At 68.0% G+C, this 56775-nt stretch carries 56 protein-coding genes (1 of these 56 only partly in view); 41 read left to right on the forward strand and 15 right to left on the reverse strand.

What is annotated here, in order from left to right; all coding sequences use genetic code 11:
• Positions 1-111: 111 nt before the first annotated feature.
• Positions 112-1329 carry an FAD-dependent monooxygenase gene (locus SLQ33_RS11990; protein WP_319454055.1) on the reverse strand — a complete coding sequence of 406 codons (1218 nt, stop codon included), beginning with the start codon at positions 1327-1329 and terminating at the stop codon, positions 112-114.
• Between the two features lie 53 nt (positions 1330-1382).
• Complete coding sequence (locus SLQ33_RS11995; protein ID WP_319454056.1) at positions 1383-2588, reverse strand: serine hydrolase domain-containing protein; 1206 nt, start codon at positions 2586-2588, stop codon at positions 1383-1385.
• 131 nt (positions 2589-2719) lie between these two features.
• Here SLQ33_RS11995 and pyrR point away from each other — a divergent pair, with 131 nt between their 5' ends.
• From pyrR to pyrF, 7 genes are all read left to right on the forward strand, one after another.
• Positions 2720-3295, forward strand: coding sequence for a bifunctional pyr operon transcriptional regulator/uracil phosphoribosyltransferase PyrR (gene pyrR, locus SLQ33_RS12000; RefSeq protein WP_319454057.1), 576 nt, complete (start codon positions 2720-2722; stop codon positions 3293-3295).
• Positions 3292-4242 (forward strand): aspartate carbamoyltransferase catalytic subunit, encoded by a 951-nt coding sequence (locus SLQ33_RS12005; RefSeq protein WP_319454058.1) that lies wholly within the window; start codon positions 3292-3294, stop codon positions 4240-4242. Before pyrR ends, SLQ33_RS12005 begins: the two co-directional genes overlap by 4 nt.
• Positions 4239-5537 (forward strand): dihydroorotase, encoded by a 1299-nt coding sequence (locus SLQ33_RS12010; protein ID WP_319454059.1) that lies wholly within the window; start codon positions 4239-4241, stop codon positions 5535-5537. Before SLQ33_RS12005 ends, SLQ33_RS12010 begins: the two co-directional genes overlap by 4 nt.
• Positions 5534-6037, forward strand: coding sequence for a transporter (locus SLQ33_RS12015; protein ID WP_319454060.1), 504 nt, complete (start codon positions 5534-5536; stop codon positions 6035-6037). The genes SLQ33_RS12010 and SLQ33_RS12015 overlap by 4 nt, the downstream gene beginning before the upstream one ends.
• Positions 6034-7161, forward strand: a complete 1128-nt coding sequence (gene carA / locus SLQ33_RS12020; RefSeq protein WP_319454061.1) for a glutamine-hydrolyzing carbamoyl-phosphate synthase small subunit — start codon at positions 6034-6036, stop codon at positions 7159-7161. The genes SLQ33_RS12015 and carA overlap by 4 nt, the downstream gene beginning before the upstream one ends.
• A gap of 95 nt (positions 7162-7256) precedes the next feature.
• On the forward strand, positions 7257-10601 hold the full coding sequence (gene carB, locus SLQ33_RS12025) for a carbamoyl-phosphate synthase large subunit (RefSeq protein ID WP_319454062.1): 3345 nt from the start codon (positions 7257-7259) through the stop codon (positions 10599-10601).
• Positions 10598-11413 (forward strand): orotidine-5'-phosphate decarboxylase, encoded by an 816-nt coding sequence (gene pyrF, locus SLQ33_RS12030; protein WP_319454063.1) that lies wholly within the window; start codon positions 10598-10600, stop codon positions 11411-11413. The genes carB and pyrF overlap by 4 nt, the downstream gene beginning before the upstream one ends.
• A gap of 9 nt (positions 11414-11422) precedes the next feature.
• Here the strand turns inward: pyrF and SLQ33_RS12035 are convergent, their stop codons facing one another.
• The 3 genes from SLQ33_RS12035 to SLQ33_RS12045 form a co-directional block, all read right to left on the reverse strand.
• Positions 11423-11758 (reverse strand): hypothetical protein, encoded by a 336-nt coding sequence (locus SLQ33_RS12035; protein WP_319454064.1) that lies wholly within the window; start codon positions 11756-11758, stop codon positions 11423-11425.
• Positions 11759-11913: 155 nt separating this feature from the next.
• Positions 11914-12978: a DUF2330 domain-containing protein gene (locus SLQ33_RS12040; RefSeq protein WP_319454065.1), complete on the reverse strand. Its 1065-nt coding sequence runs from the start codon at positions 12976-12978 to the stop codon at positions 11914-11916.
• 120 nt (positions 12979-13098) lie between these two features.
• A complete protein-coding gene (locus SLQ33_RS12045) occupies positions 13099-13683 on the reverse strand; it encodes a hypothetical protein (RefSeq protein WP_319454066.1) in 585 nt (194 codons plus the stop codon).
• Between the two features lie 512 nt (positions 13684-14195).
• On the opposite strand from SLQ33_RS12045, the gene mihF reads away from it, so the two are divergent.
• From mihF to metK, 5 genes are all read left to right on the forward strand, one after another.
• Complete coding sequence (gene mihF / locus SLQ33_RS12050) at positions 14196-14519, forward strand: integration host factor, actinobacterial type (protein WP_184433511.1); 324 nt, start codon at positions 14196-14198, stop codon at positions 14517-14519.
• A gap of 29 nt (positions 14520-14548) precedes the next feature.
• Complete coding sequence (gmk, locus tag SLQ33_RS12055) at positions 14549-15103, forward strand: guanylate kinase (RefSeq protein WP_319454067.1); 555 nt, start codon at positions 14549-14551, stop codon at positions 15101-15103.
• 79 nt (positions 15104-15182) lie between these two features.
• Positions 15183-15482, forward strand: coding sequence for a DNA-directed RNA polymerase subunit omega (gene rpoZ, locus SLQ33_RS12060; protein WP_319454068.1), 300 nt, complete (start codon positions 15183-15185; stop codon positions 15480-15482).
• A 49-nt stretch (positions 15483-15531) separates the two neighbouring features.
• Positions 15532-16794 (forward strand): bifunctional phosphopantothenoylcysteine decarboxylase/phosphopantothenate--cysteine ligase CoaBC, encoded by a 1263-nt coding sequence (gene coaBC, locus SLQ33_RS12065; RefSeq protein ID WP_319454069.1) that lies wholly within the window; start codon positions 15532-15534, stop codon positions 16792-16794.
• Between the two features lie 143 nt (positions 16795-16937).
• The gene (metK, locus tag SLQ33_RS12070) at positions 16938-18146 is read left to right on the forward strand and encodes a methionine adenosyltransferase (protein ID WP_319454070.1); all 1209 of its coding nucleotides are present in this window, start codon (positions 16938-16940) and stop codon (positions 18144-18146) included.
• Between the two features lie 10 nt (positions 18147-18156).
• On the opposite strand, the gene SLQ33_RS12075 is transcribed toward metK, so the two are convergent.
• From SLQ33_RS12075 to SLQ33_RS12095, 5 genes are read right to left on the reverse strand one after another with little or no spacing between them, the layout of a single operon-like run.
• On the reverse strand, positions 18157-19638 hold the full coding sequence (locus SLQ33_RS12075) for an NAD(P)/FAD-dependent oxidoreductase (protein WP_319454071.1): 1482 nt from the start codon (positions 19636-19638) through the stop codon (positions 18157-18159).
• A gap of 49 nt (positions 19639-19687) precedes the next feature.
• Positions 19688-20572, reverse strand: a complete 885-nt coding sequence (locus tag SLQ33_RS12080) for a DUF732 domain-containing protein (RefSeq protein ID WP_319454072.1) — start codon at positions 20570-20572, stop codon at positions 19688-19690.
• A 5-nt stretch (positions 20573-20577) separates the two neighbouring features.
• On the reverse strand, positions 20578-20940 hold the full coding sequence (locus tag SLQ33_RS12085) for a hypothetical protein (RefSeq protein ID WP_319454073.1): 363 nt from the start codon (positions 20938-20940) through the stop codon (positions 20578-20580).
• On the reverse strand, positions 20937-21908 hold the full coding sequence (locus SLQ33_RS12090) for an alpha/beta hydrolase (RefSeq protein ID WP_319454074.1): 972 nt from the start codon (positions 21906-21908) through the stop codon (positions 20937-20939). The genes SLQ33_RS12085 and SLQ33_RS12090 overlap by 4 nt, the downstream gene beginning before the upstream one ends.
• Positions 21909-21912: 4 nt before the next feature.
• The gene (locus SLQ33_RS12095) at positions 21913-22857 is read right to left on the reverse strand and encodes an alpha/beta hydrolase (protein ID WP_319454075.1); all 945 of its coding nucleotides are present in this window, start codon (positions 22855-22857) and stop codon (positions 21913-21915) included.
• Here SLQ33_RS12095 and SLQ33_RS12100 point away from each other — a divergent pair.
• The 9 genes from SLQ33_RS12100 (at position 22856) to SLQ33_RS12140 (ending at position 32331) form a co-directional block, all read left to right on the forward strand.
• The gene (locus SLQ33_RS12100; RefSeq protein WP_319454076.1) at positions 22856-23587 is read left to right on the forward strand and encodes a lysoplasmalogenase; all 732 of its coding nucleotides are present in this window, start codon (positions 22856-22858) and stop codon (positions 23585-23587) included. The genes SLQ33_RS12095 and SLQ33_RS12100 overlap by 2 nt on opposite strands.
• 50 nt (positions 23588-23637) lie before the next feature.
• Positions 23638-25584 (forward strand): primosomal protein N', encoded by a 1947-nt coding sequence (locus SLQ33_RS12105; protein WP_413467644.1) that lies wholly within the window; start codon positions 23638-23640, stop codon positions 25582-25584.
• A 27-nt stretch (positions 25585-25611) separates the two neighbouring features.
• The gene (locus tag SLQ33_RS12110; protein ID WP_319454078.1) at positions 25612-27429 is read left to right on the forward strand and encodes a DUF2207 domain-containing protein; all 1818 of its coding nucleotides are present in this window, start codon (positions 25612-25614) and stop codon (positions 27427-27429) included.
• On the forward strand, positions 27423-27959 hold the full coding sequence (locus tag SLQ33_RS12115) for a LemA family protein (RefSeq protein ID WP_319454079.1): 537 nt from the start codon (positions 27423-27425) through the stop codon (positions 27957-27959). The genes SLQ33_RS12110 and SLQ33_RS12115 overlap by 7 nt, the downstream gene beginning before the upstream one ends.
• Before the next feature lie 2 nt (positions 27960-27961).
• Positions 27962-28888 carry a methionyl-tRNA formyltransferase gene (fmt, locus tag SLQ33_RS12120; RefSeq protein WP_319454080.1) on the forward strand — a complete coding sequence of 309 codons (927 nt, stop codon included), beginning with the start codon at positions 27962-27964 and terminating at the stop codon, positions 28886-28888.
• A complete protein-coding gene (locus SLQ33_RS12125) occupies positions 28885-30261 on the forward strand; it encodes an RsmB/NOP family class I SAM-dependent RNA methyltransferase (protein WP_319454081.1) in 1377 nt (458 codons plus the stop codon). The genes fmt and SLQ33_RS12125 overlap by 4 nt, the downstream gene beginning before the upstream one ends.
• Before the next feature lie 23 nt (positions 30262-30284).
• A complete protein-coding gene (gene rpe, locus SLQ33_RS12130; protein WP_319454082.1) occupies positions 30285-30962 on the forward strand; it encodes a ribulose-phosphate 3-epimerase in 678 nt (225 codons plus the stop codon).
• Positions 30963-30978: 16 nt separating this feature from the next.
• The gene (gene ribD / locus SLQ33_RS12135; RefSeq protein WP_319454083.1) at positions 30979-31980 is read left to right on the forward strand and encodes a bifunctional diaminohydroxyphosphoribosylaminopyrimidine deaminase/5-amino-6-(5-phosphoribosylamino)uracil reductase RibD; all 1002 of its coding nucleotides are present in this window, start codon (positions 30979-30981) and stop codon (positions 31978-31980) included.
• Positions 31981-32175: 195 nt separating this feature from the next.
• A complete protein-coding gene (locus SLQ33_RS12140; protein WP_319454084.1) occupies positions 32176-32331 on the forward strand; it encodes a hypothetical protein in 156 nt (51 codons plus the stop codon).
• Between the two features lie 6 nt (positions 32332-32337).
• On the opposite strand, the gene SLQ33_RS12145 is transcribed toward SLQ33_RS12140, so the two are convergent.
• Positions 32338-33894, reverse strand: a complete 1557-nt coding sequence (locus tag SLQ33_RS12145; protein ID WP_319454359.1) for an MFS transporter — start codon at positions 33892-33894, stop codon at positions 32338-32340.
• Entirely contained in the window at positions 33894-34595 is a 702-nt protein-coding gene (locus SLQ33_RS12150) for an LppX_LprAFG lipoprotein (protein WP_319454085.1), read from the reverse strand. Before SLQ33_RS12150 ends, SLQ33_RS12145 begins: the two co-directional genes overlap by 1 nt.
• A 147-nt stretch (positions 34596-34742) precedes the next feature.
• Here SLQ33_RS12150 and SLQ33_RS12155 point away from each other — a divergent pair, with 147 nt between their 5' ends.
• The 6 genes from SLQ33_RS12155 to SLQ33_RS12180 all read left to right on the forward strand — a co-directional run bounded on the left by SLQ33_RS12155 (position 34743) and on the right by SLQ33_RS12180 (position 38577).
• Entirely contained in the window at positions 34743-35342 is a 600-nt protein-coding gene (locus tag SLQ33_RS12155; protein WP_319454086.1) for a riboflavin synthase, read from the forward strand.
• A 51-nt stretch (positions 35343-35393) separates the two neighbouring features.
• A complete protein-coding gene (locus tag SLQ33_RS12160) occupies positions 35394-35864 on the forward strand; it encodes a TIGR03618 family F420-dependent PPOX class oxidoreductase (RefSeq protein ID WP_319454087.1) in 471 nt (156 codons plus the stop codon).
• Positions 35865-35886: 22 nt separating this feature from the next.
• On the forward strand, positions 35887-36186 hold the full coding sequence (locus SLQ33_RS12165) for an Ig-like domain-containing protein (protein WP_319454088.1): 300 nt from the start codon (positions 35887-35889) through the stop codon (positions 36184-36186).
• A 114-nt stretch (positions 36187-36300) separates the two neighbouring features.
• Complete coding sequence (locus tag SLQ33_RS12170) at positions 36301-37626, forward strand: bifunctional 3,4-dihydroxy-2-butanone-4-phosphate synthase/GTP cyclohydrolase II (protein ID WP_319454089.1); 1326 nt, start codon at positions 36301-36303, stop codon at positions 37624-37626.
• Positions 37627-37639: 13 nt separating this feature from the next.
• Positions 37640-38116, forward strand: a complete 477-nt coding sequence (gene ribH / locus SLQ33_RS12175) for a 6,7-dimethyl-8-ribityllumazine synthase (protein WP_319454090.1) — start codon at positions 37640-37642, stop codon at positions 38114-38116.
• On the forward strand, positions 38113-38577 hold the full coding sequence (locus tag SLQ33_RS12180) for a PH domain-containing protein (RefSeq protein ID WP_319454091.1): 465 nt from the start codon (positions 38113-38115) through the stop codon (positions 38575-38577). Before ribH ends, SLQ33_RS12180 begins: the two co-directional genes overlap by 4 nt.
• Here SLQ33_RS12180 and SLQ33_RS12185 read toward each other — a convergent pair.
• Positions 38552-39022: a GNAT family N-acetyltransferase gene (locus SLQ33_RS12185; protein WP_319454092.1), complete on the reverse strand. Its 471-nt coding sequence runs from the start codon at positions 39020-39022 to the stop codon at positions 38552-38554. The two genes, SLQ33_RS12180 and SLQ33_RS12185, sit on opposite strands and share 26 nt — an antisense overlap.
• A 59-nt stretch (positions 39023-39081) precedes the next feature.
• Between SLQ33_RS12185 and SLQ33_RS12190 the strand changes: the two genes are divergently transcribed.
• From SLQ33_RS12190 to murD, 3 genes are read left to right on the forward strand one after another with little or no spacing between them, the layout of a single operon-like run.
• Complete coding sequence (locus tag SLQ33_RS12190; protein WP_319454093.1) at positions 39082-39888, forward strand: hypothetical protein; 807 nt, start codon at positions 39082-39084, stop codon at positions 39886-39888.
• Positions 39885-41228 carry a hypothetical protein gene (locus SLQ33_RS12195; protein ID WP_319454094.1) on the forward strand — a complete coding sequence of 448 codons (1344 nt, stop codon included), beginning with the start codon at positions 39885-39887 and terminating at the stop codon, positions 41226-41228. The genes SLQ33_RS12190 and SLQ33_RS12195 overlap by 4 nt, the downstream gene beginning before the upstream one ends.
• A 5-nt stretch (positions 41229-41233) precedes the next feature.
• Positions 41234-42538 carry a UDP-N-acetylmuramoyl-L-alanine--D-glutamate ligase gene (gene murD / locus SLQ33_RS12200; RefSeq protein ID WP_319454095.1) on the forward strand — a complete coding sequence of 435 codons (1305 nt, stop codon included), beginning with the start codon at positions 41234-41236 and terminating at the stop codon, positions 42536-42538.
• Between the two features lie 4 nt (positions 42539-42542).
• Here the strand turns inward: murD and SLQ33_RS12205 are convergent, their stop codons facing one another.
• Positions 42543-44519: a gamma-glutamyltransferase family protein gene (locus SLQ33_RS12205; protein ID WP_413467636.1), complete on the reverse strand. Its 1977-nt coding sequence runs from the start codon at positions 44517-44519 to the stop codon at positions 42543-42545.
• 180 nt (positions 44520-44699) lie between these two features.
• Between SLQ33_RS12205 and uvrC the strand changes: the two genes are divergently transcribed.
• The 4 genes from uvrC to whiA are packed head-to-tail and all read left to right on the forward strand — an operon-like array spanning position 44700 to position 49622.
• Positions 44700-46676 (forward strand): excinuclease ABC subunit UvrC, encoded by a 1977-nt coding sequence (gene uvrC / locus SLQ33_RS12210; RefSeq protein WP_319454096.1) that lies wholly within the window; start codon positions 44700-44702, stop codon positions 46674-46676.
• 36 nt (positions 46677-46712) lie between these two features.
• On the forward strand, positions 46713-47621 hold the full coding sequence (gene rapZ, locus SLQ33_RS12215; RefSeq protein WP_319454097.1) for an RNase adapter RapZ: 909 nt from the start codon (positions 46713-46715) through the stop codon (positions 47619-47621).
• Positions 47618-48631: a uridine diphosphate-N-acetylglucosamine-binding protein YvcK gene (gene yvcK / locus SLQ33_RS12220; RefSeq protein WP_319454098.1), complete on the forward strand. Its 1014-nt coding sequence runs from the start codon at positions 47618-47620 to the stop codon at positions 48629-48631. Before rapZ ends, yvcK begins: the two co-directional genes overlap by 4 nt.
• 13 nt (positions 48632-48644) lie before the next feature.
• Positions 48645-49622 carry a DNA-binding protein WhiA gene (gene whiA / locus SLQ33_RS12225; RefSeq protein ID WP_319454361.1) on the forward strand — a complete coding sequence of 326 codons (978 nt, stop codon included), beginning with the start codon at positions 48645-48647 and terminating at the stop codon, positions 49620-49622.
• Between the two features lie 25 nt (positions 49623-49647).
• Here whiA and SLQ33_RS12230 read toward each other — a convergent pair whose 3' ends face one another.
• Complete coding sequence (locus SLQ33_RS12230) at positions 49648-51042, reverse strand: esterase/lipase family protein (protein ID WP_319454099.1); 1395 nt, start codon at positions 51040-51042, stop codon at positions 49648-49650.
• A 424-nt stretch (positions 51043-51466) separates the two neighbouring features.
• Here SLQ33_RS12230 and SLQ33_RS12235 point away from each other — a divergent pair, with 424 nt between their 5' ends.
• The 7 genes from SLQ33_RS12235 to SLQ33_RS12265 form a co-directional block, all read left to right on the forward strand.
• Positions 51467-52183 (forward strand): ABC transporter substrate-binding protein, encoded by a 717-nt coding sequence (locus SLQ33_RS12235; RefSeq protein WP_319454100.1) that lies wholly within the window; start codon positions 51467-51469, stop codon positions 52181-52183.
• Between the two features lie 74 nt (positions 52184-52257).
• Positions 52258-53280 carry a type I glyceraldehyde-3-phosphate dehydrogenase gene (gap, locus tag SLQ33_RS12240; protein ID WP_319454101.1) on the forward strand — a complete coding sequence of 341 codons (1023 nt, stop codon included), beginning with the start codon at positions 52258-52260 and terminating at the stop codon, positions 53278-53280.
• Positions 53281-53282: 2 nt separating this feature from the next.
• Entirely contained in the window at positions 53283-54494 is a 1212-nt protein-coding gene (locus tag SLQ33_RS12245) for a phosphoglycerate kinase (RefSeq protein WP_319454102.1), read from the forward strand.
• Between the two features lie 7 nt (positions 54495-54501).
• Complete coding sequence (tpiA, locus tag SLQ33_RS12250) at positions 54502-55287, forward strand: triose-phosphate isomerase (protein WP_319454103.1); 786 nt, start codon at positions 54502-54504, stop codon at positions 55285-55287.
• Between the two features lie 30 nt (positions 55288-55317).
• Entirely contained in the window at positions 55318-55554 is a 237-nt protein-coding gene (gene secG / locus SLQ33_RS12255; protein ID WP_319454104.1) for a preprotein translocase subunit SecG, read from the forward strand.
• A 17-nt stretch (positions 55555-55571) separates the two neighbouring features.
• A complete protein-coding gene (locus SLQ33_RS12260; protein WP_319454105.1) occupies positions 55572-55979 on the forward strand; it encodes a hypothetical protein in 408 nt (135 codons plus the stop codon).
• A 196-nt stretch (positions 55980-56175) separates the two neighbouring features.
• Positions 56176-56775, forward strand: partial view of a GGDEF domain-containing protein gene (locus SLQ33_RS12265; protein ID WP_319454106.1) — the 5' portion only. The gene runs 462 nt beyond the window's last position; 600 of the gene's 1062 nt are visible here — the first part of the coding sequence; its start codon is at positions 56176-56178; its stop codon lies off the right edge, out of view.

Here is a 56775-nt window from a genome sequence, read left to right on the forward strand (position 1 = left end):
ACGCCATTTCGCGCCACAGGATTCATGTGCGCACGCTGACGCAGGGTCGGGATCGACGGGGACTGCAGTGCGCCGGGGGGGACTGGCACCGGTGGCGAGGGGTCGCCGGTGTCAGCCCTCCCGCCAGTAGGCCGGCAGTTCAATCGAATCCGCCGTCCCGAAGAACTTCTTCGCCGCGTACGAGCGGAACGGCCAGCGCTGCATCCACTTCATCACCAGAGCGGTGACCGCGATGTCGGTCGTTGACATCGGGGCATAGCCGTCGATGCCCGCGGGCAGCTCCTGGCACTTGTCGACGTAGGGCCGCATCAGTGACGCGTACCGATCCTGTGCGCCGCGAACGCGTGTGACCGCCAACCCGTCGCCCGCCTGCCCGAGTTCGCCCGCCAGCACGTAGCCGCCGACCAACGCGAGGGCGGTGCCCATGCCGCTCAGCGGCGACGCGCAGTATCCGGCGTCACCGACGAGGGTGACTCGGCCCGACGACCACTCGTCCATGTGTACTTGAGCGAAAGCGTCGAAGTAGAAGTCGTCGGCAACGCCAGCGGCACTGACCAATTCGGGGGCATGCCAGCCGACATCAGTAAACCGATCGGCAAGAAGCTTGCGCTGCTGATCGAGATCGCGCCGGTCGTAGGCCAGCGGTTCCGAGCGGAATGCCAAGCCCGCCTTGGCAACCGAGGGATCGTGCGACGGCCGCATCGATGCGTTGAGCCCGCCGGGCGCCTGGTGCATGAGATACCAGCCGTCGAGTCCCGCGGTGTCGGGTGCGGTGAACCACGCGTGATAGCCGCCGAGCGGCTTGACGAATCCTTCCTCGGGTCCGAAGACCAGTCGCCGCACCGCGGAGTGCGGGCCGTCGGCGCCGACGACGAGGTCCACCCTTAGTCGGGAGCCGTCGCTCAGCGTCACGTCGACGCCGTCGTCGTCCTGTTCCAGCGCGCTCACCCGGGTGCCGAACCGATACTCGACGCGCTCCTTGGTGGCCTCGTAGAGCACGTCGACGAGGTCGCCGCGCAGGATCTCCAGCTCGGACACCACCCCGTTGCCGCCGAACGCCTCTACGGGCATCTCCGCTCGCCTGGTGCCGTCGGACCGCACCCACGCGATGCCGCGCTGGTCCATCGACCGCTCGACCATCTGGTCGAGCAGACCCATGCGCGCCACGACGTCACGTCCGGCGCCGCGGAGGTCGACCGTCTGGCCGCCGGGGCGGATGCCGTCGGCGACTTCGACGACCACGACGCGATAGCCGTTGTCGCTGAGCCAATGCGCGAGTGCCGGGCCTGCCACGCCTGCGCCGCTGATCAGAATGGTGGGCTGCGCCATGCCCGAAAGCGTATGCCATACGCATTCGGTTGGACAACGCCGCGGCCGGCGCGCTAGGCCTCGAGCGCCTCATACGTGCGACGGACGAACTTCGGTTGCGCCGACTGCAGTTTGGCCAGCGACGTGTTGCCCGCGATCGCCGCCGCGACGTCGGCGCTGAGGTCGGGCATGTTCTGGATGAGGTAGAGCACGATCAAGTCGGCCGACGGATCGGCGATCCACCACGTCCCGTACGCCCCCGGCCAGCTGAACGCGCCGACCCCGCCCGGCCCGTACAGCTGCCGGGACTTCGCCGGGTCGGTCACCACGGCCAGGTTCAGCCCGAAGCCGCGCCCGAGCCAATACGGCATCCCGAGAAACGGCTGACGCTTCTGCTCATCGGTCAGCCGGTCGGTGCGCATCAGTCGCACGGAGTCCTCCGACAGCACGCGCACACCGTCGACGGTTCCGAATCCGAGCAGCATGCGCGCGAACGCGAGGTAGTCGTCGGCCGTCGACCACAGGCCCGCGCCGCCCGCACAGAACGGCGGGAGCGTCACCTGAGGGGGACCCATTGCGTCGTCGCGCAGCTGATGGTTCTGGTCGATCTTGTACATCGTGGCGGCGCGTCTGCGGCCCTCCGGGGTGACGGCGAAGCCCGTGTCGGTCATCCCGAGCGGGTCGAAGATCCGGCTCGCGAGCACCTCCGCGAGGGGCTTGCCCTCGATGCGCGACAGCGCGATGCCGAGCACGTCCGTCGCGTGGCTGTACGTCATCCGCTCGCCCGGCTGATGAGCGAGCGGCAGCGCCGCCAGCTCGGCCAGCCAGCGGTCTTGGTCCTGGCGGAACATCAACTTCCCGTACGCCCGTCCCAAAGGCGGGCCGACCGAGAACGCGTACGCCAGGCCGCTGCGGTGGGTCATCAGATCGTCGAACGTGATGGGTCTGCGCAAGGGCACCGTCTTGTCGAGGGGGCCGTGCGGGTCGGCCATCACCCGCACCTCGGCGAGCTCGGGGAGCCACGGCGTCACGGGATCGCTCAGGGCGAACTTGCCCTCTTCGAGGAGCGTCATCGCGGCGGCCACGGTGATGGGCTTGGTCATCGACGCGATCCGGAACACGGTGTCGCGCTGCATCGGCAGCCCGGCATGAACGTCCCGATGTCCAAGCTCGTTGACCTGGAGCACCTTGCCGGCCTGCCAGACGAGGGTGACCGCACCGGCCAGCAGGCCCGCGTCGATCACCTCGCGGATGGAGGCCTGATTGCCGTCGAGATTCATTGGGCCAGCGTAGTCAGCGGGCGCGGCGCTGGCCGTTGCGCCCACTCCGCCGCACCGATGGTAGAGTCCCCGCAGTTTGACATCCTTTAACGATCCGTCCAGAGAGGCGGAGAAGGAGGTCCAGGTCACACGTGGCTGCGCCTAGCCCCGACCGGGAATTGATGTCCGCCGCCGACGTAGGCCGGACCATCTCGCGCATCGCGCATCAAATCATCGAGAAGACGGCGCTGGACGGCCCCGACGCGCCGCACGTGGTACTGCTCGGCATCCCGACCCGCGGAGTCACGCTGGCCACCCGGCTCGCCGTCAAGATCCACGAGTTCTCGGGAGTCACCGTCCCGCGCGGCGCCCTCGACATCACGCTCTACCGCGACGACCTGGCCACCAAGCCACCTCGGCCGCTCGAGGACACGTCGATTCCGCAGGGCGGCGTCGACGGTGCGCTCGTGGTGCTGGTCGACGACGTGCTCTACACCGGGCGTTCGGTGCGCTCCGCGCTGGACGCGCTGCGAGACATCGGCCGCCCGAGGTCGGTCCAGCTGGCGGTGCTCGTTGACCGCGGTCATCGCGAGCTGCCGGTGCGTGCCGACTACGTCGGCAAGAACGTACCCACGTCCCGCAACGAGAACGTCAAGGTGCGGCTTGCGGAGAATGACGGAGGCGACGACGGCGTGTCCATCGCACCCCACGGAGGGCCTGCCAGATGAAGCACCTACTTTCCGCAGCCGACCTGACCCGCGACGAGGCGACCGCGATCCTCGATGACGCCGACCGCTTCCGCGCTTCGCTGCTGGGCCGCGAGGTCAAGAAGTTGCCGACGTTGCGCGGGCGCACGGTGATCACGATGTTCTACGAGAACTCGACGCGCACCAGGGTGTCGTTCGAGGTCGCTGGCAAGTGGATGAGCGCCGACGTGATCAACGTCAGCGCGTCGGGTTCGTCGGTGGCCAAGGGAGAGTCGCTGCGCGACACGGCGCTCACCCTGCGGGCGGCCGGCGCCGACGCCCTGATCATCCGGCATCCGGCTTCCGGTGCGGCGCAACAGCTTGCGGAGTGGACGGCGGAGGCTGACGGAGCAGGACCTTGCGTGATCAACGCAGGCGACGGTACCCACGAGCATCCGACTCAGGCGCTGCTCGACGCCCTCACCATCCGGCAGCGACTCGGGGGCATCGAGGGCAAGCGCGTGGTGATCGTCGGCGACGTGCTGCACAGCAGGGTCGCCCGCAGCAACGTGCTGCTGCTCGCGACCCTTGGCGCCGAAGTGGTGCTAGTGGCGCCGCCGACGCTGCTGCCCCTCGGGGTGGCCGGTTGGCCGGTCACCGTGTCATACGACCTCGACGCCGAGTTGCCCGGCGCCGACGCGGTATTGATGCTGCGGGTCCAGGCCGAGCGCATGAACGGCGGGTTCTTCCCGTCCGCCAGGGAGTACTCGGTGCGCTACGGGCTCTCGGAGAAGCGGTCGGCGATGCTGTCGGGCAACGCCGTGGTGCTGCACCCGGGGCCGATGCTGCGCGGCATGGAGATTTCGTCGTCGGTGGCGGATTCCTCGCAATCGGCAGTGCTGCAACAGGTTTCCAACGGAGTACACGTGAGGATGGCGGTGCTGTTTCACTTGTTGGTCGGGTCGGAGCAGGAGGCGATCAGCGCATGACGCAGCCGGTACTCATCCGCGGCGTGCGCCGCTACGGCGAAGGCGACCCGGTCGACGTGCTCGTCGCCGACGGTCAGCTCACCGACATCGGTACCGACCTGACGGCGCCCGACGACGCCGAGGTGATCGACGCCAGCGGTCAGGTCCTGCTGCCAGGTTTCGTTGACTTGCACACCCACCTGCGCGAACCCGGCCGCGAGTACGCCGAGGACATCGAAACCGGTTCGGCCGCAGCGGCGCTCGGCGGATACACGGCGGTGTTTGCGATGGCCAACACCACCCCCGTCGCGGACAGTCCGGTCGTCACCGACCACGTGTGGCATCGCGGCCAGCAGGTCGGCCTCGTGGACGTCCACCCCGTCGGCGCGGTCACCGTCGGGCTGGAGGGCAAACAGCTCACCGAGATGGGCATGATGGCCGCGGGCGCAGGCCAGGTGCGGATGTTCTCCGATGACGGCATCTGCGTGCACGATCCGCTGCTCATGCGCCGGGCGCTCGAGTACGCCACCGGATTGGGCGTGCTTATCGCCCAGCACGCCGAGGAACCCCGGCTGACGGTCGGCGCCGTCGCCCACGAGGGTCCGAACGCGGCGCGACTCGGCCTGGCCGGCTGGCCGCGGGCCGCGGAGGAGTCGATCGTGGCCCGTGATGCGCTGCTGGCCCGTGACGCGGGGGCGCGGGTACACATCTGCCATGCGTCCACCGCGGGCACCGTGGAGCTCGTCAAATGGGCCAAGGAACAAGGCATTTCGATCACGGCCGAGGTGACGCCGCATCACCTGCTGCTCGACGACACCAGGCTGGATACCTACGACGGCCGAAACCGCGTGAACCCGCCACTTCGCGAGTCCAGTGACGCGTTGGCGCTGCGCCAGGCACTGGCCGACGGCATCATCGACTGCGTCGCGACCGACCACGCCCCGCACGCCGAACACGAGAAGATGTGCGAGTTCGCCTCGGCCAGGCCGGGAATGCTGGGGCTGCAGACCGCGCTGTCCGTGGTGGTCGAGACCATGTTGCACACGGACTTGCTGACGTGGCGCGACGTCGCCCGGGTGATGAGTGAAGCGCCAGCACGCATCGTCGGCCTCCCGGACCAGGGCCGCCCGCTGGAGATCGGTGAACCCGCCAATCTGACCGTCGTCGACCCGGACGCGACGTGGACCGTCGACGGTGGCGCCCTTGCCAGCCGATCGGACAACACGCCGTACGAGTCGATGACGCTGCCGGCCGTCGTGACCTTGACGATGTTGCGCGGCAAGATCACCGCGCGCGACGGGAAGAGTCCGGCGTGAACACCGGCACGCTCGTCACCTCGCTGATCATCGCGGCGCTGCTTGCCGTGCTGATCGCGTTCTTCATTCGGCAGATGATGCGTGGCTGGCTCAATCGCGCCCGACGTCAGGTCGAGGCCATCGGCAAGCTGCCCGCGCTACCGGAAACCGTTGGAACCGCCATCATTCCGGCGACCAAGGGACTCTACGTCGGCAGCACGATCGCACCCAGCTGGCAGGACAGGATCGTCGTCGGCGACCTCGGCTTCCGCAGCAAGGCCGTCCTCACCCGCTATCCCGAGGGGATCATGGTGCAGCGCAGCGGTGCGACACCGATCTGGATTCCCGACGAGTCGATCACCGCGATACGGACCGAACGCGGGATCGCAGGCAAGGCGCTGACGCACGACGGGATTCTGGCGATCCGCTGGAAACTGCCGTCGGGCACCGAGATCGACACCGGATTCCGCGGGGACGACCGGCGGGAACTGGCCAATTGGGTTGAGGAGGACGTCGCGTGAGCAGCAGCGACAAGGCCGTGCTGGTGCTGGAGGACGGACGCGTGTTCACCGGCACCACGTTCGGGGCGGTCGGCCAGACCCTGGGCGAGGCGGTGTTCTCCACCGGCATGTCCGGGTATCAGGAGACGCTCACCGATCCGAGCTACCACGGGCAGATCGTCGTGGCCACGGCGCCGCAGATCGGCAACACCGGCTGGAATCACGAGGACGCCGAGAGTCGCGGCGACAAGATCTGGGTGGCCGGCTACGCGGTGCGCGACCCGTCGCCGCGCGCGTCGAACTGGCGGGCCACCGGAACGCTCGACGATGAACTGGTCCACCAGGGCGTGGTCGGCATCGCGGGCATCGACACCAGGGCCGTCGTGCGGCACCTGCGGTCCGCGGGTTCCATGAAGGCCGGACTGTTCTCGGGCGACGCGCTGGGCGGCGTCACCGAGCTCGTCGACCGGGTGCGCAGCCAGCCGTCGATGCTCGGCGCCGACCTGGCCGGGGCCGTCAGCACCGACGCCGCCTACGTCGTGGAACCGAAGGGGGCGCAACGCTTCACCGTCGCGGCGCTCGACCTCGGCATCAAGACCAACACCCCGCGGAACTTCGCCAACCGCGGCATCCGCACCCACGTGCTGCCGTCGTCGGCCACGTTCGACCAGCTCGCCGAATTGAAGCCCGACGGCGTGTTCCTGTCCAACGGCCCCGGCGACCCCGCCACCGCCGACCACGTCGTCGCGGTCACCCGGGACGTGCTCGGCGCGGGAATTCCGTTGTTCGGCATCTGCTTCGGCAACCAACTGCTCGGGCGAGCGCTCGGCCGATCCACCTACAAGATGGTGTTCGGCCACCGCGGGATCAACGTGCCCGTGATCGATCATGCAACCGGCCGGGTCGCCATCACCGCGCAGAACCACGGGTTCGCGCTCGAAGGCGAGGCGGGCGAGGAGTTCGACACGCCATTCGGGCGCGCCGTCGTCAGCCACACCTGCGCCAACGACGGAGTCGTCGAGGGCATCAAACTCGTTGACGGGAGGGCCTTCTCGGTGCAGTACCACCCGGAGGCGGCCGCGGGGCCGCACGACGCGGAATACCTGTTCGACCAGTTCGTCGACCTGATGGCAGGAAACAAGTGATGTCCCTTTCTTCCGCGAGCGCGCGTGTCTGCGGGCGACACGCCGACAATTCATCGGAGTTTGCGCGCGCTCGCGCAGGAACGGGGGAGCGCTAGATGCCGCGTCGTACCGACCTCAACCACGTCCTGGTCATCGGCTCCGGCCCGATCGTCATCGGGCAGGCCTGCGAATTCGACTACTCGGGCACCCAGGCGTGCCGAGTGTTGCGCGCCGAGGGTCTCCAGGTCAGCCTCATCAACTCGAATCCGGCGACGATCATGACCGATCCGGAGTACGCCGACAACACCTACGTGGAACCGATCACCCCGGAGTTCGTCGAGAAGGTGCTGGCCCAGCAGGCGGAGCGCGGCAACAAGATCGACGCCGTGCTGGCGACGCTCGGTGGCCAGACCGCGCTCAACACCGCGGTGGGGCTTCACGATCGAGGGATCCTGGAGAAGTACGACGTCGAGCTCATCGGCGCCGACTTCGAGGCCATCCAGCGCGGCGAGGACCGGCAGCGGTTCAAGGACATCGTCGCCAAGGTCGGCGGCGAGTCGGCGAAGTCGCGGGTGTGCTTCACCATGGACGAGGTCCGCGAAACCGTCGCCGAGCTCGGGCTCCCCGTCGTCGTGCGCCCGTCCTTCACGATGGGTGGGCTCGGCTCGGGCATGGCGTACTCGGCCGCTGACGTCGAACGCATGGCAGGTGACGGACTGACCGCGTCGCCGAGCGCCAACGTGCTGATCGAGGAATCCATCTACGGCTGGAAGGAATTCGAGCTCGAGCTGATGCGCGACAGCAAGGACAACGTCGTCGTCGTCTGCTCGATCGAGAACTTCGACCCGATGGGCGTGCACACCGGCGACTCGGTGACCGTCGCGCCGGCGATGACGTTGACCGACCGCGAATACCAGAAGATGCGCGATCTCGGGATCGCGATCCTGCGCGAGGTCGGGGTGGACACGGGTGGCTGCAACATCCAGTTCGCCGTTGACCCGCGCGACGGGCGGCTCATCGTCATCGAGATGAATCCGCGGGTGTCGCGGTCCAGTGCGCTGGCCTCCAAGGCGACCGGCTTCCCGATCGCCAAGATCGCGGCGAAGCTGGCCATCGGCTACACGCTCGACGAGATCATCAACGACATCACCAAGGAGACGCCGGCCTGTTTCGAGCCGACGCTCGACTACGTCGTGGTGAAGGCGCCGCGGTTCGCGTTCGAGAAGTTTCCCGGCGCCGACCCAACGCTGACGACCACGATGAAGTCGGTGGGCGAGGCGATGTCGTTGGGCCGCAACTTCATCGAGGCCCTCGGCAAGGTGATGAGATCGCTGGAGACGGGGCGGGCCGGGTTCTGGACGGGTGCGGATCCCGACGTGTCGGTCGACGACCTGCTGACGCGCCTGCGGACGCCGACGGACGGCCGGCTCTACGACATCGAACTTGCGTTGCGACTCGGCGCAAAGGTCGACGACGTCGCGGCGGCATCGGGGGTCGACCCCTGGTTCGTCGAGCAGATCGCGGGCCTGGTCGCGCTGCGGGCGGACCTGTTCGACGCCCCGGTGCTCGACGAGGGGTTGCTGCGGCGCGCCAAGAACAGCGGGCTGTCGGACCGCCAGATCGCCGCGCTGCGACCGGAACTGGCCGGCGAGGTCGGCGTGCGGGCGTTGCGGCAGCGACTGCACATCCACCCCGTCTACAAGACCGTCGACACCTGCGCCGCCGAGTTCGAGGCCAAGACTCCGTACCACTACAGCAGCTACGAGCTCGACCCCGCGGCGGAGACCGAGGTGGCCCCGCAGGCCGAGCGCCCCAAGGTGCTGATCCTGGGCTCGGGTCCCAACCGCATCGGTCAGGGCATCGAGTTCGACTACAGCTGTGTGCACGCCGCCACCACGCTCAGCGAAGCCGGTTTCGAGACGGTGATGGTGAACTGCAACCCCGAGACGGTGTCCACGGACTACGACACCGCCGACCGGCTGTACTTCGAGCCGCTGACGCTGGAGGACGTGCTCGAGGTCTACCACGCCGAATCTGCCTCGGGCGCAGGCGGTCCCGGCGTGGTCGGCGTCATCGTGCAGCTCGGTGGGCAGACTCCGCTCGGCCTGGCGCAGCGGCTCTACGACGAAGGCGTCCCCATCGTGGGCACCAGCCCGAAGGCGATCGACCTCGCCGAGGACCGCGGCGAGTTCGGTGAGGTGCTCAGAAAGGCCGGGCTGCCTGCCCCCCGCTTCGGGATGGCGACCAGTTTCGATCAGGCCCGCCGCATCGCCGCAGACATCGGATATCCGGTGCTGGTGCGGCCGTCGTACGTGCTCGGTGGACGCGGCATGGAGATCGTCTACGACGAGGAGACGCTTCAGGGCTACATCGAGCGCGCGACCGAGCTCTCGCCTGAACACCCGGTGCTCGTCGACCGGTTCCTCGAGGACGCCATCGAGATCGACGTCGACGCGCTGTGCGACGGCGCCGAGGTGTACATCGGCGGAGTGATGGAGCACATCGAGGAGGCCGGCATCCACTCCGGCGACTCGGCCTGCGCGCTGCCGCCCGTGACGCTGGGGCGCCAGGACATCGAGTCGGTCCGGCACGCCACGGAGGCGATTGCCCACGGCATCGGCGTGGTCGGGCTGCTCAACGTCCAGTACGCGCTCAAGGACGACGTGCTCTACGTGCTGGAGGCCAACCCGCGCGCCAGTCGCACCGTTCCGTTCGTCTCGAAGGCCACCGCAGTGCCGCTGGCCAAGGCGTGCGCGCGGATCATGTTGGGGGCCACCATCGCCCAGCTTCGCGAGGAAGGCGTGCTGGTGGCCACCGGCGACGGGGCGAGCGTCTCACCGAACGCGCCCATCGCCGTGAAGGAGGCCGTGCTGCCGTTCCACCGCTTCCGCAAGGCCGACGGCTCGCAGGTGGATTCGTTGCTCGGCCCGGAGATGAAGTCGACGGGCGAGGTCATGGGTATCGACCGCGACTTCGGCACCGCGTTCGCCAAGAGTCAGACGGCGGCGTACGGATCGCTGCCGTCGGAGGGCACGGTGTTCGTCTCGGTGGCCAACCGGGACAAGCGGTCGCTGGTATTCCCGGTCAAGCGGCTCGCTGATCTGGGTTTCCGCGTGCTGGCTACCGAGGGCACGGCGGAGATGCTGCGCCGCAACGGAATTCCGTGCGAAGTAGTGCGCAAGCATTTTGAACAGCCTAGCCCCGACCGGCCCGCGCTTACGGCTGTCGACGCGATCCGCGCCGGTGAGGTCCATATGGTGATCAACACCCCGTATGGCAATTCGGGCCCACGCATCGACGGCTACGAGATCCGCTCGGCGGCGGTGGCGATGAACATTCCGTGCGTGACGACGGTGCAGGGAGCGTCGGCCGCGGTACAGGGGATCGAGGCGGGCATCCGCGGCGACATCGGGGTGCGTTCGCTGCAGGAACTGCACAGTTCGCTCGGCACTCCGCAGTGACTGGCTTCGGGGCGCGGTTGGCCGACGCGGTGTCGGCCAGAGGCCCACTGTGCCTGGGCATCGACCCGCACCCCGAACTTCTGACCGCGTGGGGGCTCTCCGTCGACGCGGACGGGCTGAGCGCGTTCTGCGACGTGTGCGTCGAGGCCTACGCGGGTTTCGCCGTGGTCAAGCCTCAGGTCGCATTCTTCGAAACCTACGGAGCGGCTGGCTACTCCGTGTTGGAGCGCACCATCGCCGCACTTCGGGAGTCGGGTGTGCTGGTGCTGGCCGACGCCAAGCGCGGCGACATCGGCACCACGATGGCGGCGTACGCAGAAGCGTGGGTGGGCGAGTCGCCCCTGGCGAGTGATGCGGTCACTGCGTCGCCCTATCTGGGCTTCGGCTCGTTGCGCCCGTTGCTCGACACCGCGGCACGGCACGGCCGCGGCGTGTTCGTGCTCGCGGCGACGTCGAACCCGGAGGGCGCCAGCATTCAGCGCGCGACCGTGGACGGGCGAACCGTGGCCCAATCGATCGTCGACGCCGTCGCAGCCGAAAACCGCTCCAGCGGTGCGGGTTCCATCGGCGTCGTCGTCGGTGCGACCCTGTCGGAGGTGCCCGAGCTCAGTGCGCTTGGCGGCCCCGTACTCGTGCCTGGCGTTGGCGCGCAGGGCGGTCGGCCCGACGCGCTCAAGGGGCTTGGGGGAGCGGCCCCCGGAACGCTGCTGCCGGCGGTGTCGCGCGAGGTGCTGCGGGCCGGACCCGATACCGCGGCGGTGCGTGCGGCCGCGGATCGGATGCGAGACGTGGTCGCCTATCTGGCCCGCTAGCAACACCTCTTACAGCGGGATCCACATGCCGAGGAACCAGAAGCCCCAGCCGCCCCCGTTGCCCGCCGGCATCGGGGTGACCTGCTGGCCGTTCCAGTTGAACGGCTGGTGGTCGAAGCGACCCTGGTCGACGCCACGGTCGTGCCAGTCTGCAGGGGCCCCTCCACGGTCGTCGCGCCCGAAGTCGCCGCGCCCGCGGTCGTCGTGACCGCACGGCGGGGCTCCGGGGCGGTCGCAAGGCTGCCACGGATCGGCACTCGCAGTTCCAAGACCCACTCCGAGCAGGCCGGCGACGCCGATTCCGGCGGCCAGGGTGGAAGCGCACAGGACTCGCTTGAAAGCCATTAATTCACTCCATATCTCGCTTGTGCGGCGTGAATTCGCCTCACCGCCAATGACGTTAAGTGCGAGAAATGGGTTTGCTCTGTGGTGGCGTTGGGTGTGCGCTGTGGAGTCGATAACGGTTCGAAAACCACCTGTGCACAACGCGATTACGACGTTCAGCGTACGTGCGCGCCACGCCGTCTGACCAGCACGATGACCAGCGTCAACACACTGAGCCCGGCCAGCGCGAGCAGGATCAGCCCGGTAACGTCGCCGTGATAGCGGGTGACGTAGCGGACCTGCTGGTAGGGCGTGTCCGCCTCGGCGCGCGTGAACGCGTAGTCACCGTCGATGGATTGCGGTTCGCGGATGAAGTCGTTCCAGCGGGTCAGGTACGTGCCCTTGGCCAGGTACGGCTCGAGTTCGGAACCCGCGGTGGTGTGGTCCAGTTGGCCCGCGAACTCCAGGGTCGGCACTGATCCGGCGACGGGGACGGAGGTCGGATCCATCCGGTGGTCGGCCAGCACGTAGATATCGACCGTTTGCGGCACCTTCGCCGACCGTGACAGTCGCATCGGGTAGACGAGCGCGTCGGACGCGAACGACAACCGAAGGGGTTGCAGGTCGCCCGTGAGCGCTTCGCCGGCATTCGCGGAGGCCAACTTGATGGCGACCAGTTCCCAGTGCTCCGCGACGTACGCCGACAGGTTCTCGTCCAGGCCGTCGGGGCTCGGAAAGCCGTTGTCGGCCAACCACTTCGCGAGGGCCGTGGAATCACCCGCCGACAGTCGTGTCACGTCGAACGGGCCGATCCGTTGCCGGTCGAGCACGTTGACGGCGGCTCCGCCAGGGGCCCCCGCAGTGTCGAGAGTGCTTCCCGAACCCGACGCGAGCCAATCGAGCGTGGGCCACCAGTCGTCGCGGTACTCGACGCGCGGCGCGGTGAGCCGGCCGAGTTCGGAGAAGACCTTGGCGTCGCCGAGTGACACCTTGGCGGCGGACGGCACCGGCATGACCCATGCGGCCCGCTCCGAGCTGCCGCTCACGTTGAAGGACATCAGGATGTCCTCGACGGCACCGTCCCATGCGATCAACGCTCGTTCGGTGGCGATGGAGGGCCCCGAGCGGTCGGGGATGTAGGCCCCGCATCCGCAGGCCCACGCGGGCGACGCGAGGCTGACCGTCAGCCCGGAGCCGACGAGCACCAACACCGCACAGGCCCAACGCAATAGGCGTGCCACGTCGCGACTCCCTCGCTGTGGCGGGCTCTTCTGCGCGGAGGCGCGACGCCACGATGTCGATCATCGTAGGTCGCCGACCGTCACGGCGGACGGCCCTTTCGAGCCGCCGCCGCGCTAGTCCTACAGCGGAATCCAGATGCCGAAGAACCAGAAGCCCCAGTTGTTGAAGTCGGGGTTGAAGATCGGCGACACCCAGCTGCCGTTGTAGTTGAACGGCTGGTGGTCGAACCGACCCTGATCGATGCCGCGCCAGCCGAGGTCCGGCGGCGGCGGGGGAGGCGGGCCACCCGGGTCGCCCCAGTGACCGCGACCGGGTTCGTTGCCCCACGGTCCGTCTGGTCCGCCGGGCCCACCGAATCCTCCGGGTCCACCGGGTCCACCGGGTCCGCCAGGGCCGTCGTGCCTACCAGGGTCGCCGGGTCCGCCCTGGCCCGGGGGCGGACCGCCAGGCCCGCCGGGTCCGCCAGGACCACCGTCGTGTGGCGGCTGTCCGCCAGGACCACCGTCGTGTGGCGGCTGGCCACCGGGACCGCCCGGTCCACCGGGACCGCCCGGTCCACCGGGTCCACCCGGTCCTTGGCAGTTGCCGAACTGGCCGCACGGCGGTCCCGGTTGTGCGGCCGCGACGCCGACCCCCGCTGTCAGCGTGGCGACACCTAGGCCAACGGCGATCGCGGAGGCACAGGTCAGGCGCTTGAGCTCCATGGCCATCATTTCCTTTCGCCCCCACAGGGGGGCCGTGATCATCCCGACTGCCGCACGCTATGGAGCCAAGCTGTGTGTGAGCTTTTTCCTGGTTATGAGTGCCCCCACAGGTTGCTGATGTGACGGGTGTTAACTCGTGTGACGGATGTGACAAGGAGCGCGGCCGATCTTGGCGTCCCGACACGCCCGACACGCCGTGACCAGCAGAAATTTCTAATTCTTTGCCTCGGCCGGGCTGCCCGGTGGCGCTGCTGGACCCGCGCGCCGTCCGGAGCTGCGCCGCCGAGGCGGTCAAAACCCTTGATACGCAGGCACATCGACGGGACGAAGCCGACTTGGGGCGGCGTTGCGCGCGGAATATGGGCCTGTCAGGGGCGTGGCGCGGCGCAATACACGCTGGACTTTTGGCCCCGTAACCAGGGGGTGGGGTTAGCTTTCGTCAGCCAGCGTGGGTACGGTCGTCGTCGCTGGCTGGTTCTCTACCAGTCAAGACACGAGATACGGAGGAAACCGTGGCCCTTCCCCAGTTGACCGACGAACAGCGCGCGGCAGCGTTGGAGAAGGCTGCTGCCGCACGTCGACTGCGTGCCGAACTCAAGGATCGGCTCAAGCGCGGCGGCACCAACCTCAAGCAGGTACTGAAGGACGCCGAGACCAACGAAGTCTTGGGCAAGATGAAGGTTTCCGCATTGCTGGAAGCCCTGCCCAAGGTCGGCAAGGTCAAGGCACAGGAGATCATGACCGAGCTGGAGATCGCCCCGACCCGCCGCCTGCGCGGCCTCGGAGATCGTCAGCGCAAGGCCTTGCTGGAGAAGTTCGACTTCACGGCTGATTAAGCCGGCCTAGGGACCGGACGGCGCTTGCGATGAGTCAGGTCGTAGTGCTGTCTGGTCCCTCTGCCGTCGGGAAGTCGACCGTGGTGCGTTGCCTCCGCGAGCGTGTTCCCGACCTGTACTTCAGCGTCTCCGCCACCACCAGGGCGCCCCGACCGGGCGAGGTCGACGGCGTCGACTACTCATTCGTCACCCCCGAGCGGTTCCAGCAGTTGATCGACGACGGCGAACTGCTCGAGTGGGCGGAGATCCACGGTGGCCTGCACAAATCCGGTACCCCCGCGGGACCGGTGCGCGAGGCCGCTCGCCTCGGTCGTCCCGTGCTCGTCGAGGTCGATCTGGCTGGCGCGCGCGCCGTAAAACAGGCCATGCCCGAGGCACTCACGGTGTTCCTGGCTCCGCCCAGTTGGGCGGCCTTGGAGAGCCGACTCGCAGGCCGAGGCACTGAGAGCCCCGAGGTAATGGCTCGCAGGCTTGCCACCGCAAGGGCAGAACTGGCCGCTCAGGACACGTTCGACACGGTGGTCGTCAACAGCCAATTGGAATCTGCCTGCTCAGAATTGGTATCCTTGCTGGTGGGCCGTTGACCGTTGCTGCACCTCGACGTGGTGCGACCCAGTCCGACAGCCATTTGACATCCAAGCGAAAACGCCAGGAGATTTCTTCGTGAGCAACCCTGTCGAGAGCATCGACTCCGACGCCGCCAACGCCTACGACACCCCGCTGGGCATCACAAACCCGCCCATCGACGAGCTGCTCGATCGCGCGTCGAGCAAGTATGCGCTGGTCATCTATGCCGCGAAGCGTGCGCGTCAGATCAACGACTACTACAACCAACTCGGTGACGGCATCCTCGAGTACGTCGGCCCGCTAGTCGAGCCGGGCCTTCAGGAGAAGCCGCTGTCGATCGCGATGCGCGAGATTCACGCCGACCTGCTCGAGCACACCGAGGGCGGCGAGGGCTAGGCCCTCCGGCGCTGGCCGCGGCGATGAGCCTCTCGGGCGAAGAGCAGACATGAGCGAGCGCAAGCGCGTCGTCGTTGGCGTGGCGGGAGGCATCGCCGCCTACAAGGCGTGCACCGTCATCCGTCAGCTCGCCGAAGCCGGGCACTCCGTCCGCGTCGTGCCCACCGAATCGGCGCTGAAGTTCGTCGGCGCCGCGACCTTCGAGGCGCTGTCCGGCCAGCCCGTGCGCACCGGAGTGTTCTCCGACGTCGACGAGGTGCCGCACGTGCGCATCGGCCAGGAGGCCGATCTCGTCGTCATCGCCCCCGCGACCGCCGACCTGCTGGCACGGGCCGTCGCAGGACGCGCCGACGACCTGCTGACCGCCACGCTGCTGACCGCCCGATGCCCCGTGATGTTCGCCCCCGCGATGCACACCGAGATGTGGTTCCACCCGGCCACCGTCGACAACGTCGCCACGCTGCGCCGTCGTGGGGCGATCGTGCTTGAACCGGCGTCCGGGCGGCTCACCGGGGCCGACACGGGCGCGGGCCGGCTCCCCGAGGCCGAAGAGATCACCACGCTGGCCCACCTGCTGCTCGAGCGGTCCGACGCGCTGCCCCACGACCTGTCCGGGGTGAAGGTGCTCGTCACCGCGGGCGGTACCCGCGAACCCATCGACCCGGTGCGGTTCATCGGCAATCGGAGCTCGGGCAAGCAGGGCTATGCAATGGCCCGCGTGGCCGCGCAGCGAGGCGCCGACGTGACGCTGATCGCGGGCAACACGGCCGGCCTGGTGGATCCCGCGGGTGTCGAGGTCGTTCACATAGGTTCGGCCAGCCAGTTGCAAGATGCGGTGTCCAAACACGCTCCCGACGCGAACGTGCTCGTCATGGCAGCGGCCGTCGCCGACTTCCGTCCGACGCACGTCGCCACCACCAAGATCAAGAAGTCCCACGAACCTGGGACCACCACCGACGCTCCCGTGATCGAACTCACCCGCACCGACGACGTGCTCGCGGGCGCGGTCCGGGCCCGCCGCGACGGCCAACTGCCCAACATGCGTGCCATCGTGGGCTTTGCCGCGGAGACCGGCGACGCCAACGGCGACGTGCTGTTCCACGCGCGCGCGAAGCTGCAGCGCAAGGACTGCGATCTGCTCGTCGTCAATGCCGTCGGTGAGGGCAAGGCGTTCGAGGTGGACAACAACGACGGATGGCTGCTGGCGGCCGACGGCAACGAGGTCGCGCTGGAGCACGGCTCGAAGACTTTGATGGCCAGCCGTATCGTGGACGCGATCGTGGCCTTCTTGGACAACGGTGACGGGCAATGAGGGTTTGCCCGAGGAGCATCGATGGGTGACGCGAAGCACCCGACACGCTGCGCGTAAGGGTTGCGCGTAGCGGAGGCGCAGGGTTGGCTGCATCGAAATACAGATATGATTCGCTTAACTAACCATTGGAGAGGGATTACACCGTGAGCAAAGGTCGGCTGTTTACCAGTGAGTCGGTAACCGAGGGACACCCCGACAAGATCTGTGATGCCATCAGCGACTCGGTGCTCGACGCGCTGCTCGCGCAGGATCCCAAGTCCCGCGTCGCGGTGGAGACACTCGTCACCACCGGTCAGGTGCACGTCGTCGGCGAGGTCACCACCACGGCCAAGGAGGCCTTCGCCGACATTCCGAAGACCGTGCGTGAGCGCATCCTCGAGATCGGCTACGACTCGTCGGAGAAGGGCTTCGACGGCGAGACGTGCGGCGTCAACATCGGCATCGGAGCGCAGTCGCCCGACATCGCGCAGGGCGTGGACACCGCGCACGAGGCGCGCGTCGAGGGGGCCGGCGACCCGCTGGACGCCCAGGGCGCGGGCGATCAGGGGTTGATGTTCGGCTACGCCATCAGGGACACCCCCGAACTCATGCCACTGCCGATCGCGATCGCCCACCGGCTGGCCAGGCGGCTGACCGAGGTGCGCAAGAACGGTGTGCTGGACTACCTGCGGCCCGACGGCAAGACCCAGGTCACGGTGCAGTACGACGGCACAACCCCGGTGCGCCTCGACACGGTGGTGCTCTCGACGCAGCACGCCGCGGGCGTCGACCTGGACGCGACGCTGACCCCCGACATCCGGGAGAAGGTCGTCAACACGGTGCTGGCTGACCTGAACCACGACACGATGGACACCTCGGACTTCCGGCTGCTGGTCAACCCCACCGGCAAGTTCGTGCTCGGCGGCCCGATGGGCGACGCCGGCCTGACCGGCCGCAAGATCATCGTCGATACCTATGGCGGCTGGGCCCGCCACGGCGGCGGCGCGTTCTCCGGCAAGGATCCGTCGAAGGTGGACCGTTCGGCCGCGTACGCGATGCGCTGGGTGGCCAAGAACGTGGTCGCAGCCGGGCTGGCGGAGCGAGTCGAGGTCCAGGTGGCCTACGCCATCGGCAAGGCGGCACCCGTCGGACTGTTCGTCGAGACGTTCGGTAGCGAGACCGTCGACCCCGCGCGCATCGAGAAGGCCATCACGTCGGTCTTCGACCTGCGGCCCGGTGCGATCGTCCGCGACCTGGACCTGCTGCGCCCGATCTACGCTCCGACCGCCGCGTACGGCCACTTCGGCCGCACCGACGTGGACCTGCCGTGGGAGCGGACCGACAAGGCCGACGAACTGAAGGCCTCGGTCTAGTTCTCTCGCGCTAGGAACTGAACTCGTAGTCCTCCAGCGGGAAGCGGCGGCTACGCCAGTACGCCTCGGCGGTGGTGGTCGGCCGCAGCGGCACATCGCCGTTCTTGTCGAAGTAGTAGCTGTTGGCCTGGCTGCAGCTGTCCTGCCAGAAGATCTGGCGATGCCGCTTGCGCATCATCTCGGCGAAGTAGCGGTCGTTGGCCTCCTGCGACACCTCGACCCGCGTCGCGGCCTCCTGCGCCGCCCGTTCGAGGCACCGCACGATGTGGTGGGTCTGTGTCTCGATGAGCGCGAAGTAGGACGAGCCGACGTAGCCGTACGGGCCGCACACCGAGAAGAAATTCGGAAACCCGGGGACGCTGACGCCTTCGTAGGCTTGCATGCGGTTCTCGTTCCAGAAGTCGGCCAGCGACCTCCCGCCCGTACCGGTCAACCCGAAGGTCCCGGAATCGATGTCCATCACCTTGAACCCGGTGGCCAGGATCAGCACGTCGACGTCGCGGGTGGCGCCGTCGGTGGTGGCCACCCCGGATCCGGTGACCTTGTCGATGGGCTCGGTGACCAACTCGACGTTGTCGCGGTTGTAGGTCGACAAGTACGTGTTGTGGAATCCCGGCCGTTTGCACCCGACCGCGTAGCGCGGCGTGAGTTTGTCGCGCACCTCGGGATCGTGGACCTCGCGCTTCAGGTATGCCCTGCCCATTCGCTCGGCTCGGTCGGCCAGTGGGAACACGGAGTAGTACTGGGCGGAGATCGTGAAGGTCAGTTCGACGTAGGCCTGGCTGAGCCACCGCTGGAGCACCTTGCCGCCGGGGATGCGCATCGCCCACCGGGCCGGGGCGGGCAGTGGTACGTCGAGCTTCGGCATGCACCAGATCGGGGTGCGCTGAAACACGGTGAGCTGCTCGACGATCGGCGCGAGCTCCGGGATCACCTGCACCGCGGAAGCGCCCGTGCCGATGATCGCGACCCGCTTGCCCGACAGGTCCTGTGAGTGGTCCCACCGTGCGGTGTGCATCGTGATGCCTGCGAAGCTGTCGACGCCGTCGATATCGGGCAGGTTCGGCACCGTCAGCACGCCCGCTGCGTTGACGAGGAACCGGGCGCTCAGCGACTCATGGGAATCGAGTTCTATTCGCCAGCAATCGGATTCGTCGTCGAACGTCGCTCCCGTCACCAAGGTGTTGAAACGGATCTTGCGGCGCAATTCGTACTTGTCGACGCAGCGCTCGGCGTACGCCTTGAGCTCGCCGCCCTTGGCGTAGGTGCGCGACCAGTCCGCGCTCTGCTCGAAGGAGAACTGGTACGAGAACGACGGAATGTCCACGGCGATACCTGGATACGTGTTCCAGTACCAGGTGCCACCGGGCTCGTCGCCGGCCTCGACGATCAGGTAGTCGCTCAACCCGGCCTTGTCGAGTTCGATGGCCGCGCCGATACCGGAGAACCCGGCGCCGACGATGAGGGTGTGGAAGTCGGGTGAATCCGTCACACGACTCAAGCTACGCCGCCGACGCAGAAAACGGTACCGCCGGTACCGGCTAATGGCCCAAACGAATCCGAACCCCCTGATGCAGCAGCTGGCTGAACGAATAGCTGAAGTCGCCGCGATGGCCCACCGAGACCACGTACCGCCCCTGGCCCTCCGTCACCGGAAAGGTGAACGGGAAAGTGCACGTCGAGCGGTCGCCGTTGCCGGGACCGAGCGTCGTCGTGCTCAGGATCTCGCCCTTGCCGTTCTTCACGATGACCTGAGTTTGCGGTCCCACGTCGGAGTAGCCGTCGGTTCCGACACAGGACGACCCGTCCGTCCCGATGGATCGGGTGTATTCGTTCGACCCCGAGTCGGTCAGCACGAAGGCGCCGGACACGGTGGCCGTTTCCAGGACGTGGAAGCCCTCCGAGAACCGCGGACAGAAGGCGTCGACGGCGAGCTTGTCCGCAGGCAGCCCCTGCTGGGGTCCGCCGTCGTCCAGCGTTCGGCAGACCTGCCTGCCGTGCGCCACTGCGTTGGCGTCGGAGTTGAACTGGTCGGCCAACCCTGCGTCCCTCAACGCCGCGAGATAGTGCGCGTCGGGTGGCTCCGGTGCGGGGTCCGACAGCAGCAGTACCCACACCACTAGTGCAAGCAGGACGATGACCGCCACGGCACCGCCGGTGCCCATCCACGTCGACCGCGCGCTGGTCCTGCTGGATCGGGGAAGGGCGACGAACCGCGGAAGCATCCGACCGCCGTCGTGGTCGGATGCTTCGGTCCTACCGTCGCGGACGCGATCGGTCGGACGGCCCGCCGTGTAGTAGCGGCCCTCGTGCCGCGCCGTCGGGTCGGGCCGCCAACCCGTCGGGACCGGGGAGCCGCGTGGCGAACCGCACCGGGCGCACGCGTCGGCCTCGCCGAGCTCGAGACCGCAGTACGGGCAGAACATGGCCGTCAGTCGGTCGGCCAGCGGCTGTCGGCCTTCGCGGCGTCCACCTCGCGCTGGCCTGCCGGTCGCATCCGGCCCGCGTCCACCAGCCGTTCCACCCGTTCGACGTTCGACTTCGACCAACCGCTCTTCGGCTTGCGGGGACTGAATCGCTGGATGCGCGACACGTCGTCGTGGCCGCGGGCGAGGCTGTCGATCCAGCCGAAGCACAGCGCGATCTCGACCGCCTCGCCGTACGACAGCGGAACCGCGCCCGCTGCCTTGTTGAACAGTCGCAGCCATACCTCGGCGGTGTCGTCGTGGTGCTGCTCGAGCCAGTCCTCCCACTGCAAGGGCGATCCGACGTCGAGCACGAACCGCTCGGTCATGGGGTGGGGTGCAGCGCCGCCTTCAACGCTGCCAGTCCGCGGTCGGTGGCCTCCGCTGCGGCGGGAACCGCGAGCGCCAGGCTGATGAACCCGTGCGCCATCGTTGGCTCGTTGCTCAACACGACCGAAACACCAGCGGCCGCAAGCAGTTCCGCGTACTTGCCGCCGTCGTCGCGAAGCGGATCGTGCTCGGCGGTGCCGATGTACGCCGGGGGCAGTCCGGCCAGTGACTCTGCGTTGCCCGGTGCCAGGTCCGTCGGAAGGGTGGTGGAGTCGCTCATGTCGACGTCCGGCAAGTACCACGCCAGGAACGCGGCGATGACGTCGGGACTGAGGATCGGCGCGTCGGCGTTCTCGGTGAACGACGGCGCTGACTGATCACCCACCACCGACGGGTACCAGAGCAGCTGGAACACCAACGGTGGCCCGCCGGCGTCGCGGGCCCGCAACGCCATCACGGCGGCCAGGTTGCCGCCAGCCGAATCGCCGGCCACCGCGACGCGAGCGGGATCCCCGCCGAGTTCGGCCGCGTGCTCGCCGACCCACTGCAGGGCCGCCCATGCGTCCTCGACGCCCTGGGGGAAGGGATGTTCCGGAGCCAGCCGGTAGTCGACCGACACCACGATCGCCTCGGCGCCGACGGCGTGGGCGCGGGCCACGTGATCGTGGGTGTCCAGATCACCGATCGACCAGCCGCCGCCGTGGTAGAAGACGACGACCGGAAGGTTGTCGTGAGCGTCGATCGGCGGCCAGTAGACGCGGACCGGAACGTCGGCGAGTTCCCCGAAGCCAACGGTCCGTTCCTCGATCCGCATGTCCGGCAACAGCTCCGCGGGCGGCTTGATGGCGCGGAGTTTCTCGCGGGCCACCTCGATGCCGTCTTCGATGGTGAACTCGAGGGGCATCGCATCCAGCAGCATCTTGAGGATCGGGTCGATGTCGGGCCGCGTGGCCGAGGTGTCCGTCATGAGCTCAAACTAGCGCGACGCGAAGCGCGGCGAGTCCGCGTTCGACGGCTTCGGTGGCCGCAGGCACGACACCGGCGTAGCCGAGGTAGCCGTGTACCAGGCTGGCGGCGTTGTGGGCCTCGACGGGCACTCCGGCGGCGGCCAGCAGCTCGCCGTAGCGCAGGCCGTCGTCGCGCAGTGGGTCGTGGCCCGCAACGGCGATGTACGCCGGCGGAAGGTCGGCCAGTGACTCGGCGCGGGCGGGTATCAACGTGGCGGGCGCGTGCGCGAGCTCGACGTGGCCTGCGTACCAGCGGGAGAACCCGCCGACCGAATCTCGGTTGAGCACCGGTGCGTCGGCGTTCTCGGTGAACGACGGCAACGAGGTGTCCCACGTGGTCGCCGGATACCACAGCAGCTGAAACCGGATCGGCGGCCCACCAGCGTCGCGCGCCAGCTGCGCCACCACGGCGGCCAGGTTGCCTCCAGCGGAGTCACCCACGACGGCAAGGCGTTTCGGGTCGGCACCGAGCTCGGCGGCGTGCTCGTAGGCCCATTGCGTTGCGGCCCACACGTCGTCGACGGCGGCGGGGTACGGGTGTTCGGGTGCGAGTCGGTAGTCCACCGACACCACCAGCGCGCCGGTGGCTGCGGCGTGCAGTCGCGCGGTGCCGTCATACGTGTCGAGGTCCCCGACGACCCATCCGCCGCCGTGGAAGAACATCACCACCGGCGGCGGCGTGTCCGCGGCCTCCGGCGGCCAGTACAACCTGACTGGGATCGGGCCCGCCGGACCGGCGACGGTGCGGTCCTCGACGCGCACTTCGGGGTGTACGGGCCGACGCGGCAGGTCGCGGAATCGTTGCCGGGCCGCCTCGGCGCCTCCGTCGGTTGTCAATTGGAACGGCACCGCTTCCAGTACCTTCTCCAGGATGGCGTCGAGAGCGGGTTTGTCGTCGGCGACCGGCATGGGCACACCGTACGCACCGCGGCGAACGCGCTCGCTGTGGGTCGCGGCTGCCGTCGTCGGGGTGGGCTACGGGCTGTTTCTGATCGCCACCGCGGTACGACTGCCCTCGGGTGCCGAGCTCACCGGCCAGTTCGCCCTGCAGCCAGCCGTCAAGGCGCTCCCCGCGGTACTGCTTGCCGTGGCGGCGGCGAGCCACCCCATCAGGCGGGAACGCCGTTGGCTGGTGCTCGCGCTGGGGTTCTCGGCCGCCGGTGACTTCCTGCTCGCGATGCCGTGGTGGGAGCCGTCGTTCGTGTTGGGTCTCGGCGCGTTCCTGGTTGCCCACCTCTGCTTCCTGGCCGCGCTACTCCCGCTGGTCGCCCGCACACCTGGCCGGATGACGGCCGCGGGCGTGCTGGTCTGCGTGTGCGTGGCGCTGCTGGTGTGGTTCTGGCCCCGGCTGGCCGCCGAGGGGATGGCGGTGCCGGTGACGCTGTACATCGCGGTGCTGGGCGCGATGGCGTGCGCCGCGCTGCTGGCCCGGCTTCCGACGCCGTGGACGGCGCTTGGCGCGGTGTGCTTCGCCTGCTCGGACGGCATGATCGGAATCGGCAAGTTCGTGCTGGGCTCCGAGGCGCTGGCCGTGCCGATCTGGTGGGCGTACGCCGCGTCCCTGCTGTTGATCACCGCCGGTTTCCTGTTCGGTCGGGGTGGCGTCGCGTCGGACGGCTCTGCTACACCGGCTGCGTGACCACCACCAGGCAGGCGGCCGAGCTCGAGCCCATCGCTCGCGTGCTCCCGATGCTGTCGGTGCCTCACCTCGATCGCGATTTCGACTACCTGGTCTCCGCCGAGCAGTCCGACGACGCCCAACCGGGCGTTCGGGTCAGGGTCCGCTTCCACGGCCGGCTCGTCGACGGGTTCGTACTCGAACGACGTTGGGACACAGACCATGTCGGAAAACTCGGCTGGCTCGACAGAGTGGTGTCCGCGGAACGGGTGCTGACCCCCGACGTGCGCAGGCTCGCCGACGCCGTCGCCGCACGCTACGCGGGCACCCGGGCCGACGTTCTGCGGCTGGCCATCCCGCCGCGCCACGCAAACGTCGAGAAGCAGAGCGTCCCCGAACTGGCGCTGCCGGTGACACCAGACGTCGACCGCGCCGGCTGGGACGTCTACGGCAGTGGTAGCGGGTTCCTCGACGCGCTGCGGGAGGGCCGAGCGGCACGTGCGGTGTGGCAGGCCCTGCCGGGGGAGGCCTGGGCCGACCGGCTCGCGGAGACGGCGGCCACGGTCGTGGGCTCTGGAAGGGCCGCGCTGGCCATTCTCCCCGATCAACGCGACGTGGACGTGCTCGCCGGTGCCGCGGGCCGTCACGTCGACCCGGCTCGGGTGGTCGCCCTGTCCGCGGGCCTTGGACCTGCCGAGCGGTACCGGCGTTGGCTGGCCACGCTGCGGGGCGACGCTCGGTTCGTGATCGGGACCCGCAGCGCGGTCTTCGCACCGGTCGCCGCGCTCGGCCTGGTGATCGTCTGGGACGACGGCGACGACAGCCTCGCCGAACCACGGTCGCCGTATCCGCACGCGCGCGAGGTCGCGATGCTGCGCGCCCACCAATTGCGCTGTGCGGCACTGATCGGCGGCTACGCGCGCACCGCGGAGGCCCACGCCCTGGTGCGCAGCGGATGGGCACACGACCTGGTCGCGAACCGCGCGGTGGTGCGGGCCAGGGCCCCGCGGGTCACGGCGCTGGAAGACAGCGCATTCGCGCAGGAACGCGACGCCGCCGCGTACACCGCGAGACTGCCGTCGATGGCGCTGGCAACCGCGCGCACGGCGCTCGCGGCCGAGCGCGCGGTGCTCGTTCAGGTGCCGCGACGGGGATACGTGCCCGCACTCGCCTGCGGCAAGTGCCGGACCATCGCCCGCTGTCGCCACTGCACCGGGCCGATGTCGCTGCCCGACCGCGACACCACCGGCGCGGTGTGCCGTTGGTGTGGTCGCGCCGAGTCTGCGCTGCGCTGCGTGCGGTGCGGCTCCGACGCCGTGCGCGCGGTGGTGGTGGGTGCCCGACGCACCGCCGAGGAGCTGGGCCGGGCATTTCCCGGCACCACCGTGATCACGTCGGGCGGCGACGCCGTGATGACGGAAGTGCCCGCCGAGCCTGCGCTCGTCGTCGCCACTCCCGGCGCCGAACCGCGGGTGCCCGGTGGATACGGTGCTGCGCTCCTGCTCGACGGCTGGGCGCTGCTCGGACGACAGGACCTGCGGGCGTCAGAGGACGCGCTGCGCCGCTGGATGGCGGCGGCCGCGTTGGTGCGCCAGGGGGACGACGGTGGCTTGGTTGCGGTGGTTGCCGAGTCGGCGATCCCGACGGTGCAGGCGCTGATCCGCTGGGATCCGGTGGCGCACGCCGAGTCCGAGCTCGAGTCGAGGGCCGAAGTCGGGCTGCCGCCCGCCGTGCATCTGGCCGCAGTCGACGGCACTCCCGTCGCGGTGGCGGCGTTCCTGGAGGTGGCGCAGTTGCCCGATGGCGCGGACGTGCTCGGTCCCGTCGACCTGCCGTCGGGGGCCCGGCGCCCGTCGGCCAACACCGGCGACGACGTCGTGAGCCGGATGCTGGTGCGGGTGCCGCGAAACGAGGGGCTCGCCTTGGCGGCGGCGTTACGCCGGGCGACCGGGGTGCTCAGCGCGCGACGCGACCAGCAGCCCGTTCGCATTCAGATCGATCCCTTGCACATAGGGTAGGGCGGACGACTTGGCGAGGAGGTGGGTGTGCGGCGGATTTTCGGGTGGTTGATCCTCTTGGGGCTCATCGCCGTTGGGTTGTTGTGGCCGTTGGTCCTCAGTAGCGGCACCACCAACTCGCCGGCCAGTGATCCGGTGGTGTTCAGCGACTTCGACGCCGACTTCACCGTGCGCGACGACGGCACGCTCGACGTCGTCGAGACCATCACAGGTGAGTTTCCGTCCGGTCGCCACGGCATCTTCCAGTACTGGGACACCGCCAACCAGAACGACCCCCGGGTGCGCCAGACGCCTGAGTTCAGCTCGATCCTGATGGACGGCGAACCCGCCCCGTACCGAATGCTGTGGGAGCAGGACGACCGCTTGCGCGTCGCCAAGATCGGCTCCCCGGACAGCACGCTGTCGTCGGGCACTCACGTCTACGAGATCCGCTACACCATTCCTGGGGTGCTCGACCCGGGCAGCACCGGCGAGCACCGGCGCTTCGCGCGCTCCGTCGGCGAGCCCAACTCGACGTCGACGTTCTTCTGGAACGTCGTCGCAGGATCCTGGAACAACCACATTCGGCGGGTCCACATCACGGTGCATCTGCCCGGGGACGCGACCGGCGCCCAGTGCTCGGTCGGCTTCGGTGTCGGAAAACCGTGCACCGACCTCGCCACGTCTGGTGACACGGTCGAACTCATCGCCACCGACCTTCCGCCCCGCACCCCCGTGACGCTGCGCGCGGGCGTGGACGTCCCGACCCCGCCCCGCGAAAGCCGTCCGTGGCCGTACACGTGGGATCGCATCCTCGGTCAATCGGTCACGGGCGCCGCATGGGTGTTGGGGCTGGCGGTCGTCGCGGGCTTGGGCGCGTTCCTCTGGTACCGCACCACCGTCGAGCCCGACCCCGGTTTCCCCGTGCAATACTCGCCGCCAGCCGGGCTCGGCCCGGTTCAGCTCGAATACATCCGCACGGAGAGCGTGCCCCGCGAAGGATTGACTGCCACGCTGTTCTACCTCGCCGAGCGCGGGCTCATCGCACTGCAGCAGGTCAATGACAAGCAGTGGACCATCCGCAGCATCGCCGACCGCGGCGCCTGGGCCGACGTCGATTCGGTCAGCGTTGCGGTCGGGCACGCGCTCGCGATCAACACTCCGGGTGCCGTATTCGAGGCGAAGCACACGGCGACGTCCGGAAAGAAACTGAGCAGGGCCAAGACCGACATGGCCGCCGCTGTCCAGAAGTGGGCCATCGACGACGGCCTGATGGTCAAGCGCAAGAAGGAACTCTGGGTTCGCACCGTCAATGCGCTGGCCGTTATCCTCGCCGTCTGCGGCTTCTTCCGGTGGGGCTTCCCAATCACTCTGTGGGGGCTTCCGTTCGCCGCCTTCTTCCTGTTCTCTAGGCGGGCGTGGTCCGACGGCGTCGGCACTCGACGGACCGAGGCGGGTCGTCAGCTGTGGTCGCAGGCAGGTGGCTTCCACCGGCTACTGGCTACCGACTCGGCGGAGACCAGGTTCGACTTCGCCGCGCGCAAGGACCTCTACACCGCGTACATCCCGTTCGCCGTGGCGGGCGGCGCCGCCGCACTGTGGGCCAAGAAGTACCAGGAGACGACGGGAGCGGTTGCCCCGCAACCGGATTGGTACTCCTCGTCATCCACGACCGGCTGGGGGTTCTCGTCCGGTTCCTCCGGTGGCCCGAATTTCGATAGCTTCGAGTCGGCGTTGTCGTCGTCGATCGGCGCCTACACCGCATCGCAGTCGTCGTCCTCGTCCAGTGGTGGGGGAGGTGGCGGCTCCAGCAGCAGTGGCGGCGGCGGTGGTGGTGGCGGCGGAGGAGGAGGTGGATCGTGGTGAGATTTCTGCTCATCCTGGTTCTGGCCATTGCGGTGCTGGTGCTCGTCGTCTTCGTGATGGGCTACAACAAGATTCGCACTGCGGACGTGCGCGTCGGCGAAGCACTGGCCGGTATCGACGTCGAGTTGACGCGACGGGCGTCGCTGATCCCCAGCCTGGTGCAGACCGTGCAGACGTTCGCCGTTCACGAACGAGGCATCCTCGACCACGTCACCAACGCGCGCGCCGCGCTGACGTCGGCCACCGGCGGCAAATCGGTGGCACAGCGCAGTTCGGCCGAACGGGAACTGGACACCGCGCTGGGGCCGGTGTTGGCGCTCGGCCAGAGCTACCCGCAGTTGAACTCGTCGAACAACTTCCTTCAGCTGCAGGAGAACCTGACCGACACCGAGGACAAACTGGCGTTCGCCCGGCAGTACTACAACGATGCGGTAGCCACCCTCAACCGGCTCATCGCCACCATCCCCTGGATGTTCGTCGCGCCGCTCACCGGCGTGTCGGAGCGCGAGTACTACCAGATTCCGCAGTAGCGATGCGGATCGTCTTCGCAGGCACGCCCGAACCCGCACTTCCCTCGCTGCAGCGGCTGATCGACTCACCCCACCACGAGGTGGTCGCCGTGCTGACCCGTCCCGACGCGGCTTCGGGACGCCGAGGCAAGCCGGCCCCGTCGCCGGTGGCTGCGCTCGCGCTCGAGCACGGTCTGCCGGTGCTGCGGCCCGAGCGTCCCAACGGTGACGAGTTCGTCACCGAGCTCGCCGCACTCGCACCGGAATGCTGCGCGGTCGTCGCGTACGGCGCGCTGCTGCGCGACGGCCTGCTCGCGGTGCCGCCGCTGGGCTGGGTCAACCTTCACTTCTCCCTGCTACCCGCATGGCGGGGGGCGGCGCCCGTACAGGCCGCGATCGCGGCGGGCGACGCCGTGACCGGGGCGACGACGTTTCAGATCGAGTCCAGTCTGGACTCCGGGCCGGTCTTCGGCGTGGTGACCGAAGCCATCCGCCCCTCTGATACGGCAGGCGAACTCCTGGAACGGCTTTCGGTGTCCGGGGCGGCGCTGCTCGAAGCGACGCTGGACGGCATCGCGGACGGGTCGCTGAACGCCGTGGCGCAGCCGGCCGACGGGGTGACGATCGCGCCGAAGATCACCGTGGACGAGGCCAGGGTCCGCTGGGAGCTGCCCGCCCACGTGGTCGACAGGCGCATCCGCGCGGTAACGCCGAACCCCGGGGCGTGGACCTCGGTCGGCGACGTGCGGGTAAAGCTCGGACCCGTCGCGGTGTCCGACCGGGAAGCGTTGCCGCCAGGCGTGATTCATGTCGAACGCAACGCCGTCCTGGTCGGGACGGCGACACATCCGGTGCTGCTGGGGCTGGTGCAGCCCCCTGGGAAGAAGCCGATGGCCGCCGCGGACTGGGCGCGTGGCGCGCGGTTGGACGAGAGCGTGCGCGCCCAATGACCCGACCCCAAAACCGCCGCCCGCCGCGCCGCAAGCCGCTCGATCCCGCCCGACAGGCGGCCTTCGACGTGCTGCGCGCGGTGTCGGCACGCGACGCCTATGCAAACCTGACTTTGCCCGCACTGCTGCGCGAACGCGGCATCACCGGTCGCGACGCCGCGTTCGCCACCGAACTCACCTACGGCACCTGCCGCTGCCTCGGACTGCTCGACGCGATCATCGCCGAGGCGGCGGGCCGGGCCACCGACCTCATCGATCCAGTGCTGCTGGACCTTTTGCGGCTCGGCGCTTACCAACTGTTGCGCACCCGCGTCGAGCCGCACGCCGCCGTAGACACCACCGTCGAGCAGGCAGGCATCGAATTCGACTCGCCGCGTGCGGGTTTCGTCAACGGTGTGCTTCGTACCATCGGCAGGCGCGACGAAGCGTCCTGGGTGGCCGAGCTCGCGCCGTCCTCGGCCACCGACCCCATCGGCCACCTCGCCTTCACGCACGCGCACCCCCGGTGGATCGCACAGGCCTTCGCCGACGCGCTCGGGGCGAATGCCGGGGAGCTCGGTGCGCTGCTGGCCAGCGACGACGAGCGGCCGTTGGTGCACCTCGCCGCGCGGCCCGGCGCCATGACCGCGGACGACCTCGCCGCCGCCGTCGGTGGCACGGTCGGCCGCTATTCGCCCTACGCCGTGTACCTCACCGGCGGCGACCCCGGTTCCCTCGACGCGGTGCGGGACGGCTCCGCACAGGTGCAGGACGAAGGCAGCCAGCTGGTCGCGCGGGCGCTGACCCTCGAGCCCCTCGACGGCGGTGACGGTCGCTGGCTCGACCTGTGCGCCGGTCCCGGTGGCAAGACGGCACTCTTGGCGGCCATCGGGGCGGCGTCGGGAGCGCGCGTGACGGCCATCGAACCCACGGCGCATCGGGCCGAGCTCGTCGAGCACAACGTCCGCGGGTTCGACGTCGAGGTGCTGCGGGTCGACGGCCGTGACTCCGGGCTGGCTCCGGCGTCGTTCGATCGGGTGCTCGTCGACGCGCCGTGCACCGGGCTCGGAGCCCTGCGCCGAAGGCCGGAAGCCCGGTGGCGTCGCCAGCCCGGCGACGTACCGACTCTGGCCAAGCTGCAGCGCGAATTGCTGGCAGCGGCCATCGCGCTGACCCGTCCCGGCGGAATGGTGCTGTACGCGACCTGTTCGCCGCACCTTTCCGAAACGGTCGGCGTGGTCGCGGATGCCGTGCGCCGCCATCCCGTTCGAGCCATCGACACCCGGCCCTTGTTCGCGCCCGTTGACGAGCTCGGCGCGGGACCGCACGTGCAGCTATGGCCCCATCGGCACGGCACGGACGCCATGTTCGCGGCGGCCCTGCAGGTGACCTGACTGTTCCCGTTACGCTGACCGCCATGGCAGGACCGCTGATTGCTCCGTCGATTCTGGCCGCCGACTTCGCGAGGTTGGCCGACGAGACCGCCGCCGTGACTGGCGCCGACTGGCTGCACGTCGACGTGATGGATAACCACTTCGTGCCGAACCTCACACTCGGGCTGCCCGTGGTGGAGAGCTTGCTGAAGGTCACCGACATCCCGATGGACTGCCACTTGATGATCGACGACCCGCACCGCTGGGCGCCGCCGTACGCCGAAGCCGGGGCGTTCAACGTCACGTTTCACGCGGAGGCCGCCGACGACCCGCTCGCCGTCGCCCGGGACATCCACGCCGCGGGCGCCAGGGCCGGGCTGAGCGTCAAGCCGGGCACGCCCATCGAGCCGTACCTGGAATTGCTCCCTCACTTCGACACGCTGCTGATCATGTCGGTCGAACCCGGCTTCGGCGGCCAGAAGTTTATCCCGGAGGTGTTGACGAAGGTGGCCATCGTCCGCCGGTTGGTCGACGCGGGCGAGCTCACCATCGTGGTGGAGATCGACGGCGGCATCAACGCCGACACCATCGAGGCCGCTGCCGAGGCGGGCGTCGACTGCTTCGTCGCGGGGTCCGCGGTGTACAGCGCAGCCGACCCGGCCGTCGCCGTGGAGTCGCTGCGCCGTCAGGCCGCCGCGGCGTCCAAGCACCTGACGTCGTGAGCCCAGAGGCCGCCGAATGAACCTAGACGCCGCGATGCGGTTGGCCATCGTTCAAGGCGAACAGGTCAAGGGCACGACGTATCCGAATCCGCCCGTCGGCGCAGTGATCCTCGACCGGGACGGCGACGTCGCCGGGGTCGGCGGCACGCAACCTCCTGGCGGTCCGCACGCCGAGATCATTGCGTTGCGCAGGGCGGGGGAGCGGGCCAGAGGCGGCACCGCGGTCGTCACGCTGGAACCGTGCAACCATCATGGGCGCACCCCACCGTGCGTGGATGCCCTTGTCGCGGCGGGTGTTTCGTCAGTGGTCTTCGCGGTGAACGACCCCAACCCGGTCGCCGCCGACGGGGCCGCCCGGTTGGCCGAGGTTGGCCTCTGTGTCACCCCAGGGGTGTTGGCTCAAGAGGTCGCCGGCGGTGCGCTGCGGGAGTGGTTGCACAAACAGCGCACCGGGAGGCCGCACTTCACCTGGAAGTTCGCGACGAGCGTTGACGGGCGCAGTGCGGCCGCGGACGGAAGCAGTCAGTGGATCACCAGCGAGGCGGCCAGGGCCGACGTGCACCGACGGCGGGCGGTGGCCGACGCGATCGTGGTCGGCACCGGCACCGTGTTCGTCGATGATCCCACCTTGACCGCCCGGTTGCCCGACGGGAGCCTCGCGGAGCGGCAGCCGTTGCGCGTCGTCGTCGGGGAACGCGAAATATCTTCGGAGGCAAGGGTCCTCAACGACGACTCGCGCACCATGGTGATCCGTACCCGCGACCCCAACGAAGTGGTGCAGGCGATGGCCGACCGCACCGACGTGCTCGTCGAGGGCGGGCCGACGTTGGCTGGGGCATTCCTGCGGGCCGGGGTGATCGACCGGATCGTGGCCTACGTCGCACCCATCCTGTTGGGCGGGCCGATCACTGCGGTCGACGACGTCGGCGTGCTGAGCATCGCCCAAGCGCAGCGGTGGACGTTCGACGGCGTCGAGCAGGTGGGGCCAGACGTGCGGTTGAGCTTGATTCCCGGATAACGGGTGAGATCGGGAATTCCTTTGGCCCACAATGTGACTGCCGTCACGTCGATTTGGTCATCGTTGGGTGACTCGTTACCGGTTCGAGACACGCGCAGGAGGCTTGGGACCGGGATGGGACCGGCGGTCCCGGTAAAATCGAGGGAGCCGACCGGGCTACCTGGTCCGGTCGCCAATCGAAAAGGACGACAGAGCGTGACTGCATTGCAGGACTGGCTCAGTTTTCGCCCAGTCGATCAGAACGTCATCAGGGACCTGGTGTGCCGCCCGCTTCGCGCGGTGCTGAGCACGCCCGACTCCCGGGAGCGCAACGAGTTCAAGACGATGGGCGCCGGCGTCGAACGCTGCTGAGCCGCACTACTGAGCGGCGCCGACGACCTCGGCTTGCGGGTCGGGGTCCTCGGCGTGCTCGTGTCGGCCGGCAATCAGTAGTCCGAGCACGGCGCCGGCGACGCATACGCACGCCGTGACGGCCAATATGTCGCCGAACTGCATCACATACGCCGCGCGGTATCTGCACCCGACCATGGCGAGCGGGGACTCGCCGATGCATTCCTGGGGTACGCCCATGGTCTGCATGTATTGGGTGAGTCGGTAGAGGCCCCACGCGCTCAGCGCCGAGATGCCGACCAACATGCCGATCATCCGGGATACCACCACGGCGGCCGAGGCGATGCCGTGCTGCGCGGCGGGCACCACGCGCAGGGTCGCAGACGTCAGCGGTGCGATGACCAGCCCGAGACCGACACCCGCCAGCAACAGGTCGGTGGCGAGGGTGGGCACGGTGAAGAGGCCGAGGTCGTGATGCGCCGTCAGCACGTCCACCGTCCAGTGCGAAATCAGCCAGTACGCGGCGCCAGCGATCAAGAGGCCTACGAACGTGACGATCCGATCGCCGATCTTGGTGGCGATGAATCCGCCGACAAGTGCACCGATCGGGAGCGCGATGAGGAACCACAACAGCAGGAATGCCGCCTCGTTCTGATCCTTTCCAAGCACGCCGCGCCCGAACAATTCAACGTTGACCAGCGTGACCATCAGTGCCGCGCCAGTGCACAGGGATGAACCGAGCGCGGCCAGGAACGGCCGGAAGCGCACGCCGGCCGGTTCGATCAACCGAGTGCGGGCGAACTTCTCCCATACGAAGAAGGCGATGGCGACGGCCAGCGCTCCACCCAGCAGCGGCAGCCCCCAACTCGGAAACACTTGCTTGCCGTCCGGTTCGGGGTTGTACATGCCGACGACGGCGAGGCCGAGCGCGACCGCGAGCAGAATGCCGCCGACGACATCGACCTTCTCCCTCGGACCGTCCTTCTGCTTGCCCGGCAGGCTGAAGTGGATCATCACCATCGCGGCCAATGCCAGTGGCACGTTGATCCAGAACACCGACTGCCAATGGTGGAACAGCCAGACGCCCGCGATGCCGTAGAGCGGGCCGATCACACTGCCGAATTCCTGCGCCGCACCGATCCCGCCGAGCACCGCGGCCCGGTTGCGCTGCGCCCATAGGTCGGCGGCCAGCGCCAAGGTCACGGGTAGCAGCGCCCCGCTGGCGGTGCCCTGGATGACGCGGCCGATGACGAGCATGACGAGGTCGGTGGACAGTGCGGTGACTACGGACCCGATCGCGAATCCGGCGAGGCTGACCTGGAGCAGCAGTTTGCGCCCAAACCGGTCCGACGCCCGGCCCAGCAGTGGCATCGCGGCGATGTAGCCAAGGAGATAGCCCGTGATGATGGGCGTGACCTGCTGAATCTTGTTGATGGCGATGCCGACGTCGCTCATGATGTCGGTCATGATCGTCACCACGACGTAGGTGTCGAGCGCGCCGAGCAGCACCGCAAGTGCTCCGGCCGTGATCGCCGTGCGTCTACTGGTGGCCGCCGGCGCCCCGGCGGCGTGGGCGCCCGCCACTAAACGGCGGGCTTGGTAACGGTGACGGGCTCGCCCCACTTGGACATCGTCATCTGGACGTTGCTGTCCTTGGTGACGTCCAATTTGGCCTGGACGAGGTCGTTCTTGCCGTCCGTGCTGATCCACGCCGTGCCGGGGACCGGACCGGTGGCGGCGATCTGCGGTGCGATCTTGTTCACGCCGTCGGCACTGACGTCACCGGTGACCTTGTACGTCTCAACGCCGTTGACGGTCTCGCGGCCGTCGGTCTTGCCGTTGGAGAAGCTCGCCAGCACGTTGGCCAGGCCGGTGTTCGGGTTGAGGATCGCGGATACGTCGTAAATGTCGGCGGCGGGGCCAAAGTCGCTCCAGCTGCCCGGCGTCAACGCGCCAAAGAGCGTGCCGTCCATGACGACGAATTCGACGTCGCTGACCTTCTGACCGAGGAAGACGATGTCGGCCTTTCCCGAAGCGGCGACGGCCGGAGTGTTGGTGAGGTCCCCGGTCAGCTTGGCGATCGGGAGTTCCTTGATCTCACCGGTGGTGGTGAGTTCGAGGTGCACGCTCTGTAGGTCTTTGGTGGTCTTGTTGGAATCGGCAAGCAGCGTGGTCGCATCGGGCAGCGCCTCGCTGGACTTCGAGTCCGAGGAGCAGCCGGCGATCAACGCTGCGGCGGTGAGGAGAGAGGCGAACAGGACAGCAAGGCGGGCGGGCGTCTGCATAACTGCATCGTAGAGGGTCTGGCTGGCTGGACGTTCCGCCCGTGGACGTCGGAGCCGGCGCTGCGCTGGTCGAGGCGATGATCGACGAGATGCGGCTCTAGGTTCGGTGGGCAGGAGCGCAGCGACCGGGGGATTAACCTTGCACTCATGTTTACCGGCATCGTCGAAGAGTTGGGTCAGGTCGTCGGCAAGGAGGACCTCACCGACGCCGCTCGCTTCGTCATCCGTGGTCCGCTCGTCACCACCGACGCCGGGCACGGCGACTCGATCGCCGTCAACGGGGTGTGCCTCACCGTCGTGGACGTGCTGCCCGACGGGGCATTCACCGCCGACGTGATGGCGGAGACCCTGAACAGGTCGAGCCTGCGGGGCGTCGACGTCGGCAGCCACGTCAACCTCGAACGGGCGGCGGCGGTCAACAGCCGGCTCGGCGGCCACATCGTGCAGGGCCACGTCGACGGCACCGGACACGTCCTTGCCCGCACGCCGTCGGAACATTGGGAGGTGGTCCGGATCGCCCTTCCCTCCGCCGTGTCGCGCTACGTCGTCGAGAAGGGGTCGATCACCGTCGACGGAATCTCGCTGACGGTGTCGGCGCTCGGGGAGGACTGGTTCGAGGTGTCGCTGATCCCCACCACATTGGCGTTGACGACGCTCGGCCGAGCGCCCGTCGGCACCGCGGTGAACCTCGAGGTCGACGTCATCGCCAAGTACGTGGAACGGCTGCTTGGCTCCAAACTCAGCTAGATGCTTGGCAATTCGACGGTTCGGAAGACCAGCTCGATGCACACTGATCGCATGACAGCCGCTGATCTGCCCGAGGCGCCGATCCCCGATACCCACGTCGGCATTCTGGAAACTGCGCTGATGGCGATGGTGAGCACCATCAGCCGGCGGGACGGACTCATCTCGACCAATCCGGTCGGCTTCGACTGGGACGGTGAGTACGTCCGGCTGAGCACGCTGAAGTCGCGGCGCAAGTACCACAACCTGGTGGCCAATCCGCAAGTGACGTTCTGCGCAGTAGATCCGGCAGTTCCGACCCGGTACCTCGAGATCCGGGGTTACGCGGAGCTCAGCGACGACCCGGAACGGACGTTGAGCAAGAAGTTGGTCGGCCGCACGAGCGGCAAGGAAGTGGACCTCGACGAACCGGACGCACAGCGGGTGATCATCAAGATCGTTCCCACGAGTGTGTCGGCCCCGACGTTGTACGGCGGCCGAATGGATCAGCGCGCTACGGAGCACGCCGTACCTCAATCCCCGTAACGCAAGCAACGGGTACGGCGGGGTGACGTCCATCACTAAGACGGTGACGCTCACCCCGTACAACACGAACCCGTCCTACACCGTCAACAAGACCGGGTTGCTCACCCTGCGGACCATCACCTTCAGCGGCAGCGACGGCGAGAGCGACACCCTGGCCTACACGGTGATCGCGGGTCCCACGAAGGGCATCCTCACACCCGGCTTGCTGGGCATTTACACCTACGTGCCCAACAACTTGCTGTTCCCTGCCGCCGACAGCATCACGGTCCGCGTGACCGACGGACACGGTGGGTCATACGAACAACTCATCAGCCTGCCCTGACAGCTGACCAACCCAGTGGTCGGGAGCGGCAATACTCCCCGCGTCCCCGTGGTTCATACTGAAGTCAGTTGATTGGTCCTAGCTGAAATCGCTTATCTGAACTAGGTGGCAGGGATGACGAGGCTCGATTCCGTCGAACGGGCGGTCGCCGACATTGCGGCGGGTAAGGCCGTGGTCGTCATCGACGACGAGGACCGCGAGAACGAAGGCGACCTGATCTTCGCCGCCGAGAAGGCCACGCCCGAACTCGTCGCGTTCATGGTCCGCTACACGTCCGGTTACCTATGCGTGCCACTCGACGGCGCCATCTGCGACCGGCTGGGGCTGCTGCCGATGTACGCGGTCAACCAGGACAAGCACGGCACCGCATACACCGTCACCGTCGACGCGAGAGAGGGTGTGGGGACCGGTATTTCGGCCTCCGACCGCGCGACCACGATGCGCCTGCTCGCGGACCCGACCGCCAAGGTCGACGACTTCACCAAACCTGGCCACGTCGTCCCGCTGCGGGCCAAGGACGGCGGAGTGCTGCGCAGGCCCGGCCACACCGAGGCCGCCGTCGACCTGGCCCGGCTGGCTGGGCTGCAGCCGGCAGGCGCGATCTGCGAGATCGTCAGCCAGAAGGACGAAGGGGACATGGCGCAGACCGACGAGCTGCGCGTCTTCGCCGACGAGCACGACCTGGCGCTCATCTCCATCGCTGACCTCATCGAGTGGCGCCGCAAGCACGAGAAGCACATCGAGCGCATCGCCGAGGCCCGCATCCCGACCCGCTACGGAGAGTTCCGCGCGGTCGGCTACACCAGCATCTACGACGACGTGGAGCACGTCGCGCTGGTCCGCGGCGACGTCGCTGGTCCCGAGGGCGACGGGCACGACGTCTTGGTGCGCGTCCACTCCGAGTGTTTGACGGGTGACGTATTCGGCTCGCGCCGCTGCGACTGCGGTCCGCAGTTGGATGCCGCGATGGCGATGATCGCCCGTGAGGATCGCGGTGTGGTGCTCTACATGCGCGGCCACGAGGGGCGTGGCATCGGGTTGCTGCACAAACTGCAGGCCTACCAGTTGCAGGACGCGGGGCACGACACCGTCGACGCCAATCTCAAGCTGGGCCTGCCCGCCGATGCCCGCGACTACGGGATCGGCGCGCAGATCCTCGTCGACCTCGGCATCCGGTCCATGCGGTTGCTCACCAACAACCCGGCCAAGCGCGTCGGTTTGGACGGCTACGGCCTGCACATCATCGAGCGGGTTCCGTTGCCCGTGCGCGCCAACGCCGACAACATCCGGTACCTGATGACAAAGCGCGACCGGATGGGCCACGACCTGTCCGGGCTCGAGGACTACGACGAGTCGGTTCGGATGGACGGCTACGACGAGGCGGTCTACCTGCTCGGCCACCGGCTGCCGCCTACCGGCGACGCGGGTGAGGTGCAGTGAGCTCGGTCGACGCATGAGCGGAGGCGCGGGCGTCCCGGAGCTGCCGGTGCTGGACGCCGGGGGTGTGAAACTCGCCGTCGTGGCGAGCACGTGGCACCCAGTCATCTGCAATGCGCTGCTGGAAGGCGCGCTGAGGGAGGCGAAGGCAGGACACGTCGATGACCCCACGGTCGTCCGGGTGCTCGGTGCCATCGAGATCCCGGTCGTGGCACAAGAATTGGCCCGCACCCACGATGCGGTCGTCGCGCTCGGCGTGGTGATCCGGGGCCAGACGCCGCACTTCGACTACGTCTGCGACGCGGTCACCCAAGGGTTGACCCGGGTGTCGCTCGACGAGGCCACCCCCGTGGCCAACGGCGTGCTCACCACCAACGACGAGGAGCAGGCCATGGACCGGGCCGGGTTGCCCGGTTCGGCCGAGGACAAGGGCGCGCAAGCTGTGGCCGCCGCACTGTCAACGGCCCTGCTGCTGCGTGGGCTGCGGTCGTGAGCGACTGGGATCTCGAAGTCAAACCGCACCTGACGCCGTACTTCGCGTATGCCGCGGCGTTCGCGATCGCGGCCGCGCACATCGCCGTGGGATTCCTTCTGAAAGTCGGCACCAGCGGCGTGATCTTCCAAACCTCCGATCAGGTGGCCATGGCGATCCTTGGCCTCATCCTCGGTGCGGTCGTACTGCTGTTCGCCCGCCCACGACTGAGGGTTGGCGCGTCGGGCATCGCGGTGCGAAATCTGTTGACCTACCGGCTGATTCCATGGTCGGACGTGGTCGGCGTCTCCTTTCCGCAAGGTGCCCGGTGGGCACGTGTCGACCTGCCAGACGACGAATACGTGCCCGCCATGGCCATCCAGTCGGTCGACAAGGAACGTGCGGTCGAAGCCATGAACGAGGTGCGCGCGTTGGTGTCGAGGTATCGCCCGGACGTCAGCCCACGCTCAGCGACATCGTGAGTTCCTCTGTCGGGGTTGGGTCTTCCACCACCGCCACGCGAAAGCCCAGTGCCTCGTACACCCGCAGGGCCGAGGCGTTGGCGGCCTGAACCCGAAGCGTGACGGTGCGCGCCCCCTCGGTGCGAGCCCAGTCCACCGCCGCGGACAGCAGGGCCCGGCCCAATCCGTGGCCCCTCGCCTCTGGTTCGAGCCAGAGCGAGTACAGATACACCGAATCGACGTGCTCCCGCTGCGCTCCGATCAGCCCGACGGGGCGGTCGTCGACGAACGCGGCGAACTGGGCGTGCGCGCGCAGCCGGCGGCGCCACTGTGCTGCGGTGAACGTCGACTCCTGTCGAGACTGAGCATCGTGGTCGCCCAGTGTGTCGGTCAGGGCCTGTAGTCGAAGTTCTGCGAACACGCGCCAGTCCGACTCGGTCAGGCGGCGCAGCCGGGGCGCGTTCACTGTGGGCTCATGCGGCGACGAACGGTTCCATTGCTCCAGTACGATAGAATGTGCTGATAGTGACCGATTTTCGCATGTCGACGACCGCTCTGGACGTCGTATCCACCGCAACGCACGGGATGCGTGAAATCAGTCGTCCATTGGTTCCCGCCACGCACCTCGTCGCCCGTCCGGGAACCAGCCCCACCATCACCTTGCCGGTTCCGTCCGGCCACCGCCCCGACGTCGATGCGCTCTGGGCGTTCCTGGCCGAGGCCGCCGACTTCTTCGGCACGCCGATGCCGGATCGCGAGGCATTGTCGGCGGCCCTTCACCCGTTCGTCGAGCGGGCCGCGGCCGTGCCGATGGTCGCGCTCGACGTCACCGTCGTCGAGCTCGACGGATCCGGCCACTGCGTCGTCACGGGCACCGAGGTTCAACCCGTCCGGACGGATCCAGTACGCATCGACGTGTGCGACGTCGAGTCCCCGCTGACACGGGCCGACGATCCGTCATGGCGTCGGATGGCCGCCCGCACCACCAGCAGGGGAGCAGAGGACCAGCTGCGCCGTTGGCTCAACGGCCGCGGGTACGCCGACGGCGTATCGGTCGGCGCCGTGCTCGGCGCCCCGTTCCTTGGTGCGTTGATATTCCAGCGCGGTGACGACCTGTGTGGGCTCGACAACCCCGAACCCACGTCGATCTTGAACCAACTGCAGCAGTGCGGCGCCATCGCCGACGTCCGCCGGACCCAGCAGTGTCCCGCGGACGCCGAGCACGCGTGGTGGATCTCACCGCGCTTCGAGATCCAACCGGTCGGTGCCGTTGGCGCGACGCACTTTTCCGTCGACCACGGGGCCGTCCCGACGTTCGCGAGGGTGCGATGACCGACACGTTCGATCCGAAGTCGTTCGCGGCCATGACCATCGACGGCTACGACTTCGCCGACGGAACGTTCACCGCGCATTACACGCTGCGCGGAACCCAGGACGTCTCGTTCGCCGAGGTGGTGAACTTCTCGGCGGCGCTCGGCGATCGGCGTCCCGACGAGCGGCTGCTCGGGCTGCTCGCCTTGACGTGTTCGTTGAGCTACTACAAGGCTGCCGCCCCGGCCCGCATCGACATCGCCTTTCCGACTGCGGAATTCGAGCAGCAGCACCTCCGGGAGCTCATCACGGGCGGGCTCGGCGAGTTCGCCTACCGCAACTCGCTTCCCGATGCGTTGACCCCGGTAGTCTCCGGTCCCGTCGGCGAACGCGTCGCGCCGTCGTCCGACGACGAATGGGATGCCGGCGGCGACCCGCTGGTTCCCGTCGGCGGCGGCAAGGACTCGGTGGTGACGATCGAGGCGCTCAAGCGTGACGGCATGCACCCGATGCTGTTCAGCGTCAACAAGTTCGACCCCATCGATCGCTGCATCGCCATCAGCGGACTCGACAGCGTGCGCGTGACGCGCAGCATCGACCGCCGCCTCATCGAGGTCAACGACGCGGGCGCCTACAACGGCCACATCCCCGTGACGGCGATCAACAGCGTCATCGGCTTGATCGTCGCCGACGCGAATGGGTTGGGACCCGTGGTGTTCTCCAACGAGCGTTCGTCCAACATCGGAAACGTCAACTGGCTCGGTCACGATGTGAATCACCAGTGGTCCAAGAGCATCCACTACGAAACGCTGCTGCGTAACACGCTGGAGCGGTTGGGATTCAACCCCGATCGCTACTTCTCCCTGCTGCGAGGATTGTCCGAGTCCGAGATCGCCGACCGATTCCGCGCCTGCTCCGCGTACTTCCGCGACTTCATCAGCTGCAACAGACCATTCGCGCTCGACGCGGGCCGGCGGGGCGCCACGTGGTGCGGGCACTGCCCGAAGTGCCTGTTCGTCTTCGTGCTCTTGGCGCCGCGGCTGGGCCGGGCCGAGGTCGAGTCGATCTTCGGCCGCAACCTGTTCGCCGAGCCCGACAATCGACCAGGCTTCTCCGACATCGTCGGACTCGGCGTGCACAAGCCGTTCGAGTGCGTCGGCGAGTACTACGAGGCCGCCGAGTCCCTTCTCTCAGTGTTGGACGACGAACAGTGGCGCGGCCTGCCCCTGGTCGAGGAATTCCGCACGCGACGAGGCGAATTGGAGGCGGTCGCGGCCGCCCCGGACGAGTCCGGCTCCGCCGTGCAGTACGTGCCGGCCAAGTACGCGGCGACCTTGGCCTTCGCCGAGCTGCCCGGCTGACGTCGATGGGTAGCGCCGTGCCCGACCTCGCGGGCCTGGTCGTCGGAATCTGGGGTTTCGGCCGCGAGGGGTTGTCGATGGCCAGGACGGCAGCGGCCGCTGGTGCCGCGCGCATCGACGCAGTCGACGACGCGGGCCGCAGTCGCATCGAAATGCCCAGCGACATACCGCAACTGACCGTCCATCGCGGTGCCGAACACCTGGATCTGCTGCGCCATTGCGACATCGTCTTCGTCAGCCCCGGCGTGCCATGGGCGCAACCGCTCTTCGCGGAACTTCGCGCGTCGGGTAAGCGGGTGTCCAGCGCGGCCGACTGGTTCGTGGCTCAGCACGGGGCCCGCACCATCGGCGTCACGGGTACCAAGGGCAAGAGCACCACCGCGTCGTTCCTTGGTCACCTGCTGAACTCGCTCGGCGTCCGTGCGGTCGTGGCAGGCAACATCGGCACGCCGCTTTCGGACCTTGCGGCGGACGACGACGCGGTGGTCGTCGCCGAGCTGTCGAGCCAGCAGGCTGCGCTTCTGTCCGCCGCTCCCGCGATCGCGATCGTCACGAATCTTCACGAGGACCACCTCGATTGGCATGGCGACGTGGGCGCGTACTACCTGGCGAAGGCCAACGTGTTCCGCGACGGCGCGCGAACGTTGGTGACGACACCGGAGACGGTGTCCACGTTCGAACGCGCGGGCGTTACGTCGTTTCCGTCGCTAGTGCTGGTCGACCCGAGCACCATCGACCGACCGTCCGAGGAGACGGCGATGAGCTACGAGCACAACCTCATCAATGGTGCGCTGGCCATCGCGGCGGCGGCCGAACTCCTCGGCAGGCCCGTTACCGTCGCGGAGGCGGACTCCGCGCGACGGACGTTCGAGGGCTTGCCGCACCGGCTGCAGAACGTGCGCACGACCGGACGGATCCGCTGGATCGACGACACCCTGGCCACGACGGGGGAGAGCGTCGTCGCCGCGCTCAAGGCGATGCGCGCCGACGACCACGTCGCGTTGATCGTGGGCGGAATGGACCGCCAGCTGCACTACGGGCAGGTCGACGACTATCTGTGCAGCGGCGCCCGGCGGGTGACGCTGATCCAGGCGCCCACCAACGGCTCCGCGATCGGCCACGAGTACGCCGCGCGGCACCCGGAGCAGGTGCACGTCGTCGGTAGCCTCGACGAGGCGGTGCAAACGGCGGCCTCGTTGCCGGACGTCGACGTGGTGCTGCTGTCGCCGGGCGCGGCAAGCTACGACCTTTTCGTCAACTACGAGGCGAAAGCCGCTGCGTTCTGCGAGCTCATCGACGGTCTGGGTTGACCGATCAGCCGCCGGTGTCGCCCATCACCAATCCCTCGCGGCGCGGGTCTGCGCCGCCCAGCCAGCCGGGACCGTCGCGCACGATGGCCGACAATCCACTGGATTGGTCGGCGAGGTCGACCTGATGCCCCAACGCCCGCAGCCCCTGCACCAGCGGATCGTGGTCACCATTATCAGAGGTATCGATGACCGGGTGCTCCCCGCCAACGTTGGTCTTTGGCGAGTTGGCGGCGCCGAAGTCCACCGCGGACACCGCCTGCTGCGAATCCAGATCCCAATCCATCATGCTCACAATGGTTTTCACCACGAATTGGATGATCAGCGCGCCGCCCGGCGAACCCAGTACCGCGTACAGCCGACCGCGACCCGATGGCTCGCGGTCGAACACCAGCGTGGGTGCCATCGAGCTGCGCGGCCGCTTTCCGGGCTGGATCCGGTTTGCCACCGGTGTGCCGTCCGGACCGACCGGCTCGGCGGCGAAGTCGGTCAGCTGGTTGTTCAGAATGAAACCGTCCACCATGTGGAACGAACCGAAGGCCGATTCCACGGTGGTCGTGAACGAGGCCGCATTGCCGTACTGGTCGACCACGCTGATGTGGCTGGTGCCGTGCTCGGGGGTCGGCGGAACCGGCGCGGTCGGGGGGCTGAACTCTCCTGGCTTCGCGGTGCCCATGGTGTGCTGTTCGGAGATCAGTGCGGCCCGCCCGGCCAGGTAGGCAGGGTTCAGCAGGGTGTTGGGCGAGCCGCCAGGCAGCGGCACGAAATCCGTGTCGGCGACGTACTTGTCGCGATCGGCGTAGGCCAGTCGCTCGGCTTCGGAGATCAGGTGCACACCCATCACGGAGGGTCGACCGCCGTTGAGGTCGACGTCGGTGGGCCCGTGGCTGCTCAATGTGAAGTGCTCGAGGATGCCCAGGGTGGCGGCCACCGTGGTGCCGCCCGACGACGGCGGGGGCATGCCGCAGATCTCACGGTCGCGATACCCCGAGCACAGGGGCTCGCGCTTCTTGGCGGTGTAGCCGGACAGGTCTTCGGGCGTCATCAGGCTGGGCGTACGGCCACCCGAGGTGTCGGCGGCGGCCGCCACGATGGCGCGGGCGATGTCGCCGGTGTAGAACGACTGCGGGTCGGAAGCAATGACCCCCAACGTCTTTGAGTAGGCCGGGTTGGTCAGCCGGGTTCCCGACGTCTTGGGGCTGCCGTCGGGATTGAGGAAGTAGGCGGCGGCTTCGGGGTCGGCGCGCAATTGGGGCGCGGCATCGGCGATGGCGGAGGCCAGTCGGGCGCTGACGTCGAATCCATCGTCTGCCAACGCGACTGCGGGATCGAACAGATCGCGCCACGCCGTCTTGCCGTGTTCGTCGTGCACGTCCTGCAGCAGGCGCACGATTCCTGGTACCCCGATCGATCGACCCGATGCCCGCGCGTCGGGTTGCGGCTCGGTGCGGTTGACGTCGTCGATCCAGCGCAGGTAGTTCTCGGTGGCTGCCGCGGGGGCGACCTCGCGTCCGTCGTAGGCCTGCACCGAGCCGGATGCGGCGTCGTAGTACAGCAGGAACCCGCCCCCGCCGACACCGGAGGACTGCGGCTCCACCAATCCCAGCACCGCCTGCGCGGTGACGAGTGCATCGGCGGCGGTCCCGCCGCTGCGCAGCACTTCGCACGCCTTCTGGGTGGCCAGCGGATTCGCGGTGGCCACCGCGTAGTGAGCGGTGCGCACCGCCGTCATGCCCTTGCGGTAGCCGGTGGCGACCTCGGGATTGGTGGAGATGTTCCTGGAGGTGGTCGCCGACCCGCTTGCCGGGGCCGCGGTCGTTTTGGGTGCAGGGGTGCCGTTCGGGATGACCGAACAGGGGCCCGCCACCGTGGTGGGCGGTGCGTTCTCCTCGGCGGCGCATCCGGCCAGCACCAGCACGACGCTGGCCAGCAGTGCCGTGATTTTGGCGGAGCGCAAGAACCGCACCATTCGAAGGTAGTTCATCGGCATGGTCTCCCGGGCGACTCTGCGTCGAGGACCCCCTTTAGTTCGCGGTGGTGCACCGCACGCGAACAGTTCGGTGTCATCGACGCACTGTGGCGACACTCGGTGCGTACCGCGTTGGTGCAAGGCACCATCGGCGGTACTCAAATCGGGTCACACCGCGGCAGTAACCTGGAATGCGTGCCCGATCCAGCGACGTACCGGCCTGCCCCCGGGTCGATACCCGTCGAGCCAGGCGTCTACCGGTTCCGCGACCCGCACGGGCGCGTCATCTACGTCGGCAAGGCGAAGAGCTTGCGCAGCCGGCTCAACTCCTACTTCGCCGATCTGTCCGGGTTGGCGCCGCGCACCCGCCAGATGGTCATGGCGGCGGGCAGCGTCGAGTGGACGGTCGTCGGCACCGAAGTCGAGGCGCTGCAGCTCGAGTACAACTGGATCAAGGAGTTCGATCCACGGTTCAACATCCGGTACCGCGACGACAAGTCGTACCCGGTGCTCGCCGTCACCCTCAACGAGGAGTACCCGCGGTTGTTCGTCTACCGGGGCCCGCGGCGCAAGGGGGTGCGCTACTTCGGCCCGTACTCACACGCATGGGCTATTCGCGAGACGCTCGACCTGCTCACCCGTGTCTTCCCGGCCCGTACGTGTTCTGCCGGAGTGTTTCGGCGGCACAACCAGATTGGCCGGCCTTGCCTGCTCGGCTACATCGACAAGTGCTCGGCCCCGTGCATCGGCCGGGTGAGCGCCGAAGAGCACCGCAAGATCGTGCTGGACTTCTGTGACTTCCTGGCCGGCAAGACCGACCGACTAGCCCGTGACATGGAACAGCAGATGGCGGCCGCGGCAGAGCAACTCGACTTCGAAAGGGCCGCCCGGCTGCGGGACAACATCTCGGCGCTCAAGCGTGCGCTGGAGAAGCAGACCGTGGTGTTCGGCGACGGTACCGACGCCGACGTGGTGGCCTTCGCCGACGACGAGCTCGAGGCGGCGGTCCAAGTGTTCCACGTGCGGGGCGGACGGGTGCGCGGCCAGCGTGGGTGGGTCGTCGAAAAGACTGGTGACCCAGGCGAATCCGGGACAAAGTACCTCGTCGAACAGTTCTTGACACAGTTCTACGGCGACCAGGCCGAACTGGGCGGCGCCGCCGACGAGGCGACCAACCCGGTTCCGCGCCAAGTGCTGGTGCCGGTGCTGCCCGACAACGCCGAAGAGCTGGCCACCTGGCTCACCGGGCTGCGCGGGTCGGGGGTTCGGCTGCGCGTCGCCGTACGTGGCGACAAGCGCGCGTTGGCCGAGACGGTGCACCGCAATGCGCAGGATGCGCTCCAGCAGCACAAGCTCAAGCGTGCGGGTGACTTCAACGCGAGATCGGCGGCGCTGCAGAGCATTCAGGAGTTCCTCGGGCTGGCCAACGCGCCGCTGCGCATCGAGTGCATCGACATCAGCCACGTGCAGGGCACGGACGTCGTGGCGTCGTTGGTGGTGTTCGAGGACGGGCTGCCACGCAAGTCGGACTACCGGCACTACGCAATCCGTGAGGCGGCCGGCGACGGCCGCTCCGACGACGTCGCGTCGATCGCCGAGGTCACCCGCAGGCGCTTCCATCGACACGTTGCCGACGCCGACCGCCCGATCGTCGAGGATGGAAAATCGCGAAGATTCGCCTATCCGCCAAACCTTTTCGTCGTCGACGGCGGCGCGCCCCAGGTGAACGCTGCCGCAGCGGTACTCGACGAACTCGGCGTCACCGACGTCGCCGTCATCGGGCTGGCGAAGCGGCTCGAGGAGGTCTGGGTGCCGTCGGAGCCCGACCCCGTCATCATGCCGCGCAACAGCGAAGGGCTCTACCTGCTGCAGCGAATACGCGACGAGGCGCACCGGTTCGCGATCAGCTACCACCGCAGCAAGCGGTCCAAGCGAATGACGGCGTCGGCGCTCGACGACGTGCCCGGCCTTGGCGAACAGCGACGCAAGGCGCTGGTGACACACTTCGGATCGGTGGCCAAGCTCAAGAGCGCCACCGTCGACGAGATCACCGCGGTCCCCGGGATCGGCGTCGCGACGGCCAACGCGGTGCTCGCCGCGCTCGGTGGGCCGGGCGAATCGGGCGCGCCCGCCGGGCTCATCGGCGATGATCAGCACAGGGCATCGGGATGACGGACGACGTTGTTCAGCGAGGGGTGGCGATCGTGCATGAGTGAGCACGTGCAAGACGATCGCCTCGACGACCATGAGGCCGCGGGCATCGACGTCGTCCTGGTCACCGGACTCTCGGGGGCGGGGCGAGGCACGGCGGCGAAGGTGCTGGAGGACCTCGGCTGGTACGTCGCGGACAACCTGCCGCCCGAGCTGATCGCCAGGATGGTCGAACTCGGGCTGGCGGCGGGCTCCCGGATCACGCAACTGGCGGTCGTCATGGACGTGCGCTCCCGCGGGTTCACCGGTGATCTCGACTGGGTTCGAACCGACCTGGCGGCTCGTCAGATCACGCCCCAGGTGCTGTTCTTGGAGGCTTCCGACGACATCCTGGTGCGGCGCTACGAGCAGAACCGCCGCAGTCATCCGCTTCAGGGCAATCAGACACTGGCCGAAGGCATTACCGCCGAGCGGGCCATGCTCGCCCCCGTCCGTGCCGTCGCGGACCTCGTCATCGACACGTCGACGTTGTCGGTGCACGAACTCCGGGCGAGCATCGAGCGTGCCTTCGGCGGCGAGGCCGTCGCGCACACGGCGGTGACCGTCGAGTCGTTTGGGTACAAGTACGGGCTGCCGATGGATGCCGATACCGTGATGGACGTCCGGTTCCTGCCGAACCCACACTGGGTCGACGAACTGCGCCCACACACCGGGCAGCACGAGGCCGTCAGGGACTACGTCCTCGGGCAACCGGGGGCGGCGGAGTTCATCGACACCTACCATCGGCTGCTGAACGTCGTGATCGACGGCTACCGCCGGGAGGGAAAGCGATACATGACCGTCGCCATTGGGTGCACGGGCGGCAAGCACCGCAGCGTCGCGATCGCGGAAGCGCTCGCGGCCCGGTTGCAGGGTGGTGACCAGTTGTCGGTGCGGGTGCTGCACCGCGACTTGGGGCGCGAATGAGCGCGCGCATCGTCGCCCTCGGCGGAGGGCACGGCCTGTACGCGACGCTGTCGGCGGCGCGACGACTCACGCCGTACGTCACCGCGGTGGTGACGGTCGCCGACGACGGCGGCTCGTCGGGCCGGCTGCGCAGCGAGCTGGAGGTCGTGCCGCCAGGCGACCTGCGAATGGCGTTGGCGGCGTTGGCATCCGATAGTCCGCACGGCCAATTGTGGGCCACCATCATCCAGCACCGATTCGGTGGGAGCGGTGCACTTGCCGGTCATCCGATCGGCAACCTGCTCCTGGCCGGGCTCAACGAGGTGCTTGCCGATCCTGTCGCCGCGCTCGACGAGCTTGGCCGCATGCTTGGGGTCAAGGGCCGCGTGTTGCCGATGTGTCCCATCGCACTGCAGATCGAGGCCGACGTCGCCGGCCTGGAATCCGATCCGCGCATGAGCAGGGTGATCCGCGGACAGGTGGCCGTCGCCACGACGGTGGGCAAGGTGCGCCGAGTGCGGCTGCTACCCGGCAATCCGCCCGCGACCCGGCAGGCGGTCGACGCGATCATGTCCGCCGATCTGGTGGTGCTGGGCCCTGGCTCGTGGTTCACGAGTGTGATCCCGCACGTCTTGGTGCCCGAGCTGGTGTCCGCACTGCAGGCGTCGCCTGCTCGTCGCGCGTTGGTGCTCAATCTCGTGGCGGAGCCGGGGGAGACGGCGGGCTTCTCCGCCGAACGTCACATTCACGTGCTGGCACAACATGCGCCAGGATTCACCGTGCACGACATCGTCGTCGACGCGGCCCGCGTACCAGGCGAACGCGAACGCGAGCAGCTCAGGCACACCGCCGCTCTGTTGGATGCCCGAGTTGAGTTTGCTGACGTATCCAGACCTGGTACACCTTTACATGACCCGGCCAGGTTGGCCGCGGCCTTGGAGCGCGTGCGGCTGCGCGGCAGCACACCTGCGAACACGCTTCAGGAGCCGACGGTACCCACGTCCGCAACACGGTCGGTCGACGAGAGGTGACGGTTTCGTGGCGATGACAGCCGAGGTCAAGGACGAGCTCAGTCGTCTGGTCATCAACCAGGTGAGTGCGCGTCGGGCCGAGGTGGCCTCTCTGTTGCGGTTCGCCGGTGGGCTGCACATCGTGGCCGGGCGCGTCGTCGTCGAGGCGGAGGTCGACCTCGGGGTCATCGCGCGACGACTCCGCAAGGACATTCACGACCTGTACGGCTACAACGCGGTGGTGCACGTGCTGTCGGCCAGCGGTCTTCGCAAGAGCACCCGATACGTCGTGCGGGTGGCGCAGGACGGCGAGGCGTTGGCGCGGCAGACGGGTCTGCTGGATCTGCGCGGTCGACCGGTGCGTGGGCTTCCAGCCCAAGTGGTGGGTGGCAGCGTCGCTGACGCCGAAGCCGCTTGGCGCGGAGCGTTTCTCGCGCACGGGTCGCTCACCGAACCGGGTCGCTCGTCGGCGTTGGAGGTCAGCTGCCCCGGGCCGGAGGCGGCCTTGGCGCTCGTCGGTGCGGCGCGTCGGTTGGGCGTCAGCGCGAAGGCGCGCGAGGTGCGGGGCAGCGATCGCGTCGTCGTTCGCGACGGAGAGGCCATCGGTGCGCTGTTGACCCGGATGGGCGCCCAGGACACGCGACTGGTGTGGGAGGAGCGACGGCTGCGCCGCGAGGTGCGGGCCACGGCGAACCGCTTGGCGAACTTCGACGACGCAAACCTGCGCCGCTCGGCGCGCGCGGCGGTGGCGGCGGCGGCGCGGGTCGAGCGAGCCTTGCAGATTCTCGGTGACACCGTACCCGATCACCTGGCCACGGCCGGCAAATTGCGCGTGGAGCATCGGCAGGCGTCATTGGAGGAGTTGGGCCGGCTGGCCGACCCGCCCATGACGAAAGACGCTGTGGCCGGCCGTATTCGGCGACTGCTGTCGATGGCCGATCGCAAGGCCAAGCAGGATGGGATCCCCGACACCGAGTCGGCGGTCACCCAGGATCTGCTCGACGACGCCTAGCCCGCACCGGCCGCTCACGGCTGAGTCAGGCGGCGACCACGTTCAGATTCTGCAGCGTATTGGCCGCCGGATTGCTCGCCAGCGCGTCGAGCACCGCCGCCCAGGTGAGTGGACTCGTGATGATGTTCGCGTGACCGAGGACGAGACCCGGATTGCCGTCCTGAAGGACGATGTTCGTGACGTTCGGGCCTTGTAGGGCCTGTTGGGTGTACGGGGTGACGACCTCGTCGTTCATGCTGGCGATCGTGGTGTAGAGCACCCCAGCGCGAGTGTCGCCGTCGCCGTAGACCTCCTGCTGGAACGGCGACGTGACGGCCTGCTGGTACAGGGCCTGCCCGATGACGTTGGCAATGTCGACGAACAACGATCCCAGGATTGGCAGCGATTGCAACGCGATCAGGCCATCGAGATCGGTGCCGTGGTTACTCGGCGCTATCCCGATGAGCTGCGAAACCTTGGCCGCACCACCAAGTTTGTTGATGTAGTACACGGGCAGGATGCCACCGCCCTGAGAGTGACCGATCAGGATGACCTTCGGGGCGCCAGTTTCGGCGAGCACTCTGTCCACCTCGGCGGCGAGTTGCAGGCCGGACTGCCTGATGTCGTCGGTGGACTGGATGGGGAAGTTCGGATCCGAGGTGACGTTGCCGTAATTGAAGGTGTAGACCTTGTAGCCCGCGTTGGCCAGGACGGGTGCTCCGACGGACCAGTTTTCGCCCTGTGTCGCAATGGTCCCGTTGAGCAGGATGACGGGTAGCGGATGCTCGGGTGTGACGCCGATCGACGGGTCATTCGCACCGGCCGGGGGCTTCGTCGGATTGAAGAATCCCAGCCCGTCGAGGATGCCGTAGTTGACGGTGAACGGGCCTTCGGTGGGATCGATCAGCGGCCCCCCAACGAGCGTGCGGCCAACGGCGGCAGCGGCATTGGCGACGGTGGTGGCGAGCAAGTAGGGCACGCCAAGGAAGCTGTCCTGCCCGAAGGCTTGCGCGACGGTGTTCGCGACCGTGTGTATCGCCGAAACCGCGACCGTTCCTACGTCCGCGACCAACCCGGCCACCTGCAGGCCAAGCGGTGGTGGGCTGGCTCCGACGGGATCAGCCGCGGGAACGACCGCAGAGATGTTCGACGTCGCCGGGGCGTTGCCGACCGCTGATCGAGCGCTGCGCACGTCTGGTGCAGCGGTGACTGCCGGCTCCGGCTCGGATGCGGCGGCCGCGGCCACGCTTGCCGACGGGGTGGGACGTTTCGACTTGTTCGAGCGGTCGGTCGTCAGGGGCGTTACCGGCACCACGTCGACTGCGGCCGCGTCGAGGTCGGGAGGGACTTCGTCGGGAACGGTGGGCTGCGGCGTTTTGGGCGTGCTCGTGTCGACGGCCGCCGGGGTGTGGACCTTCGCGTCCGCGTCGACCGGGCCCACCTGCGGTGGGCTGGTCGCGGAGGTGGGCTTGGGACCGGAGCCAGTCGGGTCACTGATTCCAGTGGTCTTCGGGGGGTCGTTAGTGGTGTCAGCGCTAACGTGCGCTTCGGGAGCTTCGTGTTGGGATGGCTGACTCGACGTTGCGCCCGGTTTTCCCTTTTCGACACCCGGCGCAGACGGGTCGTCGTCGGCATGGGCAACACCACTGGCCAGCGCGATGGAGGTGTACAAGGCCAGGACGAACGCGGCGAGCAGGAGCCTGCACCACGCTTGCCATGCCGATGTGCGAACCGTTAGCGAGCAAACGCGGCTACTGGACAAATCTGGCCTCCCAACCCGAGCGTTCGGACCATAACTGCTCGGCCGGGCTACGTTTCGCCGTTTGCACACACCGGCCCCGAGTCAACCGGCTTAGGTTGGAGGCATGACGACGCTGAGAGTCGGTGTGGCCTACCCGGACCCGCCGTTCAACGGCATGGGCGACGACGGTGGCGGGTTGGACATCGACCTCATCGAGGCCATCGGCGCGGCACTGGGGGCGTCGATCCGCCTGATCGCCTACGACGGCCCCGACTTCAACGGGATCTTCGATGCACTCGGCGCTGGCGATTACGACTGCGTCATCGCGGGAACCACGGTGACCCCCGACCGTCGACGCAAGGCCGCGTTCGCACCGCCGTATCTGATTTCGGGCCAGTCGCTGGCCGTCGACACCGCGCGGTTGCCGAACGTGCGATCCATCGACGACCTGACCGGGTTGACCATCGGCGTCCAACACGGCAACACCAGCCAACCGATCGCCGAACGCCTTGTCGCCGAGGGCAAGGCCGCTGCCGTCCGCGGCTACGACTACGGCGGCATCAGAACCGCGCTGGCCGACCTGACCTCAGGCGGATGCGACGCGTTCATGAAGCTGGCCCCGGTGCTGACCGAACTCGTCAGACCCTTCGCGGATGTAGAGGTGGTGCAGCAAGGCATCTCACGGGAGGAGCTCGCCATCGCGGTGGCGCTCGGCGACGACGTGACGTTGCAGCAGCTCACCAGCGCCCAAGCCGGACTCGAGGACGACGGCACGCTGCAGGGCATCCGGGCCAAATGGCTCGGCAACCCGTACCGCGACCAGGGCCTGGCGGCGCACTGACCAGCCTGCGCGACGCGAAGCGCTCGCTACTAGGCTGAGCTCCGGGTAGTTCATCACCGACTAAGGAGACATGCGTGACCATCCGCGTAGGCGTTAATGGCTTCGGTCGCATTGGCCGTAACTTCTTTCGGGCCCTCGACGCGCAGAAGGCGGCGGGCGCCAACACCGACATCGAGATCATCGCGGTCAACGACCTGACCAGCAACGCGACGCTCGCTCACCTGCTGAAGTTCGACTCGATCCTGGGCCGGCTGCCCTACGAGGTCAGCCTCGAGGGCGACGACACCATCGTCGTCGGCAACACCAAGATCAAGGCTCTCGAGGTCAAAGAGGGGCCAGCGGCCCTTCCCTGGGGCGACTTGGGCGTCGACATCGTCGTGGAGTCCACCGGCATCTTCACCAAGCGCGACAAGGCGCAGGGCCACCTGGACGCCGGCGCCAAGAAGGTGATCATCTCCGCGCCCGCCAGCGATGAGGACATCACGATCGTGCTGGGCGTCAACGACGACAAGTACGACGGCAGCCAGAACATCATCTCCAACGCCTCGTGCACCACGAACTGCCTCGGCCCGCTGGCCAAGGTGCTCAACGACGAGTTCGGCATCGTCAAGGGCCTGATGACCACGATCCACGCCTACACCCAGGATCAGAACCTGCAGGACGGTCCGCACAGCGACCTGCGTCGCGCCCGTGCCGCCGCGCTGAACATCGTGCCGACCTCCACGGGTGCGGCCAAGGCCATCGGCCTGGTACTGCCCGAGCTGAAGGGCAAGCTCGACGGCTACGCGCTGCGGGTGCCGATCCCCACCGGTTCGTGCACCGACCTGACGGTGGAGCTCTCGAAGTCGGGTACCGCCGCGGAGATCAACGCCGTCTTCAAGGCGGCCGCCGAAGGCACGCTCAAGGGCATCCTCAAGTACTACGACGCTCCGATCGTCTCGAGCGACATCGTCACCGACCCGCACAGCTCGATCTTCGACTCGGGGCTGACGAAGGTCATCGACAACCAGGCCAAGGTCGTGTCGTGGTACGACAACGAGTGGGGTTACTCGAACCGCCTCGTCGACCTCGTGGCGTTGGTCGGTAAGTCGCTCTGACCGTGGCTGTTTCGACGCTCGAAGATCTTCTCGCGGACGGCGTCGAGGGCCGGGGCGTGCTGGTGCGCTCCGACCTGAACGTCCCGCTCGACGACGACGGTCAGATCACCGATCCGGGCCGCATCATCGCGTCCGCGCCCACGTTGAAGGCGCTTTCCGATGCTGGGGCCAAGGTGATCGTCACGGCGCACCTCGGTCGCCCGAAGGGTGGTCCGGAACCCGAGTTCTCGCTGGCTCCCGTCGCGGCGGCACTCGGCGAGCAGCTCGGCAGGCACGTCCAGTTGGCCGGCGACGTGGTCGGCACCGACGCGCTCGCGCGCGCCGAGGGGCTGACCGACGGTGACGTGCTGCTGCTGGAGAACATCCGCTTCGACTCGCGCGAGACCAGCAAGGACGACGCCGAACGGCTGGCGCTGGCGAAGGCGCTAGTCGAACTCGTCGGTGACGACGGCGCATTCGTTTCCGACGGGTTCGGCGTGGTGCACCGCAAGCAGGCGTCGGTGTACGACGTCGCGACCCTGCTGCCGCACTACGCGGGGACGCTGGTGGCCGCCGAGGTCAAGGTGCTCGAGCAGTTGACGAGCTCGACCGAGCGTCCGTACGCGGTGGTGCTCGGCGGGTCCAAGGTGTCGGACAAGCTGGCCGTCATCGAGAACCTGGCGCAGAAGGCCGACAGCCTGATCATCGGCGGCGGCATGTGCTTCACCTTCCTTGCTGCGCAAGGGGTTCCGGTCGGCACCTCGCTGCTGCAGGAGGAGATGATCGACACCTGCCGCAAGTTGCTCGAGGACTACGGCGACGTAATTCACCTACCGGTGGACATCGTCGTCGCCGCGGAGTTCTCGGCAGACTCGCCGCCGGAGACCGTCGACGCCGACCGCATCCCCGAAGGCAAGATGGGCCTGGACATCGGCCCCGGCTCGGTGCGGCGATTCACCACGCTCTTGTCCAACGCCAGGACGATCTTCTGGAACGGCCCGATGGGCGTCTTCGAGTTTCCGGCGTTCGCGGCCGGCACCAAGGGCGTCGCGGAGGCGATCGTCGGGGCAACGGCGAAGGGCGCGTTCAGCGTGGTCGGTGGCGGTGACTCGGCTGCGGCCGTGCGTCAACTCGGCCTGCCCGAGGACGGGTTCTCGCACATTTCCACCGGAGGCGGGGCGTCGCTCGAATACCTTGAGGGCAAGACGCTACCCGGCATCGAAGTACTGAACTAGGAGTCCTGTGTCCCGTAAACCGCTGATCGCGGGCAACTGGAAGATGAACCTCAACCACTTCGAGGCCATCGCGCTGGTGCAGAAGATCGCATTCTCGTTGCCCGACAAGTACTTCGACAAGGTCGACGTGACGGTCGTGCCGCCGTTCACCGATCTGCGCAGCGTTCAGACGCTCGTCGACGGCGACAAGTTGCGGCTGACGTACGGGGCGCAGGACGTTTCGCAGTACGACTCCGGCGCCTACACCGGCGAGATCAGTGGGGCGTTTCTGGCCAAGCTGGGATGTACGTACGCCGTCGTCGGGCATTCCGAGCGGCGTACCTATCACCACGAGGACGATGCGCTGGTGGCCGCCAAGGCTGCCGCAGCGCTCAAGCACGGCCTGACGCCCATCGTCTGCATCGGCGAAGGACTCGAGATCCGCGAGGCCGGCGACCACGTCGCCTACAACGTCACGCAGCTCAAGGGTTCGCTTGCCGGGCTGTCGGGCGAACAGATCGCGAAGGTCGTCATCGCCTACGAGCCCGTGTGGGCGATCGGCACCGGCCGGGTGGCCAGCGCCGCCGACGCGCAAGAGGTGTGCGCCGCCATCCGCAAGGAGCTCGCCGAGCTCGCGTCGGTCGACGTCGCCGCATCCGTTCGGGTGCTGTACGGCGGCTCCGTCAACGCAAAGAACGTCGGGGAGATCGTCGGCCAAGAGGACGTCGACGGCGCGCTGGTGGGCGGAGCCTCGCTGGATGCCGAGCAATTCGCCGAGTTGTCCGCCATCGCCGCAGGTGGCCCGCTTCCTTGATTTGGGCCAACGCCCGGTAGGCTGGCGGCCATGTATTTGGCGTTGCAGATCACCCTTATCGTCACCAGCCTGTTGGTGGTGTTGCTGGTGTTGCTGCACCGGGCCAAGGGTGGCGGCCTGTCGACGCTGTTCGGCGGCGGTGTGCAGTCCAGCTTGTCGGGCTCGACGGTCGTCGAGAAGAACCTGGACCGGCTGACCTACTTCGTCGTCGCCATCTGGGTCGTCTCGATCGTCGCCGTCGCGCTGCAGATCAAGTACGGCGTCTAAGCAGCCCGGGGGGCTACGTGGCCGCGCCTCAGCCCCATCCGCAGCCCGGCGAGGGCTTCGTCATCACCACTGCGCGCAACCGCGCGTCCGCATTCCTGCAATGGCCGTTCAAGCCGACCATCTTGGTCAACGGCCAACCATTGCCCGCCCCCGTGTGGGGCCGCAACGTCGTGCCGGCCCCGCCCGGGCAATACCAACTTCTCGTGACCGGGCCGTACTATTCCCCGAGCGAGTTGGGCCCGCTTACCCTGCAACCCGGCCAGTGGCTCGAGCTCGAGTACAGGCCGCCGCTGGCGAAATTCGGCACTGGCTTGCTCGGCCCGCCTCCTCAGCGCAGTAAGAGTCAGCCCGCGGTGATCTGGGTGACGGCGATCGTCGCGTTCTTCGTTGCGCTGATCGTCATCGTGCTGCTGGTCGCCTTCTGAGCCCAGGGCGAGCGGACACAGTGTCTGAGGATCGTGACGATCCGGCGGTCGACAAGTAGCCCGCCTTCAATGTTGGCTAAGAACCGGCAGCTAGAGTCGTGGATCTATGTTGGCAATATTCGGTCGAGGGTGGGGTGCCAGCGAATATCGGTTCGCGACCGGCGCCTTGCGCGAAGGCCGCACGGTAAGGCCATTCATGGGGTTCATCGGGGCGTCCTGCGTGCTTCTGGCCGTCCTCGGCGTCATCGTCCAGTTCCATCCGGACGGCCCGCACGGAGTTGCCGCGCGTTGTGTGCAAGTCGCCGTTCTGATGTCCGCCGCGCTGGTCGGGTTGCGGTGGTTGCTGGGTCGATGGCCGAGCCATGCGTACGCGGTGGCATACATCGCCTGGGCGGACTGCGCATTGGCGGCTACCGCATTCACCATGTCGACGCCGGAGGCACGGGTGTGCACCACGTTGTACATGGCGATGCTCGGCATTTTCGCGTGCTTCATCCTTGGTGTGCGAATCCTCATACTGCACTGTGTGTTTGGTGCGGCGGTCATCGGTGCGATCGTCGGCTTGGCGATGCTGTCCGATCCGGCCGAAGGATTCCGATTGTTCGTCTTCTATATGCCAGCGCTGGCCTGGGTAGTCATGGCGCCAGTGGGCGCCGTCATCCTGATCGAGCGCGGACGTCTTGCGATCGGCAGAACCGCCCGGTCCGCCCACTACGATCCGCTGACCGGCTTGCGTAACCGGCGCGGTATGTACTTCGCAGTCGAACGGACCCTGGCCAGACGAACGGATTCCGCG

The sequence above is a fragment of the Mycobacterium sp. RTGN6 genome (assembly GCF_033804605.1).
In the GTDB taxonomy this organism is placed as follows: domain Bacteria; phylum Actinomycetota; class Actinomycetes; order Mycobacteriales; family Mycobacteriaceae; genus Mycobacterium.

Bases quoted from the DNA above. Each gene is read 5' to 3' on its own strand.
- rpe (WP_319454082.1), top strand. From the start codon at position 30,285: ATGGCAGGACCGCTGATTGCTCCGTCGATTCTGGCCGCCGACTTCGCG.
- fmt (WP_319454080.1), top strand. From the start codon at position 27,962: ATGCGGATCGTCTTCGCAGGCACGCCCGAACCCGCACTTCCCTCGCTG.
- SLQ33_RS12155 (WP_319454086.1), top strand. From the start codon at position 34,743: ATGTTTACCGGCATCGTCGAAGAGTTGGGTCAGGTCGTCGGCAAGGAG.
- coaBC (WP_319454069.1), top strand. From the start codon at position 15,532: ATGAGCGAGCGCAAGCGCGTCGTCGTTGGCGTGGCGGGAGGCATCGCC.
- murD (WP_319454095.1), top strand. From the start codon at position 41,234: ATGGGTAGCGCCGTGCCCGACCTCGCGGGCCTGGTCGTCGGAATCTGG.
- SLQ33_RS12170 (WP_319454089.1), top strand. From the start codon at position 36,301: ATGACGAGGCTCGATTCCGTCGAACGGGCGGTCGCCGACATTGCGGCG.
- SLQ33_RS12085 (WP_319454073.1), bottom strand. From the start codon at position 20,940: ATGACCGAGCGGTTCGTGCTCGACGTCGGATCGCCCTTGCAGTGGGAG.
- SLQ33_RS12150 (WP_319454085.1), bottom strand. From the start codon at position 34,595: ATGCAGACGCCCGCCCGCCTTGCTGTCCTGTTCGCCTCTCTCCTCACC.
- SLQ33_RS11995 (WP_319454056.1), bottom strand. From the start codon at position 2,588: ATGAATCTCGACGGCAATCAGGCCTCCATCCGCGAGGTGATCGACGCG.
- SLQ33_RS12080 (WP_319454072.1), bottom strand. From the start codon at position 20,572: ATGTTCTGCCCGTACTGCGGTCTCGAGCTCGGCGAGGCCGACGCGTGC.
- yvcK (WP_319454098.1), top strand. From the start codon at position 47,618: ATGAGCGCGCGCATCGTCGCCCTCGGCGGAGGGCACGGCCTGTACGCG.
- SLQ33_RS12125 (WP_319454081.1), top strand. From the start codon at position 28,885: ATGACCCGACCCCAAAACCGCCGCCCGCCGCGCCGCAAGCCGCTCGAT.
- SLQ33_RS12205 (WP_413467636.1), bottom strand. From the start codon at position 44,519: ATGAACTACCTTCGAATGGTGCGGTTCTTGCGCTCCGCCAAAATCACG.
- SLQ33_RS12100 (WP_319454076.1), top strand. From the start codon at position 22,856: ATGGGCACACCGTACGCACCGCGGCGAACGCGCTCGCTGTGGGTCGCG.
- carB (WP_319454062.1), top strand. From the start codon at position 7,257: ATGCCGCGTCGTACCGACCTCAACCACGTCCTGGTCATCGGCTCCGGC.
- SLQ33_RS11990 (WP_319454055.1), bottom strand. From the start codon at position 1,329: ATGGCGCAGCCCACCATTCTGATCAGCGGCGCAGGCGTGGCAGGCCCG.
- SLQ33_RS12010 (WP_319454059.1), top strand. From the start codon at position 4,239: ATGACGCAGCCGGTACTCATCCGCGGCGTGCGCCGCTACGGCGAAGGC.
- SLQ33_RS12035 (WP_319454064.1), bottom strand. From the start codon at position 11,758: ATGGCTTTCAAGCGAGTCCTGTGCGCTTCCACCCTGGCCGCCGGAATC.
- SLQ33_RS12160 (WP_319454087.1), top strand. From the start codon at position 35,394: ATGACAGCCGCTGATCTGCCCGAGGCGCCGATCCCCGATACCCACGTC.
- SLQ33_RS12090 (WP_319454074.1), bottom strand. From the start codon at position 21,908: ATGACGGACACCTCGGCCACGCGGCCCGACATCGACCCGATCCTCAAG.
- ribH (WP_319454090.1), top strand. From the start codon at position 37,640: ATGAGCGGAGGCGCGGGCGTCCCGGAGCTGCCGGTGCTGGACGCCGGG.
- SLQ33_RS12045 (WP_319454066.1), bottom strand. From the start codon at position 13,683: ATGGAGCTCAAGCGCCTGACCTGTGCCTCCGCGATCGCCGTTGGCCTA.
- rapZ (WP_319454097.1), top strand. From the start codon at position 46,713: ATGAGTGAGCACGTGCAAGACGATCGCCTCGACGACCATGAGGCCGCG.
- gmk (WP_319454067.1), top strand. From the start codon at position 14,549: ATGAGTCAGGTCGTAGTGCTGTCTGGTCCCTCTGCCGTCGGGAAGTCG.
- secG (WP_319454104.1), top strand. From the start codon at position 55,318: ATGTATTTGGCGTTGCAGATCACCCTTATCGTCACCAGCCTGTTGGTG.
- SLQ33_RS12005 (WP_319454058.1), top strand. From the start codon at position 3,292: ATGAAGCACCTACTTTCCGCAGCCGACCTGACCCGCGACGAGGCGACC.
- SLQ33_RS12095 (WP_319454075.1), bottom strand. From the start codon at position 22,857: ATGCCGGTCGCCGACGACAAACCCGCTCTCGACGCCATCCTGGAGAAG.
- ribD (WP_319454083.1), top strand. From the start codon at position 30,979: ATGAACCTAGACGCCGCGATGCGGTTGGCCATCGTTCAAGGCGAACAG.
- whiA (WP_319454361.1), top strand. From the start codon at position 48,645: ATGACAGCCGAGGTCAAGGACGAGCTCAGTCGTCTGGTCATCAACCAG.
- SLQ33_RS12195 (WP_319454094.1), top strand. From the start codon at position 39,885: ATGACCGACACGTTCGATCCGAAGTCGTTCGCGGCCATGACCATCGAC.
- SLQ33_RS12105 (WP_413467644.1), top strand. From the start codon at position 23,638: ATGCTGTCGGTGCCTCACCTCGATCGCGATTTCGACTACCTGGTCTCC.
- SLQ33_RS12235 (WP_319454100.1), top strand. From the start codon at position 51,467: ATGACGACGCTGAGAGTCGGTGTGGCCTACCCGGACCCGCCGTTCAAC.